The 57671-nt window shown below is 44.4% G+C and carries 64 protein-coding genes, 7 tRNA genes and 3 rRNA genes (2 of these 74 cut by a window edge); 1 reads left to right on the top strand and 73 read right to left on the bottom strand.

Annotated elements, in window-relative coordinates:
• The 7 genes from cdaA to QWY16_RS00910 all read right to left on the bottom strand — a co-directional run.
• Positions 1-209: the beginning of a diadenylate cyclase CdaA gene (cdaA, locus tag QWY16_RS00940; RefSeq protein ID WP_300990989.1), read on the bottom strand. The gene continues 628 nt to the left of window position 1, outside the view; 209 of the gene's 837 nt are visible here — the first part of the coding sequence; the start codon lies at positions 207-209; the stop codon falls past the left edge of the window.
• Between the two features lie 101 nt (positions 210-310).
• A complete protein-coding gene (locus QWY16_RS00935; protein WP_300990988.1) occupies positions 311-946 on the bottom strand; it encodes an anti-sigma factor family protein in 636 nt (211 codons plus the stop codon).
• A 12-nt stretch (positions 947-958) separates the two neighbouring features.
• Positions 959-1522 (bottom strand): RNA polymerase sigma factor SigW, encoded by a 564-nt coding sequence (sigW, locus tag QWY16_RS00930; protein ID WP_300990987.1) that lies wholly within the window; start codon positions 1520-1522, stop codon positions 959-961.
• A gap of 202 nt (positions 1523-1724) precedes the next feature.
• The gene (gene rocF, locus QWY16_RS00925; RefSeq protein WP_300990986.1) at positions 1725-2633 is read right to left on the bottom strand and encodes an arginase; all 909 of its coding nucleotides are present in this window, start codon (positions 2631-2633) and stop codon (positions 1725-1727) included.
• A 69-nt stretch (positions 2634-2702) separates the two neighbouring features.
• Positions 2703-3266, bottom strand: a complete 564-nt coding sequence (locus QWY16_RS00920; RefSeq protein ID WP_300990985.1) for a GNAT family N-acetyltransferase — start codon at positions 3264-3266, stop codon at positions 2703-2705.
• 14 nt (positions 3267-3280) lie between these two features.
• A complete protein-coding gene (locus QWY16_RS00915; protein WP_300990984.1) occupies positions 3281-3847 on the bottom strand; it encodes a substrate-binding domain-containing protein in 567 nt (188 codons plus the stop codon).
• Positions 3848-3861: 14 nt separating this feature from the next.
• Entirely contained in the window at positions 3862-4161 is a 300-nt protein-coding gene (locus QWY16_RS00910) for a LysR family transcriptional regulator (protein ID WP_300990983.1), read from the bottom strand.
• Positions 4162-4265: 104 nt separating this feature from the next.
• On the opposite strand from QWY16_RS00910, the gene QWY16_RS00905 reads away from it, so the two are divergent.
• The gene (locus tag QWY16_RS00905; protein ID WP_300990982.1) at positions 4266-5345 is read left to right on the top strand and encodes a citrate synthase/methylcitrate synthase; all 1080 of its coding nucleotides are present in this window, start codon (positions 4266-4268) and stop codon (positions 5343-5345) included.
• A 70-nt stretch (positions 5346-5415) separates the two neighbouring features.
• Here QWY16_RS00905 and QWY16_RS00900 read toward each other — a convergent pair.
• From QWY16_RS00900 to rplJ, 66 genes are all read right to left on the bottom strand, one after another.
• A tRNA-Ala gene (locus QWY16_RS00900) sits at positions 5416-5488 on the bottom strand.
• A 27-nt stretch (positions 5489-5515) separates the two neighbouring features.
• A tRNA-Lys gene (locus QWY16_RS00895) sits at positions 5516-5588 on the bottom strand.
• Positions 5589-5599: 11 nt separating this feature from the next.
• A tRNA-Gln gene (locus tag QWY16_RS00890) sits at positions 5600-5674 on the bottom strand.
• A 16-nt stretch (positions 5675-5690) separates the two neighbouring features.
• Positions 5691-5774 (bottom strand) — tRNA-Tyr (locus tag QWY16_RS00885).
• Between the two features lie 9 nt (positions 5775-5783).
• Positions 5784-5859 (bottom strand) — tRNA-Val (locus QWY16_RS00880).
• Between the two features lie 17 nt (positions 5860-5876).
• Positions 5877-5951, bottom strand: a tRNA-Glu gene (locus QWY16_RS00875).
• A gap of 46 nt (positions 5952-5997) precedes the next feature.
• Positions 5998-6070, bottom strand: a tRNA-Thr gene (locus QWY16_RS00870).
• A gap of 40 nt (positions 6071-6110) precedes the next feature.
• Positions 6111-6226, bottom strand: a 5S ribosomal RNA gene (gene rrf / locus QWY16_RS00865).
• 52 nt (positions 6227-6278) lie between these two features.
• Positions 6279-9211: ribosomal RNA gene (locus tag QWY16_RS00860) — 23S ribosomal RNA — on the bottom strand.
• Positions 9212-9419: 208 nt separating this feature from the next.
• Positions 9420-10972 (bottom strand): 16S ribosomal RNA (locus tag QWY16_RS00855).
• The 16S, 23S and 5S rRNA genes sit together here with 7 tRNA genes alongside, the layout of an rRNA operon.
• A 553-nt stretch (positions 10973-11525) precedes the next feature.
• Positions 11526-12209 carry a KinB-signaling pathway activation protein gene (locus tag QWY16_RS00850; protein WP_300990981.1) on the bottom strand — a complete coding sequence of 228 codons (684 nt, stop codon included), beginning with the start codon at positions 12207-12209 and terminating at the stop codon, positions 11526-11528.
• A gap of 164 nt (positions 12210-12373) precedes the next feature.
• Positions 12374-13435 (bottom strand): iron-sulfur carrier protein/transcriptional regulator SalA, encoded by a 1062-nt coding sequence (locus QWY16_RS00845; RefSeq protein WP_300990980.1) that lies wholly within the window; start codon positions 13433-13435, stop codon positions 12374-12376.
• Positions 13436-13672: 237 nt separating this feature from the next.
• Entirely contained in the window at positions 13673-14065 is a 393-nt protein-coding gene (gene rpsI / locus QWY16_RS00840) for a 30S ribosomal protein S9 (protein ID WP_300990979.1), read from the bottom strand.
• A gap of 29 nt (positions 14066-14094) precedes the next feature.
• Entirely contained in the window at positions 14095-14532 is a 438-nt protein-coding gene (gene rplM, locus QWY16_RS00835) for a 50S ribosomal protein L13 (protein WP_300990978.1), read from the bottom strand.
• Between the two features lie 213 nt (positions 14533-14745).
• A complete protein-coding gene (gene truA, locus QWY16_RS00830) occupies positions 14746-15489 on the bottom strand; it encodes a tRNA pseudouridine(38-40) synthase TruA (protein WP_300990977.1) in 744 nt (247 codons plus the stop codon).
• An 11-nt stretch (positions 15490-15500) separates the two neighbouring features.
• The gene (locus QWY16_RS00825) at positions 15501-16298 is read right to left on the bottom strand and encodes an energy-coupling factor transporter transmembrane component T family protein (protein ID WP_300990976.1); all 798 of its coding nucleotides are present in this window, start codon (positions 16296-16298) and stop codon (positions 15501-15503) included.
• Positions 16295-17167, bottom strand: coding sequence for an energy-coupling factor ABC transporter ATP-binding protein (locus QWY16_RS00820; RefSeq protein ID WP_300990974.1), 873 nt, complete (start codon positions 17165-17167; stop codon positions 16295-16297). The genes QWY16_RS00825 and QWY16_RS00820 overlap by 4 nt, the downstream gene beginning before the upstream one ends.
• The gene (locus QWY16_RS00815) at positions 17143-17991 is read right to left on the bottom strand and encodes an energy-coupling factor ABC transporter ATP-binding protein (protein ID WP_300990973.1); all 849 of its coding nucleotides are present in this window, start codon (positions 17989-17991) and stop codon (positions 17143-17145) included. The genes QWY16_RS00820 and QWY16_RS00815 overlap by 25 nt, the downstream gene beginning before the upstream one ends.
• A gap of 273 nt (positions 17992-18264) precedes the next feature.
• Positions 18265-18639, bottom strand: coding sequence for a 50S ribosomal protein L17 (gene rplQ, locus QWY16_RS00810; RefSeq protein ID WP_036803955.1), 375 nt, complete (start codon positions 18637-18639; stop codon positions 18265-18267).
• A 47-nt stretch (positions 18640-18686) separates the two neighbouring features.
• The gene (locus tag QWY16_RS00805; protein ID WP_300990972.1) at positions 18687-19631 is read right to left on the bottom strand and encodes a DNA-directed RNA polymerase subunit alpha; all 945 of its coding nucleotides are present in this window, start codon (positions 19629-19631) and stop codon (positions 18687-18689) included.
• Between the two features lie 131 nt (positions 19632-19762).
• Positions 19763-20152, bottom strand: coding sequence for a 30S ribosomal protein S11 (rpsK, locus tag QWY16_RS00800; protein ID WP_006828953.1), 390 nt, complete (start codon positions 20150-20152; stop codon positions 19763-19765).
• A gap of 25 nt (positions 20153-20177) precedes the next feature.
• Positions 20178-20543, bottom strand: coding sequence for a 30S ribosomal protein S13 (gene rpsM, locus QWY16_RS00795; RefSeq protein WP_204893730.1), 366 nt, complete (start codon positions 20541-20543; stop codon positions 20178-20180).
• Positions 20544-20566: 23 nt separating this feature from the next.
• Positions 20567-20680 carry a 50S ribosomal protein L36 gene (gene rpmJ, locus QWY16_RS00790; protein ID WP_006828951.1) on the bottom strand — a complete coding sequence of 38 codons (114 nt, stop codon included), beginning with the start codon at positions 20678-20680 and terminating at the stop codon, positions 20567-20569.
• A gap of 37 nt (positions 20681-20717) precedes the next feature.
• Positions 20718-20936, bottom strand: coding sequence for a translation initiation factor IF-1 (gene infA, locus QWY16_RS00785; RefSeq protein WP_006828950.1), 219 nt, complete (start codon positions 20934-20936; stop codon positions 20718-20720).
• A gap of 404 nt (positions 20937-21340) precedes the next feature.
• Positions 21341-21994: an adenylate kinase gene (locus QWY16_RS00780; RefSeq protein ID WP_300990971.1), complete on the bottom strand. Its 654-nt coding sequence runs from the start codon at positions 21992-21994 to the stop codon at positions 21341-21343.
• Between the two features lie 59 nt (positions 21995-22053).
• Positions 22054-23349, bottom strand: coding sequence for a preprotein translocase subunit SecY (secY, locus tag QWY16_RS00775; protein WP_300990970.1), 1296 nt, complete (start codon positions 23347-23349; stop codon positions 22054-22056).
• Entirely contained in the window at positions 23349-23789 is a 441-nt protein-coding gene (rplO, locus tag QWY16_RS00770; RefSeq protein WP_300990969.1) for a 50S ribosomal protein L15, read from the bottom strand. Before rplO ends, secY begins: the two co-directional genes overlap by 1 nt.
• A gap of 33 nt (positions 23790-23822) precedes the next feature.
• Positions 23823-24005 carry a 50S ribosomal protein L30 gene (gene rpmD, locus QWY16_RS00765; RefSeq protein ID WP_300990968.1) on the bottom strand — a complete coding sequence of 61 codons (183 nt, stop codon included), beginning with the start codon at positions 24003-24005 and terminating at the stop codon, positions 23823-23825.
• 14 nt (positions 24006-24019) lie between these two features.
• Entirely contained in the window at positions 24020-24520 is a 501-nt protein-coding gene (gene rpsE / locus QWY16_RS00760; RefSeq protein WP_300990967.1) for a 30S ribosomal protein S5, read from the bottom strand.
• 20 nt (positions 24521-24540) lie between these two features.
• Positions 24541-24900, bottom strand: coding sequence for a 50S ribosomal protein L18 (gene rplR / locus QWY16_RS00755; RefSeq protein WP_300990966.1), 360 nt, complete (start codon positions 24898-24900; stop codon positions 24541-24543).
• Positions 24901-24933: 33 nt separating this feature from the next.
• Entirely contained in the window at positions 24934-25473 is a 540-nt protein-coding gene (gene rplF / locus QWY16_RS00750) for a 50S ribosomal protein L6 (protein ID WP_300990965.1), read from the bottom strand.
• A gap of 30 nt (positions 25474-25503) precedes the next feature.
• Positions 25504-25902 carry a 30S ribosomal protein S8 gene (rpsH, locus tag QWY16_RS00745; RefSeq protein WP_300990964.1) on the bottom strand — a complete coding sequence of 133 codons (399 nt, stop codon included), beginning with the start codon at positions 25900-25902 and terminating at the stop codon, positions 25504-25506.
• Positions 25903-25931: 29 nt separating this feature from the next.
• A complete protein-coding gene (gene rpsN, locus QWY16_RS00740) occupies positions 25932-26117 on the bottom strand; it encodes a 30S ribosomal protein S14 (RefSeq protein WP_006828941.1) in 186 nt (61 codons plus the stop codon).
• Positions 26118-26136: 19 nt separating this feature from the next.
• Positions 26137-26676 carry a 50S ribosomal protein L5 gene (gene rplE / locus QWY16_RS00735; protein ID WP_300990963.1) on the bottom strand — a complete coding sequence of 180 codons (540 nt, stop codon included), beginning with the start codon at positions 26674-26676 and terminating at the stop codon, positions 26137-26139.
• A gap of 27 nt (positions 26677-26703) precedes the next feature.
• Positions 26704-27015, bottom strand: a complete 312-nt coding sequence (rplX, locus tag QWY16_RS00730; protein ID WP_300990962.1) for a 50S ribosomal protein L24 — start codon at positions 27013-27015, stop codon at positions 26704-26706.
• A 35-nt stretch (positions 27016-27050) separates the two neighbouring features.
• Positions 27051-27419: a 50S ribosomal protein L14 gene (gene rplN / locus QWY16_RS00725; protein WP_300986745.1), complete on the bottom strand. Its 369-nt coding sequence runs from the start codon at positions 27417-27419 to the stop codon at positions 27051-27053.
• A 47-nt stretch (positions 27420-27466) separates the two neighbouring features.
• Positions 27467-27730, bottom strand: a complete 264-nt coding sequence (gene rpsQ / locus QWY16_RS00720) for a 30S ribosomal protein S17 (protein ID WP_036803914.1) — start codon at positions 27728-27730, stop codon at positions 27467-27469.
• A 24-nt stretch (positions 27731-27754) separates the two neighbouring features.
• A complete protein-coding gene (rpmC, locus tag QWY16_RS00715; protein WP_036803912.1) occupies positions 27755-27955 on the bottom strand; it encodes a 50S ribosomal protein L29 in 201 nt (66 codons plus the stop codon).
• Positions 27945-28379 carry a 50S ribosomal protein L16 gene (gene rplP / locus QWY16_RS00710; protein WP_052654124.1) on the bottom strand — a complete coding sequence of 145 codons (435 nt, stop codon included), beginning with the start codon at positions 28377-28379 and terminating at the stop codon, positions 27945-27947. The genes rpmC and rplP overlap by 11 nt, the downstream gene beginning before the upstream one ends.
• Before the next feature lies 1 nt (position 28380).
• Positions 28381-29037, bottom strand: a complete 657-nt coding sequence (gene rpsC / locus QWY16_RS00705; protein WP_071152057.1) for a 30S ribosomal protein S3 — start codon at positions 29035-29037, stop codon at positions 28381-28383.
• Between the two features lie 3 nt (positions 29038-29040).
• Complete coding sequence (gene rplV / locus QWY16_RS00700) at positions 29041-29382, bottom strand: 50S ribosomal protein L22 (protein WP_300990961.1); 342 nt, start codon at positions 29380-29382, stop codon at positions 29041-29043.
• A 19-nt stretch (positions 29383-29401) separates the two neighbouring features.
• Positions 29402-29680, bottom strand: a complete 279-nt coding sequence (gene rpsS, locus QWY16_RS00695) for a 30S ribosomal protein S19 (RefSeq protein WP_071152059.1) — start codon at positions 29678-29680, stop codon at positions 29402-29404.
• A 60-nt stretch (positions 29681-29740) separates the two neighbouring features.
• Positions 29741-30571 carry a 50S ribosomal protein L2 gene (gene rplB / locus QWY16_RS00690; protein WP_300990960.1) on the bottom strand — a complete coding sequence of 277 codons (831 nt, stop codon included), beginning with the start codon at positions 30569-30571 and terminating at the stop codon, positions 29741-29743.
• A gap of 46 nt (positions 30572-30617) precedes the next feature.
• Positions 30618-30902, bottom strand: a complete 285-nt coding sequence (gene rplW / locus QWY16_RS00685; protein ID WP_300990959.1) for a 50S ribosomal protein L23 — start codon at positions 30900-30902, stop codon at positions 30618-30620.
• The gene (gene rplD / locus QWY16_RS00680) at positions 30902-31525 is read right to left on the bottom strand and encodes a 50S ribosomal protein L4 (RefSeq protein WP_300990958.1); all 624 of its coding nucleotides are present in this window, start codon (positions 31523-31525) and stop codon (positions 30902-30904) included. The genes rplW and rplD overlap by 1 nt, the downstream gene beginning before the upstream one ends.
• 28 nt (positions 31526-31553) lie before the next feature.
• On the bottom strand, positions 31554-32183 hold the full coding sequence (rplC, locus tag QWY16_RS00675) for a 50S ribosomal protein L3 (protein WP_300990957.1): 630 nt from the start codon (positions 32181-32183) through the stop codon (positions 31554-31556).
• A gap of 49 nt (positions 32184-32232) precedes the next feature.
• The gene (rpsJ, locus tag QWY16_RS00670) at positions 32233-32541 is read right to left on the bottom strand and encodes a 30S ribosomal protein S10 (protein WP_036803896.1); all 309 of its coding nucleotides are present in this window, start codon (positions 32539-32541) and stop codon (positions 32233-32235) included.
• 254 nt (positions 32542-32795) lie between these two features.
• Entirely contained in the window at positions 32796-34121 is a 1326-nt protein-coding gene (locus tag QWY16_RS00665; protein WP_300990956.1) for a Na+/H+ antiporter family protein, read from the bottom strand.
• Between the two features lie 203 nt (positions 34122-34324).
• Positions 34325-34915 carry a 3-isopropylmalate dehydratase small subunit gene (gene leuD, locus QWY16_RS00660; protein WP_300990955.1) on the bottom strand — a complete coding sequence of 197 codons (591 nt, stop codon included), beginning with the start codon at positions 34913-34915 and terminating at the stop codon, positions 34325-34327.
• A 26-nt stretch (positions 34916-34941) separates the two neighbouring features.
• A complete protein-coding gene (gene leuC / locus QWY16_RS00655) occupies positions 34942-36360 on the bottom strand; it encodes a 3-isopropylmalate dehydratase large subunit (protein WP_300990954.1) in 1419 nt (472 codons plus the stop codon).
• Between the two features lie 18 nt (positions 36361-36378).
• A complete protein-coding gene (gene leuB / locus QWY16_RS00650; RefSeq protein WP_300990953.1) occupies positions 36379-37479 on the bottom strand; it encodes a 3-isopropylmalate dehydrogenase in 1101 nt (366 codons plus the stop codon).
• 33 nt (positions 37480-37512) lie between these two features.
• Complete coding sequence (locus QWY16_RS00645) at positions 37513-39054, bottom strand: 2-isopropylmalate synthase (protein WP_300990952.1); 1542 nt, start codon at positions 39052-39054, stop codon at positions 37513-37515.
• Complete coding sequence (gene ilvC / locus QWY16_RS00640) at positions 39041-40108, bottom strand: ketol-acid reductoisomerase (RefSeq protein WP_300993212.1); 1068 nt, start codon at positions 40106-40108, stop codon at positions 39041-39043. Before ilvC ends, QWY16_RS00645 begins: the two co-directional genes overlap by 14 nt.
• Positions 40105-40617 carry an acetolactate synthase small subunit gene (ilvN, locus tag QWY16_RS00635; RefSeq protein ID WP_300990951.1) on the bottom strand — a complete coding sequence of 171 codons (513 nt, stop codon included), beginning with the start codon at positions 40615-40617 and terminating at the stop codon, positions 40105-40107. The genes ilvC and ilvN overlap by 4 nt, the downstream gene beginning before the upstream one ends.
• On the bottom strand, positions 40614-42344 hold the full coding sequence (ilvB, locus tag QWY16_RS00630; RefSeq protein WP_300990950.1) for a biosynthetic-type acetolactate synthase large subunit: 1731 nt from the start codon (positions 42342-42344) through the stop codon (positions 40614-40616). The genes ilvN and ilvB overlap by 4 nt, the downstream gene beginning before the upstream one ends.
• 363 nt (positions 42345-42707) lie before the next feature.
• Complete coding sequence (gene ilvE / locus QWY16_RS00625; protein WP_300990949.1) at positions 42708-43607, bottom strand: branched-chain-amino-acid transaminase; 900 nt, start codon at positions 43605-43607, stop codon at positions 42708-42710.
• Positions 43608-43943: 336 nt separating this feature from the next.
• Positions 43944-45131, bottom strand: a complete 1188-nt coding sequence (gene tuf / locus QWY16_RS00620) for an elongation factor Tu (RefSeq protein WP_300990948.1) — start codon at positions 45129-45131, stop codon at positions 43944-43946.
• 115 nt (positions 45132-45246) lie between these two features.
• Entirely contained in the window at positions 45247-47325 is a 2079-nt protein-coding gene (fusA, locus tag QWY16_RS00615) for an elongation factor G (protein WP_300990947.1), read from the bottom strand.
• Positions 47326-47375: 50 nt separating this feature from the next.
• A complete protein-coding gene (rpsG, locus tag QWY16_RS00610) occupies positions 47376-47846 on the bottom strand; it encodes a 30S ribosomal protein S7 (protein WP_300990946.1) in 471 nt (156 codons plus the stop codon).
• Between the two features lie 44 nt (positions 47847-47890).
• Positions 47891-48310, bottom strand: coding sequence for a 30S ribosomal protein S12 (rpsL, locus tag QWY16_RS00605; protein WP_300990945.1), 420 nt, complete (start codon positions 48308-48310; stop codon positions 47891-47893).
• 99 nt (positions 48311-48409) lie between these two features.
• Positions 48410-48658, bottom strand: coding sequence for a 50S ribosomal protein L7ae-like protein (locus tag QWY16_RS00600; RefSeq protein ID WP_300990944.1), 249 nt, complete (start codon positions 48656-48658; stop codon positions 48410-48412).
• Between the two features lie 132 nt (positions 48659-48790).
• Entirely contained in the window at positions 48791-52396 is a 3606-nt protein-coding gene (gene rpoC, locus QWY16_RS00595; protein ID WP_300990943.1) for a DNA-directed RNA polymerase subunit beta', read from the bottom strand.
• 107 nt (positions 52397-52503) lie between these two features.
• A complete protein-coding gene (gene rpoB / locus QWY16_RS00590; RefSeq protein ID WP_300990942.1) occupies positions 52504-56058 on the bottom strand; it encodes a DNA-directed RNA polymerase subunit beta in 3555 nt (1184 codons plus the stop codon).
• Between the two features lie 215 nt (positions 56059-56273).
• Entirely contained in the window at positions 56274-56876 is a 603-nt protein-coding gene (locus tag QWY16_RS00585; RefSeq protein ID WP_300990941.1) for a class I SAM-dependent methyltransferase, read from the bottom strand.
• Positions 56877-57001: 125 nt separating this feature from the next.
• Positions 57002-57361, bottom strand: coding sequence for a 50S ribosomal protein L7/L12 (rplL, locus tag QWY16_RS00580; RefSeq protein ID WP_300990940.1), 360 nt, complete (start codon positions 57359-57361; stop codon positions 57002-57004).
• A 56-nt stretch (positions 57362-57417) separates the two neighbouring features.
• On the bottom strand, positions 57418-57671 hold the 3' portion of the coding sequence (rplJ, locus tag QWY16_RS00575; RefSeq protein WP_300990939.1) for a 50S ribosomal protein L10. Its footprint extends 247 nt past the window's final position; only the last 254 of its 501 coding nucleotides appear in the window; the start codon falls outside the window, past its right edge — the gene reads right to left on this strand; its stop codon occupies positions 57418-57420.

The raw sequence follows: 57671 nt of genomic DNA, 5'->3' as shown, positions 1-57671 counted from the left end.
ATGACCCAGCCAAGTGTTTCCAAATTGAGTGCTTGTGTAATCAGATACGCAATGACGATAAAAAATATTCCTTTTAATAACTGGACCGCTTTCGTCCCTTTAATAATCGTAATCAGCTTATATATAACGAACCATACTAATAAAATATCAATGACATTTACTAAAAGTTCGAGTGGTGTCTGGTTTGTTAAGTTCTCCAAAAACGGCATCTGCAACCCTCGCTTTTCCACATCTGCATATAAATCAGTATATCATAAGTAAATTCTCCTTGCCTTCATTGAAAAAACCTATCCTTCAATGAGGATAGGCTCTACTTTTCATTCTCTTTATCGCCTGCGTTGAAAATGGAGGCAGCGTCTTTAACGCCATCTTTAATCGTAAACCAAAGCCACTCGAAGGCTTTATCAATTTCTTCGATTTCTCCTGTAATCACGCCAGAAGAAGCCATATACTGACCATTGACAATAGTCGCGTCGCCGTGCAATTCGCCTTCTACACGCAAATCGCCATTGCGGATCGTCAAATCCCCGGTGACCACTTCGCCTTCAGGGACCACCACTGTTTCACCTTCTACAACTAAATTAGGCTGTTTTGTGAAAGCAAACTGCTGATCATTATTGAAATTCGAGAACAAAGTTGCGCTCATCAGCAAACAAAAAAGTGCGGCAGCTGTTAGCAGCGGGTGTTGTCTGATCCAGCGCTGGATTCCGATGCGCTGCCTTTCTTTTGGCAGCCGTTGCATTGTCTTTTGAACAAAATCAGATGATGCTTGTATATGTGATGCACTTTGGACAAATGCGATCGTTTTGGTTAACTCGTGGTATAGTTTCCGGCAGTCGATGCAGCTTTCCAAATGCTCTTTCAGAACAGCTTCATCAGCGGGGTTAAGATCCCCATCTAAATAATCGTCCATGAAATGGATGATTTTTTCCGGACACGTATTCATGGTGCTCGCCTCCTACAAATTGCTCAATTGCTTCCGAAGAGCTTCTCTTCCCCGGTGTATCCGCGTTTTCACGGTACCTAGCGGCAAATCCAAAATTTCGCTGATTTCCGCCAGCGGCAATTCTTCGATGTACTTTAATACAATAGCGGCACGGTACTTATCTGGCAAGCGGCTTATCTCGTACTGCACCCGCTCCTGCACTTCCATCCGCATCAATTCTTCTTCAGGAAGCTGGTCATCGCTGGCAATAGACGAGTACATGTTCAAGCCTTCCGTCCCGCGCACTTCCGCATCCAGATGAAAGTCCGGCTTTTTTTTGCGGATCCGGTCAATGCATAAATTCGTGGCTATACGGTAAAGCCATGTCGAAAATTTGCGGTTTTGATCGAATGTATGAAGATTCACATAGGCACGCGTAAACGCTTCCTGTGCAATGTCTTCTGCCTCATGCTTATTGCCAAGCATGCGGTAACAGATTTGGTAAAGTTGATGCTGATACAGCTCAACGATTTCGGCGAATGCGTTCTGATCGCCTTTTAATACTTTTTTTATTCGTTTATTGACTAACGCATCCATGATCTCATTTCCCTCCGCCTATGCGGCTGTCTTTTATATACGGATTGCTTTTCAAAAAGTTTCATTTATTTTTTCTCTTTCTATCGTACCAAATTCACGTCAAAAAAATCCAACTTATTTCCAGATAGTTTACCTTTAGGCATATAAATAATAAAAACGTATTAAAACACAAAAAAAACAGGCTTTCGCCTGTTTTAGAGTGTTACAGTAATTTTTCGCCAAGCAATGAACCGATAAGCGCAACTGCTACGTCCGCAGTCCGGTTTTTTTCATCAAGAATCGGATTCACTTCTACAAACTCAGCAGAAGTAATAATTTCGGCATCATGCAGTAATTCCATTGCCAAATGGCTTTCCCGGTAAGTGATGCCGCCTGGAACCGGCGTCCCAACCCCTGGAGTATACATCGGATCAATACCATCTAAATCAAGTGATAGATGTACGGCATCTGTCCGGCGTTCTTCTTTTAAATATTGAATTGCATCATCAATTACAGCATTCATTCCCATTTTATCAAGTTCATGCATGCTGTAGACGCGAATGCCGCGCTCTTTGATCAATTCGCGTTCTCCTGGATCGACAGAACGGGCACCAATGATTACGATGTTTTCCGGCTTCACTTTTGGTGAATACCCACGGATATTCGTTAATTGTTCATGCCCAAGCCCAAAGCTGGCTGCTAAAGGCATTCCATGAATATTGCCGGATGGTGATGTTTCACTTGTATTCATATCAGCATGGGCATCATACCAAATAACACCCAAGTTTTCGTGGCGTTCAGAAATGCCTGCAAGCGTCCCGATTGCAATGCTGTGGTCTCCGCCAAGAACGAGCGGAAAATTCCCTGCTTCTGCAACTTCAAACACTTTTGCTCCTAACGCTTCAGTAGCATCTGTAACCACTTTTAAATTGCGCAAATTTGTATCTGTATCAATGGATCCGTCTGCATGGCCGATTTGGATGTCCCCTTCATCTTTCACCGTATGCCCTAAGTTCTCAATCCGTTCCACAACTCCTGCATAGCGGATAGCACTTGGCCCCATATCGACTCCACGGCGGTTTTGGCCATGGTCCATTGGAACTCCTATAATAGAAACGTTTAATTTATTCATTATTTTATCCCCCTTATCAAGATGAATCTATTGTACCTGCTAAGGAAGCATTGGCTCAACCAGACAAAATCAAGTATATTTATTCATTATTATTTCTAATCTGTTTTTTATAGCCGGCCATTCCGATTCAATAATCGAATAAACTACCGCATCTCTCGGCTTTCCGGTAGAGCGAATCCGTTCATTGCGGAGCGTTCCTTCTTTTACAGCTCCTATTCGCTCCAGCGCTTTCTGTGAAGCGATATTTTCAGCATCCGTTTTAAATTGCACACGAATCATGCTCTGCTCCTCAAAACAATAGCGGAGTAAGGCGTATTTAACAGCTGTATTCACATGAGTCTGCTGGGCAGCTTCTGCATAAAATGTAGAACCAATTTCACAGCTTTTATTCGCTTCATCGATTGCATAAATGCGGGTCGTTCCCATAATTTTTCCTGTATTCGGATCTTCCACCACAAAAACCATTGCATTGGGTGCTTTCAGACCTGATTCCAGCCATTTGACAAGCTCTTCATAGCTTTTTACTTTCGTCAGCATATGTTCAAAAATCCGGGGCGTATACAACTCCCATAGAGCTTTAAAATCTTCTCGTTCTAATAATCTTAAGCGAATATTCGGCCGTTCAATTATCATGTCGCATCTCCTTTTCAATTAAAGTAAACCGATTGAATTCTTCTTAAAAATTCTTTCTCAAGTTCTCCAAATTCTTTTGCCAAAAAATAAGTGGAGACGGTCGGCAGCGGAAACAAATCAAAATGGGCATCCATTAAACGCCCTTCGATCAATTCCCGCCGGACCATCGATTTCGGCAAAAAGGATACTCCAAGCCCTTCTTGGATAAAGCGTTTTGCAATATGGGCTTGCGTAACTTTCATCGTCCGTATGCCGGTTACATGGAGACGCAATTTCAATAGCAATTCATCCCAATAAGCCGGATGGTGATGGGTAAATAAAAAAGTGGACTGCAGCGCTGCTTCCCCTGATACAGCAGGACCAGTTTCATCGTCGTATGCATCCCTCGGCAAGATAAAAAGAATCGGATCGCTGTAAACTGTCTCATGGACAACGTTATGGCGTTTAGGAGGCAAGGCAGAAATACCAGCCGATACTTGTTCCATTTCGACTAGACCTTCAATCAGCTCCGACTCTTCCACTTGAATGACCAGTTCCAAATCCGGGTGGTCTTTCGTAAATGATTTTAAAATATATGGCAAAATGGTTTCCGCCATTAAAGGAGAAATGGCAAGTGTCCATTTTTTCCGATAACCCTGGCAAACGCTTGGAGTTCTTCTACACTTTGATCAAGCTGCGCCAATATAAGTTGGGCTTTTCCGTAAAAATGGCGCCCTTCTTCTGTTAATGCAACCCGGTTCTTTTCCCTTTTGAATAACAAGAGGCCTAGACTTTCTTCTAACAATCGAATATGAACTGTTACACTAGGCTGGGACATCAACAATCGTTCAGAGGTTTTTCTGAAATTCAGCGTTTCAGCAGCATCCACAAAAGTTCTTAGCCAGGATATTTCCATACTGTTCTCCTTTTTTAATTAATAATTTGAATTGTTTTAATTATATATCTTTAATTTTCATTATCAATAGTTAGCAGTATGATAGAAAAAAAGGAGGAATTAAAATGTTTCAGAAAGGATTAAAGGGAGTCACAGCTGTTCAGACAAAAATCGCTTCTGTCGATGGGGAAAAAGGAGAATTGCGCTACCGCGGCAAAGAGGTGGACGAAGCGATACAGGGGAAATCATTTGAAGAAGTGGCTTATTTCTTGTGGCATGGCCACAACGCTTCGGAACAGGAACTGAAGGAATTGAAAAGCCAACTCCACAAGCATCGCCAGATCCCTGTTCATATAAGTGAAACAGCAAAGCTTTTACCTCGAGAAGCTTCATTGATGGATGGCTTGCGTACCTTAATCTCCGCATACAGCCATGATGACTTTACCCGCTTGCCGATTGAAGAACAAGCAATAGCATTAACTGCAGCCTTCCCTGTGCTGACAGCGCTTCTTTTCCGGTTAAAGCTGAAAGAAGATTTTATTGAGCCGCGCAGTGATTTAAGCCATACCGCCAACTATCTATGGATGATAAACGGAAAACTGCCAACTGAAGCGCAGACAGAAGCATTGGAGACTTATTTGAAGTTAACGATGGAGCACGGAATGAATGCCTCTACCTTTGCGGCACGGGTTACCATATCGACAGAGTCGGACCTTACTTCCGCTATCACTTCTGCCATCGGTACCATGAAAGGCCCTCTCCATGGAGGGGCGCCTTCCGGAGTAATTGATTTGCTGGAAGAAATTAACGTTCCTGAACAAATTGAATCCATCATCTTAAAGAAACTGGAAAACGGTGAAAAAATCATGGGTTTTGGCCACCGTATTTACCGCACCGAAGATCCACGTTCGATTATCCTAAGAGAAAAATGTCTCGCTTTACAAGGAGCCGATCCATGGCTAGATTTAGCTGTGGCAGCAGAAAAAGAAATTATTCGCCTCCTGAACCAGCACAAACCCGGCCGAGCGCTTTACACGAATGTAGAATTCTATGCCGCTGCCATCATGCGTTCGATTGCGATGGCACCTATACTTTTCACTCCTACCTTCAGTGCGGCCCGAATCGTCGGCTGGACAGCTCATGCTATGGAACAGCAACAAGATAATGTGATATTTCGGCCGCAATCGGAATATATCGGTGTATAAAAAAAGCCCGTATCCAATAAATTGGATACGGGCTTTTTACACATGGATAGTACAAATACACATGGAACAATGGAGCCTAGGGGGCTCGAACCCCTGACCTCGACGCTGCCAGCGTCGCGCTCTCCCAGCTGAGCTAAGGCCCCGCGCTGAACTGGCGCAGGAAAATAAAATGAGCCATGAAGGATTCGAACCTTCGACCCTCTGATTAAAAGTCAGATGCTCTACCAACTGAGCTAATGGCTCAAAATAAAAAATGGCTGGGGTACCTGGATTCGAACCAGGGCATGACGGGATCAAAACCCGTTGCCTTACCGCTTGGCTATACCCCAATGGCAAATATAAAACTGGTGGTGGGGGGCAGATTCGAACTGCCGAACCCGAAGGAGCGGATTTACAGTCCGCCGCGTTTAGCCACTTCGCTACCCCACCGAAAAAATATGGTGGAGGATGACGGGATCGAACCGCCGACCCTCTGCTTGTAAGGCAGATGCTCTCCCAGCTGAGCTAATCCTCCACTTTAAATATAAAGAATGGTGACCCCTACGGGATTCGAACCCGTGTTACCGCCGTGAAAGGGCGGTGTCTTAACCGCTTGACCAAGGGGCCTTAAAAAAAAGTGTTTTTCCCGTTTACAGAAACCTTATAAAACAAAAGCTTCCAACCGGGTTCGAACCGGTGACCTCTTCCTTACCATGGAAGCACTCTACCTGCTGAGCTATGGAAGCAAGGCAAAAGAATCATTACGGCATAAAAAAACATAAAATGGCCCAGCAATGTCCTACTCTCGCAGGGGGAAACCCCCAACTACCATTGGCGCAAAAGAGCTTAACTGCCGTGTTCGGGATGGGAACGGGTGTGGCCTCTTTGCCATCATCACTGGACATGAGTGCTTGCGCCCTCAAAACCGGATATGCGACAGTTGAAACAAACAGTTTGGTTAAGTCCTCGATCGATTAGTATTCGTCAGCTGCACGCGTCGCCGCGCTTCCACCCCGAACCTATCTACCTCATCGTCTTTGAGGGATCTTACTTGCTTGCGCAATGGGAAATCTCATCTTGAGGGGGGCTTCGTGCTTAGATGCTTTCAGCACTTATCCCGGCCACACATAGCTACCCAGCGATGCCCCTGGCGGAACAACTGGTACACCAGCGGTGTGTCCATCCCGGTCCTCTCGTACTAAGGACAGCTCCTCTCAAATTTCCTGCGCCCGCGACGGATAGGGACCGAACTGTCTCACGACGTTCTGAACCCAGCTCGCGTACCGCTTTAATGGGCGAACAGCCCAACCCTTGGGACCGACTACAGCCCCAGGATGCGATGAGCCGACATCGAGGTGCCAAACCTCCCCGTCGATGTGGACTCTTGGGGGAGATAAGCCTGTTATCCCCGGGGTAGCTTTTATCCGTTGAGCGATGGCCCTTCCATGCGGAACCACCGGATCACTAAGCCCGTCTTTCGACCCTGCTCGACCTGTCCGTCTCGCAGTCAAGCTCCCTTGTGCCTTTACACTCTGCGAATGATTTCCAACCATTCTGAGGGAACCTTTGGGCGCCTCCGTTACTCTTTAGGAGGCGACCGCCCCAGTCAAACTGCCCGCCTGACACTGTCTCCCACCCCGATCAGGGGTGCGGGTTAGAATTTCAATACAACCAGGGTAGTATCCCACCGACGCCTCCCCCGAAGCTGGCGCTCCGGGCTCAAAGGCTCCTACCTATCCTGTACAAGTTGCACCAAAAGTCAATATCAGGCTACAGTAAAGCTCCACGGGGTCTTTCCGTCCTGTCGCGGGTAACCTGCATCTTCACAGGTACTATAATTTCACCGAGTCTCTCGTTGAGACAGTGCCCAGATCGTTACGCCTTTCGTGCGGGTCGGAACTTACCCGACAAGGAATTTCGCTACCTTAGGACCGTTATAGTTACGGCCGCCGTTTACTGGGGCTTCAGTTCGCACCTTCGCTTGCGCTAAGCACTCCCCTTAACCTTCCAGCACCGGGCAGGCGTCAGCCCCTATACGTCACCTTACGGTTTGGCAGAGACCTGTGTTTTTGCTAAACAGTCGCCTGGGCCTATTCACTGCGGCTCTCTCGGGCTTTTCACCCTACCAGAGCACCCCTTCTCCCGAAGTTACGGGGTCATTTTGCCGAGTTCCTTAACGAGAGTTCACTCGCTCACCTTAGAATTCTCTTCTCGCCTACCTGTGTCGGTTTGCGGTACGGGCACCTCCCGCCTCGCTAGAGGCTTTTCTTGGCAGTGTGAAATCAGGGACTCCAGGGCATACGCCCCTTGCCGTCACCGCTCAACGTTATGGAAATGGGATTTGCCTCATTTCCCGCCTCACGGCTTGGACGCGCTCAACCAACGGCGCGCTCGCCTTATCCTTCTGCGTCCCCCCATTGCTCAAACGGCGGGGAGGTGGTACAGGAATATCAACCTGTTGTCCATCGTCTACGCCTATCGGCCTCGACTTAGGTCCCGACTGACCCTGAGCGGACGAGCCTTCCTCAGGAAACCTTGGGCATTCGGTGGACGGGATTCTCACCCGTCTTTCGTTACTCATACCGGCATTCTCACTTCTAAGCGCTCCACGAATCCTTCCGGTTCCGCTTCAACGCCCTTAGAACGCTCTCCTACCACGGACATCGTTGATGTCCATCCACAGCTTCGGTAATCCGTTTAGCCCCGGTACATTTTCGGCGCAGTGTCACTCGACCAGTGAGCTATTACGCACTCTTTAAATGATGGCTGCTTCTAAGCCAACATCCTGGTTGTCTAAGCAACGCCACATCCTTTTCCACTTAACGGATATTTGGGGACCTTAGCTGGTGGTCTGGGCTGTTTCCCTCTTGACTACGGATCTTATCACTCGCAGTCTGACTCCCAAGCATAAATCACTGGCATTCGGAGTTTGTCTGAATTCGGTAACCCGGGATGGGCCCCTAGTCCAAACAGTGCTCTACCTCCAGGATTCTCAATCTTGAGGCTAGCCCTAAAGCTATTTCGGAGAGAACCAGCTATCTCCAGGTTCGATTGGAATTTCTCCGCTACCCACACCTCATCCCCGCACTTTTCAACGTGCGTGGGTTCGGGCCTCCAGTAAGTGTTACCTTACCTTCACCCTGGACATGGGTAGATCACCTGGTTTCGGGTCTACAACTGCATACTCATTCGCCCTGTTCAGACTCGCTTTCGCTGCGGCTCCGACTTCTCATCTTAACCTTGCATGCAATCGTAACTCGCCGGTTCATTCTACAAAAGGCACGCCATCACCCATGAACGGGCTTTGACTAGTTGTAGGCACACGGTTTCAGGATCTGTTTCACTCCCCTTCCGGGGTGCTTTTCACCTTTCCCTCACGGTACTGGTTCACTATCGGTCACTAGGGAGTATTTAGCCTTGGGAGATGGTCCTCCCGGATTCCGACGGAATTTCACGTGTTCCGCCGTACTCAGGATCCACTCAGGAGGGCACGCCTTTTCGGCTACGGGGCTGTTACCCAGTGTCGCGGACCGTTCCAGGTCGCTTCGCCTAACGCGTGCTTTTGTAACTCCGTATTGAGTGTCCTACAACCCCAAGAGGCAAGCCTCTTGGTTTGGGCTGTTCCCGTTTCGCTCGCCGCTACTCAGGGAATCGCATTTGCTTTCTGTTCCTCCAGGTACTTAGATGTTTCAGTTCCCTGGGTCTGCCTTCTCATGTGCTATGAATTCACACATGGATCCTGCCCCATTACGGGCAGGGGGTTCCCCCATTCGGAAATCTCCGGATCAATGCTCACTTACAGCTCCCCGGAGCATATCGGTGTTAGTGCCGTCCTTCTTCGGCTCCTAGTGCCAAGGCATCCACCGTGCGCCCTTTCTAACTTAACCAAGTTGGTTACCTAGAAAGTCGACCGATCACTCGGTCTCATCACTTGTGTTGCTTGTTTCGTTTGTTTCAATGTCGTCATATCCAGTTTTCAAAGAACAAGTTGTTGAAAGTCACAAAAAAAGGCATCGCTGCCAAGGTGTGAACCTTCAAAACCGAACGCAAAACGTCAACCGGAACCGGCAGGTTCCGTTCCGAAAGAATCCTTAGAAAGGAGGTGATCCAGCCGCACCTTCCGATACGGCTACCTTGTTACGACTTCACCCCAATCATCTGTCCCACCTTCGGCGGCTGGCTCCCACAAGGGGTTACCTCACCGACTTCGGGTGTTACAAACTCTCGTGGTGTGACGGGCGGTGTGTACAAGGCCCGGGAACGTATTCACCGTGGCATGCTGATCCACGATTACTAGCGATTCCGGCTTCATGCAGGCGAGTTGCAGCCTGCAATCCGAACTGAGAACGGTTTTCTGGGATTGGCTCCCCCTCGCGGGTTGGCGACCCTTTGTACCGTCCATTGTAGCACGTGTGTAGCCCAGGTCATAAGGGGCATGATGATTTGACGTCATCCCCACCTTCCTCCGGTTTGTCACCGGCAGTCACCTTAGAGTGCCCAACTGAATGCTGGCAACTAAGATCAAGGGTTGCGCTCGTTGCGGGACTTAACCCAACATCTCACGACACGAGCTGACGACAACCATGCACCACCTGTCACCGCTGTCCCCGAAGGGAAAGCCTTGTCTCCAAGGCGGGCAGCGGGATGTCAAGACCTGGTAAGGTTCTTCGCGTTGCTTCGAATTAAACCACATGCTCCACCGCTTGTGCGGGCCCCCGTCAATTCCTTTGAGTTTCAGCCTTGCGGCCGTACTCCCCAGGCGGAGTGCTTAATGCGTTAGCTGCAGCACTAAGGGGCGGAAACCCCCTAACACTTAGCACTCATCGTTTACGGCGTGGACTACCAGGGTATCTAATCCTGTTTGCTCCCCACGCTTTCGCGCCTCAGCGTCAGTTACAGACCAGAAAGTCGCCTTCGCCACTGGTGTTCCTCCACATCTCTACGCATTTCACCGCTACACATGGAATTCCACTTTCCTCTTCTGCACTCAAGTCCCCCAGTTTCCAATGACCCTCCACGGTTGAGCCGTGGGCTTTCACATCGGACTTAAAGGACCGCCTGCGCGCGCTTTACGCCCAATAATTCCGGACAACGCTTGCCACCTACGTATTACCGCGGCTGCTGGCACGTAGTTAGCCGTGGCTTTCTGGTAAGGTACCGTCAAGGTGCCGGCAGTTACTCCGGCACGGTTTCTTCCCTTACAACAGAGTTTTACGATCCGAAAACCTTCATCACTCACGCGGCGTTGCTCCGTCAGACTTGCGTCCATTGCGGAAGATTCCCTACTGCTGCCTCCCGTAGGAGTCTGGGCCGTGTCTCAGTCCCAGTGTGGCCGATCACCCTCTCAGGTCGGCTACGCATCGTGGCCTTGGGAGGCCGTTACCCCCCCAACTAGCTAATGCGCCGCGGGCCCATCCAGCAGCGACAGCGTGAGCCGTCTTTCCGTCGGCTCCCAGGCGGGAGCCGAACCTATCCGGTATTAGCCCCGGTTTCCCGGAGTTATCCCGAACTGCAGGGCAGGTTGCCCACGTGTTACTCACCCGTCCGCCGCTGAAAACTTGGAGCAAGCTCCAAATTTTCCGCTCGACTTGCATGTATTAGGCACGCCGCCAGCGTTCGTCCTGAGCCAGGATCAAACTCTCCATTATAGAAGAAATCGATTGCTCAATGTTCTGCTGGCGCGATTGCCGCACGAATGCGCACAATCTCGCTTGATCTGCTTGCGCTGATCAGTAAAGTTGCGCGGATCGCTTTGCGACGATCCCCGCAGAAAATTCGTTGTCGCGCCAAGGCGCTTCAACAATTTTTGTTGACGTTTTGCTGTTCAGTTTTCAAGGTTCATTGTGCGTCGCCGTTTTTGTTTGTGTTGTTCGTTGTTGCTTGGCGACTTTTATTATATTAAAGCATGTTTATATTCCTGTCAACACATTTAAGAAAGTTTTTTCTGAAGTTCTTTTTTCTTTTTGCTTTCCTTTCACTCACCTGCCGTTAAAGCCCGTCCCTATGCGCTTCTTCTACAAATCCACACCCAACTTTTCTCGGCTATAATTCGATCATCAGTGAGCTTTATCATTTTCTGAAATTTTATTCTTTATTGCATTTTCATTATTACTCTTCCTAATCACTTTCCCTTGCAACTTAGCAAATAATAAAAAAGGCCTTAAACTTCTTCTATATATTAGAAAAGTTTAAGGTCTTTTTTTATTTTTTCGCTTTTGCTTGCGCCCCAGCTTTACGTGCCGCTCGTCTTTCTTCCAGTCTCTGGCGATCAACATCTGACTGTGCATTGTATTTCGGCAAAACTAATAACTGATAAGCATTGACTGCTAAAAAAGGGAACAGCAATAATGTAACCCAGCTATCAATATTTCCTTCCTCAACCATTAATGCCGGAAGCCATTCAACTGTCGTAATTACAATCATAAAGAATAAAGCCGAGATAAACGTTTCTTTATTGGTCCATTTCGCTTTGAAGTATGCTGTTATAAATGCGGTAATAAGCAGAATCGCTAACAACACTCCATACAGCCAAACCTGTCCAACCGTTTCTGCATTCGGTGCAAACCGGAAAACGATTAAATCTAAAACCACTACCACAATAATTAAAACTTGGACCCAATTCCATAACCGCAGCGTGCGGAAAATATTCATCCCGATTTGATGCACCGTCAAATAAGCGAAGAAACACAATTGACTGATAATACTCATTGTCAGTCCAATAATGACCATCCAGACAAACCCGGCAATCACTTCTCCCCATTCTCCGTTTGCTACCGGCTTAGAAAATATATCGTTCCAGCGGATGAATATGCCCAGGATACCGGTTACTCCCCCACCGATTAAAAGTGCTTTAAAGAAAAACTTAACCCAGTTTCGTATTGTCACGTTAATGCCTCCATTGTTTGAAATCCTCTTAAGATTGTATCAACCCGCAATAAAAAAATCCATCGGCCGCACAAGTTTGATGTGAACAATGCTTGAAAGTCGTGACAATTTGTCAAATATCAAAGAAAAGCCCGGAAGTCGACTCCGACTCCGGACTTCTAATTTTATTTTTTAGCGAATTGAGCGAGAATCTGTTCCGCAATTTCACCATAAATTTTTCCTGTTGGATGGTCTTCCAAGTATACCGACGGAGCAAAGTCTGCTTCATTCCAATCTGGTTGGCCTAAAGGAATTTGTCCAAGCAAAGGCACTTGCAATTCTTCAGCAAGTTTTGGGCCGCCGCCTTGGCCAAATAGATATTCTCTTTTGCCTGTTTCTTTGCTCTCAAACCAAGACATGTTCTCGATAACCCCTAGTACTTCGTGGTCTGTTTGAATCGCCATAGCGCCAGCACGCGCAGCTACAAAAGCAGCCGTCGGATGCGGAGTGGTAACAACGATCTCTTTGGATGCCGGTAGCATCTGGTGGATATCCAATGCTACATCGCCTGTTCCTGGTGGCAAGTCCAATAGTAGATAGTCGAGATCTCCCCATTCCACGTCACGGAAAAATTGATCCAGAACTTTTCCTAGCATTGGGCCACGCCATACCACGGGCATATTGTCTTCCACGAAGAAGCCCATCGAAATAACTTTCACACCAAAACGCTCTACCGGAATAATCGTTTCTCCACGGACTACAGGGACTTTATCAATACCCATCATATCCGGAACACTAAAACCGTAAATGTCAGCATCAATCAAGCCGACTTTCTTGCCAAGGCGCGCTAGTGCAATCGCCAAGTTAACGGAAACCGTTGATTTTCCGACGCCGCCTTTTCCGCTCGCAATCGAAATGAATTCTACTTTGTTCAAGGGTGAAAGCAAGTCCTGCGCTTCCGATTCGCTTGCTGTTCCGCGGAACTGAGCTAGCGTCTCCGGTGCCAGTTCTTCAAAACGGATGCCGACAGAGTCTGCTCCCGCTCCTTTCAGCACATCAACCACTTTCATTTGCAATTGCATTTGTTCAGGTGTATTGGTTTTTGCAATCGCCAATTTAACACTCACGTGATTTTTTTCTTCTTTTATTTTCACAGACGTTATGCCGTTTGTTTCCGTCAGCGATCTATGTAAAAACGGATCTTGTAACTCTCCGAGTACTTCGCGAACTTGAATTTCAGTTAACATATCCTACACTCCCTATCACTTTTGCTCACCCTAAAGTATAACATAGACATTTTCATTTTAAATCTATTCTGTCTTTTATAGAAAACGCTTTTTGCCACACAGCTGGGTTGGCTTACGATCCGAGAAGCTGGCTCCTGCAGCTGGACCTGAAGAAAAGCGGAAGGGCTTGCTCCATTTCAAAGCCGTATAAACAAACAAAACCCCTTTTCTCCAGAGAGAAAAGGGGTTTCTGTAAAATTAACGTTTTGAGAACTGAGGTGCACGACGAGCTGAACGAAGACCTGGTTTCTTACGTTCTTTCATACGTGGGTCACGAGTTAAGAATCCAGCTGATTTCAAAGCAGCACGGAAAGCAGGATCTACAGTAAGTAGAGCGCGTGCAATTCCGTGGCGTACTGCTCCAGCTTGACCTGTAAAGCCTCCGCCTCTTACGTTTACAAGTACGTCATAGCTACCTAGAGTTTCAGTAGTTACTAGTGGTTGTTTGATGATTTGTTCAAGTGTTTCGTATGGAACGTAATCCGATACGTCACGGTTGTTGATTGTAATTGTGCCGTCTCCTGGTACTAAACGTACGCGAGCTGTAGAGTTTTTACGGCGACCTGTACCAATATATTGAACTTGTGCCAAAGGTGTATCCTCCTCTTATTTACTAATTATTATCCGCGAAGTGTATAAGCTTCTGGTTGTTGTGCTTGGTGGTTATGTTCTGATCCAGCATAAACGTGTAATTTTTTGAACTGTTGACGACCTAAAGTGTTTTTAGGAAGCATCCCTTTAATAGCCAATTCAAGCATTTTTGTCGGGTATTTTGTACGCATTTCAAGAGCTGTACGTTGTTTCAAACCACCTGTGTATTGAGTGTGGCGGTAGTAAATTTTGTCAGCTAATTTGTTACCAGTAAGGTGAATCTTTTCAGCGTTGATGATGATCACGTGGTCACCTGTGTCAACGTTTGGTGTGAATGTTGGTTTGTATTTACCGCGTAGGATTGAAGCGACTTCAGAAGCCAAACGACCAAGAGTTTGCCCTTCTGCATCGACAACCAACCATTTACGCTCTACTTCGTGACCTTTAGCCATGAATGTTGTACGCATGTATATTGTCCTCCTAAAATATCATCTCTTTTATAATCATGTTCCTTTGTTCCTTTGTTGCATGTTCGTTCCGTTGTTCCGTTTTTTCGTTATCCCTTAACACTAATAACCTTCCGGGGCATATCGTGGGGGTAATGAAAATACCATACATCATCATATAACGAATGGTGTCTAAAGTCAAGGGTTTTTCCAAAAACACCTGGAAAAGTTGCTTCAGCTTTCGTACTCCACATTTTCCAGGTATAAACCATGTGCAGCTGCCGTTTTCCCGGCTCTGCTCCGGTCCGCCGCTCCAACAATTTCCGCCAGCTCTGAAGCGTCTCTTCTGCCGATTCCCACTTCCATCAAAGTGCCGGCAATAATGCGGACCATATTATACAAAAACCCGGAGCCTTCAATGACCATATGCAGTTCTTCGCCATGCTCTTCAAACTCCAAGTGACGGATTGTCCGGACTTTATCCACTACTCCAGTATTCGCTGCACAAAAACTTGAAAAATCATGCGTACCAAGAATCGCTTTTGAAGCAATCCTCATTTGAGCAACATCCGGCAGCTGCTTTACATGTACCAGATAGTTCCGCGTAAATGGGCTGATGACTTTGCTGCGGTTCCATTTATAGCGATAGGTTTTTCCGCTGGTATGATACCTGGCATGAAATGCGGGGTCCGTTTCTTCAATATCATGTACCCGGATATCTTCAGGCAGAAGCACATTGAGCGCTTTCAGCCAACCGTTCAACGGAATATCAAGCGGACTGTCAAAATGGATCACCTGTCCTGTAGCATGCACTTTCGCATCGGTGCGGCCGCTCGCCACCACTTGAATGGCTTCGCCTTTATGGATTCTCTTTAACACCGTCAACAATTCCTGCTGAACAGTACGTGAATCAGGTTGGATCTGATATCCTGCAAATCCAGAACCATCGTAAGCAATTTTCGCTTTATATCGTTTCATACATTCTCTCCTTACGTGCGGAAATACCAGAGCACTGCCGTTAATCCGACCAGCAGCATTAAGCTCAGTGTATCTTTCATCCGCCAATCTAGCTGGCGGTATCGCGTTCTGCCGGCACCGCCGCGGTATCCCCGGACTTCCATCGCCGTTGCCAAGTCTTCGGCTCGCTTAAAGGCGCTGACGAACAACGGGATCAATAGCGGCACTACCGCCTTGATGCGTTCTTTTACTGGACCTGAGCCAATATCCGATCCTCTCGCCATTTGCGCTTTTAAAATCTTGCCCGTTTCATCCATTAACGTCGGGATGAATCGCAGCGAAATGGACATCATCAGCGCCAACTCATGGACCGGAAGCTTAAACCGCTTAAATGGACCAAGCAGTACCTCAATGCCATCCGTAATTGATATCGGTGAAGTTGTGAGCGTTAAAATACTGGTAATGAACACCAGCACCAAAAACCGGATGGAAATAAAAATCCCTTGCCGCAAACCTTCCTCATAAATTTCAATAAAGCCAAAATCAAGTAAGATTTCCCCTTCTTTTGTAAAGAAAATGTGCAGGAGGAATGTAAATATCAATAAAATGAAGACCGGCTTTAACCCATTTACAAGGAAGTATAAGCGAATCTTTGATAAAAACACGATAAAAAACGTGAATGACAATAAAACAAGATAAGTTAAAGTATTATTCGCCACAAAGACGATTCCAATAAAAATAAAGACGAATAGGATTTTTGCTCGAGGGTCCAGTCGATGGATAAACGAATCTCCTGGTATAAAGCGGCCAAAAATCATTTTTTCCATCATTCGGATTCACGCCCTTCCGAAAGCGCCAGCGCCAAGTTTTTTGCCAACGCTTCTTCTGTCAGGGAAATCCCGTCCAGTTTAATGCCCATCTTTTCTTCGAATTTCCGCTGAAGCCGGACCGTACGGGGCGGCTCTAAGCGATAGTCCAGTAATTGTTCTTCATTGGCAAAAATATCTCTAGGCTCTCCCGTCGCTACACATTTCCCATTGTGCATGATAGCCACTTGGTCTGCGTAGCGGGCTGCGTCTTCCATGCTATGAGTAACGAGCACCGTCGTTAAACCTTTTTGTATATGAAGCTGATGAAACAGGTCCATAATCTCCCGGCGTCCTTTAGGATCCAGACCGGCAGTCGGTTCATCAAGTACCAGAACTTCAGGATCCATGGCCAGTACACCCGCAATTGCGACACGGCGCATTTGCCCTCCTGATAAATCAAATGGCGATTTCTGCAATACTTCCGGCGGCAAACCAAGCTGTTCGACCAATTCATGAGCGCGTCGGCTTGCTTCTTCTTCAGAAACGCCGTAATTCAATGGACCAAACATGATATCCTTCAAAACGGTTTCGTCAAACAACTGCTGCTCTGGAAACTGAAAAACGATGCCTACTTGCCGACGGATTCCACGTAGATTTTTAGCTTTTGTCTTCGCTTCAATCTGCTGTTCCCCGATGACAACGGACCCTTCAGTCGGTTTTAACAAAGCATTCAAATGCTGCAAGACGGTTGATTTTCCAGACCCCGTATGGCCAATGATCGCTGTATATGAGCCTGACGGAATATGCAAACTGACATCATGCAAGGCTCTTTTCTCAAAAGGCGTATTAACTGCATAACTGTATCCTACTTCTCGGAGTAAAATGTCCATAAATCCTCCACTAGCTCGTCTTCTGTCATATGTTCTCCATGAACTTGAATTCCTGCTTCTCTCAGCAAATGCGTCATGCGCATCGCAAAAGGCAAATCCAAGCCGAGCTTTGTTAATTCGTTGCCAGTTAAAAATACTTCTTCCGGCGTACCTTCTTTATGCTTATGTCCTGCATTCATCACAATGATGCGGTCTGCAAGCGCAGCTTCTTCCAAATCGTGAGTAATCGAAATAACCGTTAGACCTGTTTCTTCCCGCAATTCACGGATCGTTTCTATAACTTCCATGCGTCCCTGCGGATCAAGCATCGAAGTCGCTTCATCCAGAATTAGAAGCCTCGGCCTTAACGCCAAGGCACCTGCTATCGCTACTCGCTGCTTTTGTCCGCCGGAAAGATGGTGTGGCTCATGATCCAAATAATCTTCCATCTTTACTTGGCGCAGAGACTCTTTGACGCGAACCACCATTTCCTCGTGCGGCACTCCATTATTCTCTAAGGCAAAAGCTACGTCATCCTGGACAGTTGCGCCTACAAACTGGTTGTCAGGATTCTGGAATACCATTCCCATCTGAGAACGGATACTCCATAGACTTTCTTCCGACATCGTTTGGCCCATCGCTTCAACTTTGCCTTTCCCGGGAAACAACAACCCGTTCATTAACTTGGCAATTGTCGATTTTCCAGAGCCATTGTGACCAACCAGAGCAATCCATTGTCCTTCTTCAATTGTAAAAGACAGATCTTCTACTGCAGGTCTTACCGTTTCATCTTCTGGCATATATGTAAATGTCACATCTTCAAATGACATAATAATCGAATTCATCTCAGCTAACCTCCTCTAATCCAACTCTAATCTCTACTCTACTCGGTTTTATAAGCATATGTAAAATAAATAAAAAAAGCGCGCACCTCATTCAGAGAAATGCGCTTTTCTGTCTATGGCTCCCCCGATTGCTTAAGCCGGAGTTGAATGAGGTGCGTAGAGCTAGACAAGACGCCGCCAGTAAAGGCTCGCTCATCATAACACTCAGCTTTTCATATATTGTCGTATAAATCGTGATGCTAAAAGAAGAGGGTGTTTACCCTCTTCAAGTGATTAAACTAATTCAATAATTACGATTGGTGCGCCGTCTCCGCGACGAGGCCCCATTTTCATGATGCGAGTATAACCGCCTTGGCGTTCTGCATAGCGTGGTGCAACGTCATCAAACAATTTTTGCAAAGCAAAGATTGTGTTTTCGTTACCTTCTGCATCCGTAGATGTTACTAGCTCACGACGAATATATGCTGCAGCTTTACGGCGTGCGTGAAGATCTCCACGTTTGCCAAGCGTAATCATTTTTTCTACCGTTGAACGCACTTCTTTCGCACGAGCTTCAGTCGTTTGAATGCGCTCATGTACGATTAAGTCTGTTGTAAGGTCACGTAATAGTGCTTTACGTTGAGAACTTGTACGTTGAAGCTTTCTCATTGAAGTTTCCCTCCTTTGTTAAATAGTTCGGATCAGATTACTAGTGTTCAGTCTTCTTTGCGAAGCCCTAGCCCTAGATCTTCTAACTTCACTTTAACCTCTTCAAGTGATTTGCGTCCGAGGTTGCGTACTTTCATCATGTCGTCTTCCGACTTGCTTGCCAGTTCGTGTACCGTATTGATACCCGCACGCTTTAAGCAGTTGTAAGATCGAACCGAAAGATCAAGTTCTTCGATAGTCATCTCTAAAACTTTTTCTTTTTGGTCTTCTTCTTTTTCAACCATGATTTCAGCCGTTTGTGCCTCATCTGTCAATCCTACGAAGATATTTAAATGCTCAGTAAAGATTTTAGCACCAAGTGCAATTGCCTCTTTTGGACCAATGCTGCCATCTGTCCAAACATCAAGAGATAATTTATCGAAATTAGCGAGTTGACCCACTCGTGTATTTTCTACTTGGAAGTTAACACGTGAAACAGGAGTATAAATAGAATCAATCGGGATAACACCAATTGGCAAATCATCACGTTTGTTTTGATCAGCCCGTGCATATCCACGGCCTCTATTCGCATACATGCGCATACGGAGGTGGCCGCCTTTAGCGATTGTTGCAATATATAAATCCGGATTCAGAATTTCAACGTCACTATCGTGCGTGATATCTGCAGCCGTAACCGTTCCATCACCTTTGACATCAATTTCAATGACTTTTTCTTCGTCAGAGTAAATCTTCAGAGCCAGTTTCTTAATATTCAAAATGATAGAGGCCACATCTTCTTCTACACCTTCAACAGTGGAGAATTCGTGTAATACACCGTCAATTTGAATCGAAGTAACAGCAGCGCCTGGTAAAGATGAAAGTAAGATTCGACGTAAGGAGTTCCCTAAAGTGGTTCCATATCCACGTTCAAGCGGTTCAACAACAAATTTTCCAAACTTGGAATTGTTGTCGATCTCGACCGTTTCAATTTTCGGTTTTTCTATTTCGAGCATTCATTTTACCCTCCTTCAAAACGTCGGTGTTTTTTTCGTTTCATCAAGAATTCGATAGTCACAGACTTTCGCTACAATTCGGAACACATTCAGTAAGTCGTGATGTTCAAAAATCCTATTCAGATTAACGATTACACGCGGCGGCGTTTCGGTGGACGGCAACCGTTATGAGGTACTGGAGTTACATCTTTGATAGCTGTAACTTCTAGTCCGGCAGCTTGAAGCGCACGGATTGCAGCCTCACGACCTGAACCAGGACCTTTAACTGTAACTTCTAAAGTTTTAAGACCGTGTTCGATTGAAGTTTTAGCAGCGGTTTCAGCAGCCATTTGAGCAGCGAAAGGTGTAGATTTACGTGAACCTCTAAATCCTAATGCACCTGCACTTGACCAAGATACTGCGTTACCTTGCATATCTGTAATCGTAACAATTGTGTTGTTAAATGTTGAGCGGATGTGAGCAATACCAGATTCGATATTCTTTTTCACACGACGCTTACGAGTTTGTTGTTTACGTGCCATGTTAAGAAGAAACCTCCTTTACTGATTATTTTTTCTTGTTCGCAACTGTTTTACGAGGACCTTTACGCGTACGCGCATTGTTCTTCGTATTTTGACCGCGTACAGGCAGTCCACGACGGTGGCGGATTCCCCGGAAGCTAGCAATTTCCATCAAGCGTTTGATGTTCATAGATACTTCACGGCGAAGGTCACCTTCGATTTTGTATTGGTCTAATTGTTCACGGATATTGTTCAACTCGTCTTCAGTAAGATCGCGGACGCGAGTATCTTCAGAGATACCAGCAGAAGCAAGTACTTTCTGAGCAGTAGTTTTACCAACACCAAAAATGTAAGTTAATGAAATAACAACGCGTTTGTCGCGCGGAATGTCAACACCAGCAATACGTGCCATGTGTATGATGCACCTCCTTCATATTAGCCTTGTCTTTGTTTGTGTTTCGGATTTTCACAGATTACCATTACTTTACCGTTTCTGCGAATAACTTTACATTTTTCACAGATCGGTTTTACAGATGGTCTCACTTTCATCTAACCCAACCTCCTTAGTAGTCCGGAGTGCAAAAGATTATTTAAAACGGTATGTGATACGACCGCGTGTTAAATCGTAAGGAGAAAGTTCCACTGTTACTTTATCTCCTGGCAGAATGCGGATGAAGTGCATGCGAATCTTGCCTGATACATGTGCAAGAATCGTATGGCCGTTCTCCAATTCCACTTTAAACATCGCGTTAGGCAAAGTCTCAACGACTGTTCCTTCAATTTCAATTACATCGTCTTTCGCCATCGACCCAGTCTCCCTTCTGTATACAAATCAGGTTCTCATCTTCAAACAGTATTTGCTGATTGAATAGTTGTATTATATTCATTCACCAGGAATGCATGAGTGACATTCGAAAGACAGGCTCCGAGTTCCACTGCCCGCAAAATGCGGAGAGGGGGTAATCCGGTTTATCCAGTCTGACTCATGTTTCCTCGACCGTCCGGACTGCCTTGGATGAGTTCCAAACCCGTTACACAGATGCTTCCACGAAACCCATTATACTATTTCCAGTGCTTAAATGCACTTTATGCACTCGGCACCGGACTTCATATAATAAGCCTTGTTTGCTTTTGCAGCTCTCGAAAATTCATATCTCCGGTGCTCCTTAAAGCCACATGGAGGCAACTAACTGCGCCCGGCGCCGGGGATTAGCCTCGGTCGCCCTTTAGAAGAGCATCAATGTCAGCAAATACTTTTTGAATGTCCTGCTGTCCATCTATATTTTTCAACACGCCTTTGTTTTCATAGAAATCAAGAAGCGGCTGTGTTTGTTTAATGTTTACTTCTAAACGGTTTGTGACGGTTTCAGGATTGTCATCTTCACGCTGGTATAGTTCGCCGCCGTCTTTGTCGCACACACCTTCAACTTGAGGCGGGTTAAACACTAGATGGTAAGCAGTTCCACACACTTTGCAAATCCGACGACCTGTTAAGCGTTTAACAAGTTCATCTTGTTCAACTTGGATATTTACGACATGCTCGATTCTTTTGCCAAGATCGGCAAGAAGAGATTCCAGCGCTTCAGCTTGTGGGACTGTACGCGGAAAGCCATCTAACAGAAAGCCTTCGTTGCAATCCACTGCGCTAAGACGCTCACGGACGATACCGATAGTCACTTCATCGGGCACTAATGCCCCTTGATCCATGAACGATTTTGCTTCCAAGCCTAGTTTCGTACCACCTTTGATAGCAGCACGGAACATATCACCTGTAGAAATATGAGGGATGTCGTACTTCTCAACTATTCTGTCTGCTTGAGTGCCTTTTCCGGCACCTGGTAGACCCATTAATACGATATTCATACGGTTTTGCCCCCTCAGACAAGTAGCAAGGAACGTTTTACCATTCCCAAGACCCTTGATTATTTCATAAAGCCTTTATAATGACGTTTAACAAGTTGTGATTCCAGTTGTTTCATTGTTTCAAGCGCTACCCCTACGATGATCAATAAACTAGTCCCGCCGATTTGAGCCGATTGGGGCAAGCCCGCAAGGTTGATGAAGAAAATCGGCATAACTGAAATAACTGCAAGGAAAATAGCGCCGACAAATGTTAAACGGTATAACACACTTGTTAAATAATCTTGTGTATTTTTTCCCGGACGGATTCCTGGAATATAAGCACCTTGCTTTTTCAAGTTATCCGACATGTTTTCAGGATTTACCTGAATGAATGCATAGAAGTACGTGAATGCAACAATCAAAGCGACATAAATGATCATGCCGACAGGACGGGTGTAATCAAACGTATTCTGTACTGCATCCGTAAACGCGTTGGCTCCAAAGAAAGAAGCGATGGTTTGTGGCGTAATGATAAACGCTACTGCAAAGATTACCGGAATAACCCCAGCCGAGTTTACTTTCAAAGGTAAATGCGTTTGTTGTGCACTTGTTGTTTGGCCGCGGCCAGCAACACGTTTTGCATACTGAATTGGAATTTTGCGCAGCGCTTGCTGTACATAGATAACCAAAACAGTAACAGCAACAACTGCTAACGCAAGCAATGCCATGATGGCAAGATTGATTGGAAGTTGATCTCCAGCTCCTTCAATCTGCTGTGCATATAATTGGTTGATAGCTCCAGGTATTGCAGCGACAATCCCAGCGAAGATGATAATCGAAATACCGTTCCCCACACCTTTTGCCGTAATCTGCTCACCAAGCCACAGTAGAAAAGCTGTACCGCCCGTTAAAACAATCGCGATGACTGCATAAGTTGCAATCGTATCGTTCTGTATTAATGTTCCACCATAAATTTGGTTGAAACCGTAAGACATTCCGATCGCTTGTATAAAGGCAAGTACTATTGTGAAGTAGCGAGTGAATTGAGCAAGTTTCCGTCTTCCGACTTCCCCTTGTTTCGCCCACTCAGCAAATTTCGGTACAACGTCCATCTGCAATAATTGCACGATGATTGACGCTGTAATGTATGGCATAATTCCCATCGCTAAAATCGAAAAGTTAGCAAGGGCGCCTCCACCGAAAGTATTTAAGAATCCAATCAAGCCAGCTTGATCGGTAGCTTGCAATACATCCGCATCGACATTCGGCACCGGAATGAAAGTTCCGAGGCGGAAAATGACGAGCATCAGTAATGTAAAGAAAATTTTATTTCGAATATCAGTCACGCGCATAAAATTGGAGATTGTCTGAAACATTAAAGCACCTCGGTTTGTCCACCGGCAGCTTCGATCGCTTCTTTAGCTGATCCAGAGAATTTGTGAGCTCTAACAGTCAGTTTCTTCTCTAAACTACCATTGCCTAGAATCTTGATTCCAGAACGTTCGTTGCTCACAACACCTGATTCAATCAGCAATGCAGGTGTAATTTCTGTGCCTTCGTCGAAACGGTTCAATACATCAAGGTTCACAATAGCGTAGTCTTTGCGGTTTATGTTCGTAAATCCGCGTTTAGGCAAACGACGGAACAATGGGTTTTGACCACCCTCGAATCCAGGGCGAACTCCGCCGCCTGAACGTGCGTTTTGACCTTTATGACCTTTACCTGCTGTTTTACCAGTACCTGAACCGATACCGCGTCCGATACGCTTTCTAGAACTGCGTGAACCTTCTGCTGGTTTTAATTCATGAAGTTTCATTTGGTTGGCACCTCCTTCTATAGAAATCAGGGATTAAACTTCTTTAATAGTTACTAAATGAGCGACTTTATCAAGCATACCGCGAACGGCTGCATTGTCTTGCTGCTCAACTGTTTGATTCATTTTGCGTAGTCCAAGTGATTGAACAACTTTACGTTGTGTCGGTTTTGAACCGATCACAGATTTTGTGAGGGTAATTTCTAGTTTAGTAGCCATGTAATTTTCCCTCCTTATCCTAATAGCTCTTCTGTAGTTTTGCCGCGTAGTTTTGCAACTTGTTCAGCACTTTTCAGTTGAGTTAAACCGTTGATAGTTGCACGCACCATGTTGATTGGTGTGCTTGAACCTAAAGATTTAGACAAGATGTCTTGTACTCCAGCAAGTTCAAGTACCGCACGGACAGGTCCGCCTGCAATTACCCCAGTACCCGGTGAAGCAGGTTTGATAAGAATCTGGCCAGCACCAAAGCGGCCGATTACTAGATGTGGAGTTGTACCTTTAACCATAGGTACTTCAATTAGGTTTTTCTTCGCATCTTCAATAGCTTTACGGATTGCATCTGGAACTTCTTGTGCTTTACCAGTACCAAAGCCGACATTACCATTTTTGTCGCCTACAACAACTAATGCGGAGAAACGGAAACGACGTCCACCTTTTACAACTTTCGCTACGCGGTTAATCGTAACTACGCGTTCTTCAAGTTCAAGTTTGTTTGGATCAATACGACGCATGAAATGTGTCCCTCCTTCTTTTAAAATTGTAAACCATTTTCACGTGCAGCTTCTGCAAGAGCTTTAACACGTCCATGATATAAATAACCACCGCGGTCAAAAACAATCGATGTAAATCCTTGTTCAACAGCGCGTTTTGCGATAGTTTCGCCAACTTTTGCTGCAGCTTCAAGATTTCCTTTTGAACCTTCGAAGTCTTTTTCCATTGATGATGCGCTAGTTAATGTTACACCATTTACGTCATCGATCAATTGTGCATAAATGTATTTATTTGAACGGAATACGTTTAAACGCGGGCGTGATGCTGTACCCGTGATTTTAGAACGTACACGAGCATGACGCTTTTTACGAGATGCGTTTTTATCGAGTTTCGTAATCACTGAGGTCACTCCTTTCAGACTGCCTAAGCAGCATTATTTACCTGTTTTACCTTCTTTGCGGCGAACTTTTTCCCCTTCGTAACGAATCCCTTTGCCTTTATATGGCTCTGGCGGACGTACTTGGCGGATGTTTGAAGCAAGTGCTCCAACCCGTTCTTTGTCAATACCTCTAACGATAACGCGAGTGTTAGCTGGAACTTCAACTGAAACTCCTTCTTCCGGAGTAAATTCTACCGGATGTGAGTAACCAACGTTAAGAACCAATTTTTGTCCTTGTAATTGCGCACGGTAACCAACACCAACTAATTCAAGCACACGCTCGAATCCTTCAGAAACTCCATGAACCATGTTCGCTAGCAAAGCACGAGTTGTACCGTGAATTGTGCGGTGTTCTTTTGAATCTGAAGGACGTGTTAGAGTTAGCACGTTTTCTTCTTGTGTAATTGCGATATCTTTGTTAAATGTGCGAGTCAACTCGCCTTTAGGACCTTTAACAGTTACGACGTTGTTGTCTCCAACTGTGATCGTAACGCTTGCAGGAACCTCGATTGGTTTTTTACCTACACGTGACATTCTGTTGCACCTCCATTCGTTTGTTGTCTATTACCAAACGTATGCTATGATTTCTCCGCCGATTTGTTTCGCGCGGGCTTCTTTATCAGTAATTAATCCTTGGGATGTCGATACTAAAGCGATTCCTAGACCGTTTAGTACACGTGGCACCTCATTAGTTTTAGCGTATACACGCAATCCTGGTTTTGAAATACGTTTCAATCCAGTAATAACGCGTTCGTTGTTAGCTCCGTATTTTAAGAAAATCCGGATCATGCCTTGTTTGTCGTCTTCAACATATTCAACGTCACGGACGAAACCTTCACGCTTAAGAATTTCAGCGATGTCTTTTTTCACGTTAGAAGCTGGAAGCTCTAATTTCTCGTGACGTACCATATTCGCATTACGAATGCGTGTCAGCATATCTGCAATCGGATCTGTCATTGTCATTACTTTTACCTCCTTCCCAAATTAGGGGATTACCAGCTGGCTTTTTTGACGCCAGGAATTTGTCCCACATATGCAAGTTCACGGAAACAAATACGGCAAAGTTTAAATTTGCGTAATACTGAATGCGGACGCCCGCATCTTTCACAGCGTGTGTACTCTTGTACTTTAAACTTTGGCGTGCGTTTTTGTTTTGCGATCATAGATTTTTTAGCCACGTTTACGCCTCCCTCACGTTTACTTTTGGAACGGCATTCCGAATTGTGTTAATAACTCACGAGCTTCTTCATCAGAGTTCGCAGTTGTTACAATTACGATGTCCATACCGCGTACTTTAGAAACTTTATCATAATCGATTTCAGGGAAGATCAATTGTTCTTTCACGCCAAGTGTGTAGTTACCGCGTCCGTCGAAAGATTTTTTCGAAACGCCACGGAAGTCACGTACACGTGGAAGTGAGATAGCAATTAATTTATCCAGGAAGTCGTACATACGCTCTCCGCGTAGTGTAACTTTACATCCGATTGGCATTCCTTCACGAAGACGGAAACCAGCGATAGATTTCTTAGCTTTAGTAATAACTGGTTTTTGACCAGTAATCGTTTGTAATTCTTCAACAGCCGAGTCAAGAGACTTAGTGTTTTGAACAGCTTCACCCACACCCATATTGACAACAATTTTATCAACTTTAGGAGTTTGCATTACTGATTTATATTCAAACTTGCTCACTAGAGCAGGAGTGATTTCATTCACATATTTTTCTTTTAGGCGGTTCATGTGTGTACCTCCCTTCATTCAGGAATTTTATTTATCTAATTTTTCACCGGATTTTTTTGCAACACGAACTTTTTTACCATCTTCAACCTTATATCCTACACGAGTCGGCTCGCCGGATTTAGGGTCAAGTAACATAACGTTAGAAACGTGAATTGCTGCTTCTTGGCTGACAATTCCACCTTGTGGGTTTGCCTGGTTCGGTTTTGTATGCTTCTTGATGATGTTGACACCTTCAATAAGCACGCGGTCTTTCTTAGGTAGAGCAGCTAAAACAACACCTGTTTTGCCTTTATCTTTACCTGAGATCACCTTAACTGTATCGCCTTTTTTAACATGCATTCTGTCGCACCTCCTTGGTATGGCACATTGATTTATTAAAGAACTTCAGGAGCAAGTGAAACGATTTTCATGAAGTTGCTGTCGCGAAGTTCGCGTGCAACAGGTCCGAAAATACGTGTTCCGCGTGGACCTTTATCGTCACGAATGATAACACATGCATTTTCATCAAATTTGATGTAAGTACCATCTTTACGGCGAGCTCCGCTTTTCGTGCGAACGATGACAGCCTTAACGACTTCACCCTTCTTAACAACGCCACCTGGTGTTGCTTTCTTCACGGTACAAACGATTACGTCACCGATGTTTGCAGTCTTACGACCAGAACCACCAAGTACTTTAATCGCTAGTACTTCACGAGCACCCGAGTTGTCTGCAACTTTTAAACGACTTTCCTGTTGGATCACTTAGGTTACCTCCCTCCGGAATTTCTTAGGTTCCGAACTTATTTAAATTAGATAATAACCGCTTTTTCTACAATTTCCAATACGCGGAAACGTTTTGTAGCTGATAGCGGACGAGTTTCCATGATACGAACGATGTCGCCCATTTTCGCTTCGTTTAGCTCATCATGAGCTTTAAATTTCTTAGAGTATTTTACACGTTTGCCATAAAGTGCATGCTTCTTTTGAGTTTCAACCATTACTGTAACGGTTTTGTCCATTTTGTCAGACACAACACGGCCTGTGTATACTTTGCGTTGGTTACGCTCAGTCATACTTGCAAACCTCCTCTCGAATTATCAGTTATTGCCACTGATTTCTCTTTCATGAATCACAGTTTTCATACGCGCGATCGCTTTACGAACTTCGCGGATGCGAGCAGTGTTTTCTAATTGACCAGTAGCCAATTGGAAGCGAAGGTTGAAAAGCTCTTCTTTCAGTGATTTCACTTTTTGTTCGATTTCAGCAGTGGTTAAGTCACGGATTTCATTAGCTTTCATTCGATTCACCACCAATTTCTTCACGTTTTACGAACTTCGTTTTGATCGGAAGTTTGTGAGATGCAAGGCGCAATGCTTCGCGTGCCACTTCTTCAGATACTCCTGCAAGTTCAAACATAATTTTACCTGTTTTAACAACCGCTACCCAGCCTTCAGGCGAACCTTTACCGGATCCCATACGAACCTCAAGAGGCTTTTTCGTATATGGTTTATGCGGGAAAATTTTAATCCATACTTTACCGCCACGTTTCATGTAACGAGTCATGGAAATACGTGCTGCTTCGATTTGGCGGTTTGTGATCCAAGATGATTCTAAAGCTTGGAGACCAAATTCACCGAATGCGATTTCTTTGCCGCCTTTAGCTTCTCCGCGCATTTTTCCGCGGTGCTCACGACGATATTTAACGCGTTTAGGCATTAACATATTATTTGCCTCCTTCCTCAGATTTCTTCTTAGTTGGAAGGACTTCACCGCGGTAGATCCATACTTTTACGCCAAGCTTACCATAAGTAGTGTCTGCTTCAGCATGCGCATAATCGATGTCAGCGCGTAGCGTATGGAGCGGAACAGTGCCTTCACTGTAGTGTTCAGCACGCGCAATGTCAGCGCCGCCTAGACGTCCAGATACTTGAGTTTTGATCCCTTTAGCGCCAGAACGCATAGTGCGCTGGATTGCTTGTTTTTGTGCACGACGGAAAGACACGCGGTTTTCCAATTGACGTGCTACGCTTTCAGCAACTAGTCTCGCATCAAGGTCAGCTCTTTTGATTTCGATGATGTTGATGTGTACACGCTTGCCAGTCATAGTATTAAGCTGTTTGCGAAGTACTTCTACTTCAGAACCACCTTTACCAATTACCATACCTGGTTTCGCAGTGTGAATCGTTACGTTTACACGGTTTGCAGCGCGTTCAATTTCAATTTTTGAAACTGATGCTTCTTTCAAACGTGCTTCGATGTATTCACGGATTTTAATATCTTCGTGAAGAAGTGTCGCATAGTCTTTTTCAGCGTACCATTTGGACTCCCAGTCACGAATGATTCCGATACGCATCCCTATTGGATGTATTTTTTGTCCCACGAATTATCCCTCCTTCTTCTCAGATACCACTAATGTGATGTGGCTTGTACGTTTGTTGATTGCGCTTGCGCGTCCCATTGCACGTGGACGGAAACGTTTTAATGTTGGACCTTCATCAACGAATACTTCGCTAACGATCAAGTTGTCCAGGTTCATTTCGTAGTTGTGTTCAGCGTTAGCAGCTGCAGATTTTAATAACTTCTCAATAACAATCGATGATGCTTTTGGAGTGTGTTTTAAAATCGCAACGGCTTCGCCAATTTGCTTGCCTCGGATTAAATCTACTACTAAACGGACTTTACGAGGAGCAATACGTACTGTTCTAGCAACAGCTTTTGCTTGCATGGGGAAATCCTCCTCTCAATTAACGTCTTGTTTTCTTATCGTCTGCACCATGACTAGCGTATTTGCGTGTTGGAGCAAATTCACCTAGTTTATGGCCTACCATATCTTCAGTTACGTATACAGGGATGTGCTTACGGCCATCGTATACTGCAATTGTTTGTCCGATGAATGTCGGGAAAATTGTAGAACGGCGAGACCAAGTTTTAATCACTTGTTTTTTCTCAGAATCCTTTTGCGCTTCAACTTTTTTCATAAGATGATCGTCAGCAAAAGGTCCTTTTTTCAAGCTGCGGCCCATTTGGGATCCTCCCTTCGTGATCGCACCACGGTTCTTATGCTGAACCGTAGCGGAATCAAATTATTTTTTACGACGACGCACGATGAACTTGTCTGACTTGTTCGTTTTCTTGCGTGTTTTGTATCCAAGAGTCGGTTTACCCCATGGAGACATTGGTGATTTACGTCCGATTGGCGAACGTCCTTCACCACCACCGTGTGGGTGATCGTTAGGGTTCATTACAGATCCGCGGACTGTTGAGCGTTTGCCTAACCAGCGGTTACGGCCTGCTTTACCAATGTTAATCAATTCGTGTTGTTCGTTCCCTACAGCACCGATAGTTGCGCGGCAAGTAGCAAGAATCATGCGAACTTCACCTGATTGCAAACGCACAGTTACGTATTTGCCTTCTTTACCAAGCACCTGAGCTGAAGTTCCTGCAGAGCGTACTAGTTGTCCGCCGCCGCCTGGCTTCAATTCAATGTTATGGATTGTAGAACCCATAGGGATGTTTGAAAGTGGCAAAGCGTTACCCGCTTTGATATCAGCTTCGATTCCTGACATGATTTGAGTTCCAACTTCAACGCCTTTTGGAGCCAAGATGTAACGTTTCTCTCCATCAGCGTAATGAATCAATGCGATGTTTGCAGAGCGGTTTGGATCGTATTCGATCGTAGCAACGCGTCCTGGAATGCCATCTTTGTTACGTTTGAAATCGATGACACGGTATTGGCGTTTATGTCCACCACCGTGATGGCGTACAGTTATTTTACCTTGGTTGTTACGGCCGCCTTTACGCTTCGTTGGTTGTAGAAGCGATTTCTCTGGCTTGTTCGTAGTGATTTCAGCGAAATCCGAACTAGTCATGTTACGACGACCGTTAGTGGTAGGTTTATATTTTTTAATCCCCACGTTGTTTCCCTCCTTCTTTGATTAGTTCTATCAGAACTTTAGAAAATTAAATTTCGAATAATTCGATGTCTTTTGAGTCAGCAGTCAATTTAACAATCGCTTTGCGGCGTTTGTTAGTGTAGCCTGCATGTTTGCCCATGCGTTTGAATTTCCCTTTGTAGTTCATGATGTTGACTTTCTCAACTTGAACTCCGAAGATGTCTTGAACAGCATGTTTTACTTGTGTTTTATTAGCGCGAGTGTCCACTTCAAAAGTGTACTTCTTATCTGCCATTACTTCAGAAGAACGCTCAGTAATGACTGGACGCTTTAGAATATCACGTGCTTCCATTAACTAAGCACCTCCTCAATTTTCTCTATTGCCGCTTTTGTCATAACAATTTTGTCATGTCCAAGCAAATCTAAAACGTTAATACCAGTTGCTGCTACCACTGTCATACCTTGAATGTTACGAGCAGACAATGCTACGTTTTCATCCGGGTCAGCAGTTACGAACAAAGCTTTTTTACCAATCGAAAGATCTTGGATCAATTGAGTAAATGCTTTTGTTTTTGGTGCATCAAATGTCAAACCTTCAAGTACCATCAATTTTTCTCCAACTACAGTTGATGAAAGTGCAGAGCGAAGTGCTAAGCGACGGACTTTTTTAGGTAATTTATAGCTATAGCTACGTGGTGTTGGACCGAATACGATACCGCCTCCACGCCATTGTGGCGAACGGATTGAACCTTGACGGGCACGACCAGTTCCTTTTTGGCGCCATGGCTTTTTACCACCACCAGCTACTTCAGAACGGTTTTTTACTTTATGGTTACCTTGACGAAGTGAAGCGCGCTGCATCACAACTGCGTCAAATAACACGGCTTCATTTGGCTCGATACCGAATACATAGTCGTTCAATTCGATGTCGCCCACTTGTGAACCTGTTTGATTTAATAAAGCTACTTTAGGCATTCGTGTTTCCTCCTTCCTCTAAAAAATATTAATTCGATTTGATCGCTGATTTTACGCGAAGCAATGCTTTGCGTGAACCTGGAACATTACCTTTGATTAGAAGCAAGTTACGTTCAGCATCAACCTTAACGATTTGAAGGTTTTGAATCGTAATTGTCGTTCCACCCATTTGACCAGGCAATTTCTTCTGTTTGAATACGCGGTTTGGAGCAACCGGACCCATTGAACCAGGACGACGGTGGTAGCGTGAACCGTGAGTCATTGGTCCGCGTGATTGTCCGTGGCGTTTGATAACACCCTGGAAACCTTTACCTTTTGTTGTTCCTGTAACATCTACTACATCGCCTTCTGCGAATACATCTACTTTGACTTCCTGACCAATCTCGTAATCAGCTAAGTTTACATTGCGAAGTTCGCGAATGAAGCGCTTAGGAGCAGTGTTCGCTTTTGCTACGTGTCCTTTAGCTGGTTTGTTAGAAAGCTTTTCGCGCTTATCTTCAAAACCTAACTGGATCGCTTCGTAGCCGTCAACCTCAACTGTTTTCTTTTGAAGTACTACGTTTGGAGCAGCTTCAACTACAGTTACAGGGATTAAATCACCGTTCTCAGCAAAAACTTGCGTCATACCGATTTTTCTACCTAAGATTCCTTTGGTCATGTTGTCACACCTCCTGTGATTATTTGAGTTTTTCTATTTCGTTTGTCGATTAAAGTTTAATTTCAATGTCGACGCCGGATGGTAAATCTAATTTCATTAACGCGTCAACTGTTTGTGGTGTTGGGTTAACGATATCGATCAGACGTTTGTGCGTGCGCATTTCGAATTGCTCACGTGAATCTTTATAAATATGCACAGAACGCAAGATTGTGTAGACTGACTTTTCAGTTGGCAACGGGATCGGACCCGATACACTTGCACCTGAACGTTTTGCAGTTTCTACAATTTTCTCAGCAGACTGATCTAAAACTCTATGATCATATGCTTTTAAACGGATACGAATTTTCTGTTTTGCCATTACTTTCCCTCCTTTTCGCCTATTTTGGATAGACATTCTCCACGAAAATTTTCCAATCACTCGCCATGGCAAAGCGGCCGGGTGTATCGGTAACCTCTCGCTTCATCGCAGTCAAAGACCAACATTCACCATTATACATAAGAAAAAAGAATTCCGCAAGACTTTCCACGAAATTCTTTTCAATTCGCTTTTATTAGTATAACAGGATATTTCGGATATTCAACTCATACGCGAAAAGTCCGAATTTTTTTTTCTTAAGCCATAAACATTACCGCAAACCAGCCGAACACGACAAGCGGAATATTGTAATAAATGAACGTCGGTACACAAGTATCCCAGATGTGATTGTGTTGGCCATCCATGTTAAGGCCTGCAGTCGGTCCGAGCGTCGAGTCTGATGCAGGCGAACCGGCATCTCCTAAAGCACCTGCTGTACCTATTAATGAAATGATGGCGATCGTCGAGAATCCAAATTCCATACTTAATGGAACGAAGATGGCTGCAATGATCGGAATGGTAGCAAATGAAGAACCGATTCCCATTGTCACCAATAGCCCTACTACTAACATGAAGAATGCTGCAACTCCTTTGTTGCCATTGAACGCATCCGCCACACTGGCAACGAGCGGCTCGACTGCTCCAGTTGCTTGAATAACAGAAGCAAAGCCGTTAGCCGAAATCATTACGAAACCGATGAATGCCATCATACGCATCCCAGCACTCAAGACATCGTCCGCCTCCCGCCATTTCATCGCTCCGAAAATATACAGCACCAAAATACCTGCAAGCGCTCCGATGATCATTGAATCCGTTTGGATCTGACCGTACAAAGCAGCAAACAAAGCAAGAATCGTCACAATGATATCTTTTTTCGAAGCCACCTTTTTTGGAGTTTCTTCTATAGTAGTACTAATTTTTGTATGGTAGTCTCTCGGTTTTCGGTAAGCGATGAAAACAGCAACCACTAAACCGATGACCATGCCTCCAACCGGAATCACCATCGCTTTCGGAATATCTGCCATATCGATCGGCAATCCCGCCAGCTCCATCTGAGTTGCAACGATTTCATGGAAGATCAACCCGAAGCCATACGGCAGTAAAATATAAGGCGCCGTTAAACCGAAAGTCAGTACAGTAGCAATCAAGCGACGGTCAATCCGCAGCTCATTTAAAATATGCAATATTGGCGGGACTAACAACGGGATAAACGCAATGTGAATCGGAATCAAGTTTTGCGAAAAAATCGCCATGACAAGCAAGGCAAATATGATTAAAGCCTTTGCCAGATTCTCTCTTGTCGCTTCCCCTTCTTTATTGACCAGTTTCAAAACTTTTGACACAAGCAATTCAGGAATGCCGGTGCGCGATATCGCTACTGCAAATCCTCCGAGCATGGCATAACTGAGCGCAATGGTCGCTCCTGCTCCCAACCCATCAGTATACGCTGAAACGGTATCTATAAATGATAAGCCGCCGCTCAATCCCCCAGCAAGCGCGCCGATCAATAAGGCGAAGACCACATTGACGCGCAACAGGCTTAAAACTAACATCACTAAGACCGCAATAATTACTGCATTCATATTATAAAATCTCCTTTAGTTTGCTAAAGCGTTAAAGTACACACTTAAAATTAACAAAACTCAAAAAGGATGTCAACCGCAAAAGCCGGTATCGCTGAAAGTAGAAAAACTCAGAAAATAGATGAACCAGAAAGATATAAATTTTACTGCAATAAAAAATCCCTCGCTGACTGCGAAGGATTTCTACTACATATGAATCGGTATTAAGTTTGTTGCTGCTTTTGTTCATACGCTGCGATGTAGTCATCGTATTGAAACGTCAAAGCAATCTCATCCCAGCCTTTGAGCAGCATTTCTTTCCAATACGGATCAATTGTGAATTCATAACGGCTTCCGTCTTGCGCGGTTACCGTCTGCTCTTCCAAATTGACTTCCAGCTGAAAGCTTTCTTTTTGCCCTTTTTGAATCAATTCATCGACTTCCTGATCCGTTAAGCGAATAGGCAGAATGCCGTTTTTCACACAGTTATTATAGAAGATATCTGCATAGCTTGGTGCTATAACAACATTAAATCCATAATCTTGAATTGCCCACGGAGCATGTTCGCGTGAAGAGCCGCAGCCAAAGTTCTCTTGTGCGACCAAAATTTCGGAGCCCTTGTAACGCGGTTCGTTGAGGACAAAGTCTTCTCTCGGTGTGCCATCCTGATGGAAGCGCCAATGATAAAACAAATATTTCCCGAACCCTGTACGTTCGATGCGCTTTAAAAACTCTTTAGAAATAATTTGGTCCGTATCCACATTTTTTCGGTCAAGCGGCGTCATAATGCTTGTGATTTTGTTGATTGGCTTCATGTACTTTGCCTCCTTGTCCACTTTATCTATGCTGTTGGCACTGGTTCTTTCATAAAATTACGAACATCTGTCAAATGCCCTTCAATTGCAGCAGCTGCTGCCATGACTGGACTGACCAAATGCGTCATAGAACCCGCTCCTTGGCGCCCTTCAAAGTTCCGGTTTGAAGTGGAAGCACAGCGTTCTCCTGCAGGCACAGAATCTTCGTTCATCGCCAAACACATACTGCATCCTGTTTCCCGCCATTCGAACCCAGCTTCTAGGAAGATTTTATCCAATCCTTCTGCTTCTGCTGCCCGTTTCACCGATTCTGATCCTGGAACAACTATGGCAGTTACCGATGGATGCACTTTTTTCCCTTCGACAATTGCACTCGCAGCTCTCAGATCTCCAATACGTGCATTGGTGCAGGAACCGATAAAGACATGCTGGATATCGATAGAAGATAATGGTGCACCTTGTTCTAGCTGCATATACGCTAAAGCCTGCTTTAATGCATCACGGTCCGCTTGTTTGTCATAGTCCGCTTCGTGAGGCACTCGGCCTGCGATGCCTGATCCCATCGAAGGGTTCGTTCCCCAAGTGACAAAAGGAGAAATTTCATCTGCATGAATGCTGAGCGACACATCGTACGCAGCTCCTTCTTCAGTTGCCAATGCTTTCCACCTAGCGGCTTCCTGTTCAAACGCTTCACCTTTTGGCACATGTCTGCGACCTCTCAAGTATTCAACGGTCGTTTCATCCGGACTGATCAATCCGGCACGAGCGCCCGCTTCAATTGACATATTGCAAATAGTCATCCGTTCCTCCATAGAAAGCTTGCGAATGGCATCTCCTGTGTATTCCACAATATGCCCAGTCCCCATATCAACCCCGAACTTCGCGATAATCGCTAAAATTACATCTTTAGCAGAAACTCCGAAGCCCAGTTCGCCGTCAATGCGGATTTCCATCGTTTTTGGTTTTGATTGCCATAGAGTTTGAGTTGAAAGGACATGCTCTACTTCACTGGTGCCGATTCCAAATGCCAAAGCGCCAAACGCTCCGTGAGTGGAGGTATGACTATCTCCGCAGACAATTGTTTTGCCCGGCTGTGTAAGCCCCAGCTCCGGTCCGATAACGTGGACAATTCCTTGGTCCGGGTGATTGATGCCGGCAAGCGGAACGCCGAACTCATCACAATTTTGCTGGAGAGTCTTAATTTGCTTGCGGGAAATTGGATCTGTGATCGTTTCTCGGTTTCTCGTCGGCACATTGTGGTCCATTGTCGCAAAACACAAGTCCGGCCGGCGCACTTTGCGGCCATTTAGCCGAAGCCCTTCGAATGCCTGAGGCGAAGTGACTTCGTGCAATAAATGAAGGTCGATGTAAAGGAGATCCGGCTTTCCTTGCTCTTCGTATACAATATGCTGTTCCCAAATCTTTTCGATAATCGTTTTCGCCATGCAAACCTCTCCTTTCAATCAAACATAAGAATACATGATATGTTCTGAAACAAATTCTCTTTCCAACTCTTCAATCACTTTTGTAACGAATCGATCCGTTGATACTACATGCTTGCCTTCAACCGACAAATCACCTGTGCAATAACCATCCTCCAACACGCTCATAACTGCTTCTTCGATTGCCGCCGCTTCCGTATGCATGCCGAACGAATGTCGCAGCATCATCGCTGCCGATAAAATAGCAGCGGACGGGTTAGCTTTATTCTGCCCCGCGATATCAGGAGCTGAACCATGTACCGGCTCGTATAGACCAAAGCCATCTGAACGCACACTTGCTGAAGGCAGCATACCAAGTGAACCTGTGATAACTGAAGCTTCATCGCTTAGAATGTCACCAAACATATTTTCAGTAACTACGACATCAAACTGGCGTGGATCCGTGATCAGTTTCATCGCTGCTGAATCGACCAGCATATGTTCTACTTCAACATCCGGATAAGCTGCTTTCCGTTCTTCCACTACTTCGCGCCATAGTTTGCTTGTTTCCAGCACATTTGCTTTATCAACTGAAGTTACTTTCCCTCTTCGTGTGCGGGCAATTTCAAATGCCTGATCGACAATCCGTTCAATTTCTTCGCGTGTATAAACGAGTGTATCGATTCCCGCCTTTTCTGTCCGGCGTTTCGGTTCTCCAAAATACAAGCCGCTTGTCAGCTCACGCACAATTACCATGTCCACTTCTTTTGCCACTTCTTCTTTTAATGGAGAAGATCCAAGCAAAGCAGGAATTGCCTTGACCGGCCGGATATTTGCAAACAAATCGAAATGCTTACGGATGTTCAGCAAACCTTTTTCCGGGCGAAGATGCCCTGGATTCTGGTCCCACTTCGAACCTCCGACAGCGCCGAGGAGAATCGCGTCGCTCGCCGTGCATGCGGCAATGGTTTCGTCAGGCAGCGGATTGTTATGCGCATCGACTGCACTGCCTCCGATCAACGCGTGTTTCAAATGAAAAGTATGTCCATAACGCATTGCAATGGATTGCAGCACTTTTACTGCTGCATCTGTTACTTCTGGTCCGATTCCGTCTCCTGGCAATACCGCTATTGTTTTTTTCATTTTAAATTCCTCCTCTTTCGATTGCTTTGCTTTTTATATCGCTGGGACTTTTAGTTTTTGCCCTGATTTAACCAATTGACGATTGACTGTGTTCAAATATGCTTTTGCTGTTGCTTCCAAAACATCTTGTGCTACGTCGCGTCCTGTTACTGTTTCGCCGTCATACGTCATATTGATGACCGCTTCGCCTAGTGCATCGCGCCCTTTGCCGATTGATGTTACCCGGTAATCCAGAATATGGACTTCGCCGGCTACAATGCGCTCTAACGTATTGAATATCGCTTCCACCGATCCTGCGCCTGTTGCAGCTTCTGTTACCAATTCGCCGCTCGGCTGATAAGCAGAAACTGTAGCTGTCGGGATATTTGCTGTACCGTAATGAACTTGTACATTTTCCAATTTATAGACCGGTATTTCGCTGTCATTAATCTGCTGATCGGTTAATAAAACTAGCAAATCATCTTCCACTATTACTTTTTTGCGATCCGCTAGTTTCTTAAATTCCACAAAAGCTTTTTTCAGCTTTTCATCACTCAACTCAAAGCCCATTTTAAGTGCGCGGTCTTTGAAGGCATGTCTGCCGGAATGTTTACCTAGCACCAATTCAGTTTTTGCATCACCAATCAATTCCGGCGTAATAATTTCATACGTCAACGGATTTTTTAGCATGCCATCCTGATGTATGCCCGATTCGTGGGCGAAAGCATTTTTTCCGACAACAGCTTTATTCGGCTGAATCAAGCTGCCTGTCAACTGGCTTACCAATTGACTTGTGCGCTTAATTTCTTTTAGCTGAATGCCGGTTTCAGTTTCATAAACTTGCTTGCGAATATGAAGAGCGACTGCAATTTCTTCAAGAGCTACGTTTCCGGCGCGTTCTCCAATGCCGTTAATCGTGCCTTCTATTTGAGTTGCACCATTTTCAATAGCAGCTAGTGTATTCGCTGTAGCCATTCCTAAATCGTTATGGCAATGCGCTGATAGCTTAACGTTTTCAATACCGATAACATTTTCCGATATATAGCGGAATAGCGCACCGTATTCATGTGGTGTGGCGTAACCTACTGTATCCGGCAGATTAATTGTAGTGGCGCCCGCTTTAATAACTTCACGGATGATGCGTGCCAGAAATTCCGGTTCGGAACGGGAAGCATCTTCTGCCGACCACTGGACCAGCGGGAAGAATTGCTTGGCGTATTTAACAGAAGCAACAGCGGTTTCGATTACTTGTTCTGGTGTTTTCATCAATTTATGTTCCATATGAATCGGTGAAGTTGCCAAGAAAATATGGATATGGGGCTGTTCGCCGCCTTTTAATGCTTCCCATGCAGTGGAAATATCACTTTCAACCGAACGGGCCAAGCCCGTCACGATTGAATTTTTCACTGTGCCTGCGATGCGTTGAACTGCATCGAAATCTCCTGGTGAAGCTGCTGGAAATCCTGACTCAATGATCGTAGCCCCAAAACGTTCGAGTTGGCGGGCGATTTCGATTTTCTCAGCAGTATTCAAGTTGATCCCGGCCGACTGTTCTCCGTCCCTTAGCGTTGTATCAAAGATGTCAATTTTGCGCACTAGCAACCACCTCTTTTGTTTTTGTCTTCTTGCCTTCATTTACAAACGGCATCATCTCACGAAGTACTCGGCCTACTTGCTCGATTTGATGATTTTCTTCCGCTTTTTCGATAGCTGTGAATTCCGGACGGTTCAATTGGTTTTCAAGCAACCAGCCTTTTGCGAATTTTCCTGTTTGGATGTCAGTCAAAACATCTTTCATACGTTCTTTAGTTGCTGCATCGACAATGCGAGGGCCTGAAACGAAATCTCCCCACTGTGCTGTATCAGAGATTGAATAACGCATTCCTGAAAGTCCGCCTTCATACATCAAATCAACAATCAATTTCAGTTCGTGCATGCATTCGAAGTAAGCCACTTCCGGCTGATAGCCCGCTTCCACTAATGTTTCAAATCCAGCTTTCACAAGTGATGTCACACCGCCACAAAGCACTGCTTGTTCGCCAAATAGATCTGTTTCTGTTTCTTCTTTAAATGTTGTTTCAAGAACACCAGCGCGCGCAGCACCGATTCCTTTTGCATAAGCAAGAGCCACTTCTTGCGCTTGTCCTGTAACGTCTTGATGGATGGCGATTAACGCTGGAACGCCTGCTCCCGCTTCGTATGTACGGCGAACAAGATGACCTGGACCTTTTGGTGCTACTAAGAATACATCTACATCTTCTGGAGCAACGATTTGGTTGAAATGAACATTAAAGCCGTGAGCAAAAACAAGTGATTTTCCAGCAGTCAATGCCGGTTTGATTTCTTCATTGTAGATTTTCGTTTGTTTTTCGTCCGGCACCAAAATCATGATGACATCTGCTGCTTGTGCTGCTTCTGCTACTGTTGTTACGTTCATGCCGTCTTCTTGTGCTTGGTTAAAAGATTTCCCTGGTCTTACGCCAACGACCACATCAAATCCTGATTCTTTTAAGTTTTGTGCGTGTGCATGTCCCTGAGAACCATATCCGATAATTGCGATTGTTTTTCCTTCTAATACCTGCTCGTTTACGTCTTGGTTATAATACATTTTTGCCATTTTTAATTTCCTCCTCGATTTTTGGTTTTTTATAAGATGGATAATTGTTCTGAATGTGTTTTTTGGGTTTCCCGCACAAAGGCGGATACACCGGTTCTTGTAATTTCTTTAATGCCATAAGGCCGCATTAAATCAATAAATGCTTCAATCTTCTCCGGATCGCCTGCTACCTGGAAAGTAGTGACATTTTTACTCATGTCGACTACTGTTGCCCGGAAAGGTTCAACGATGGTATAAATTTCATTTCTTACTGCTGGCGATGATACTACTTTCACTATTGCCAGTTCTCTCATAACCATTGCTTTGTCTGTAATGTCATGCACTTTGATGACATCAATTTGCTTTTGCAGCTGTTTTAACAATTGTTCAAGCTTTGCTTCATTGTCTACATTGACAACGAAGGTCATTTTCGACATTCCTGGCTGTTCGGTATGCCCTACCGAAATGCTTTCGATATTGAATTGACGTTTCATCAAAAGCCCTGTCACCCGGTTTAACACGCCACTTTGATTGAGTACCGTTGTTGTTATGACTCGCTTCATTCGCCTTTCACTCCGATCATCTCATCCAACCCCTTGCCTGGCGCGACCATTGGATAAACATTTTCCATTTGCACCACCCGACAATCGATCAATGCCGGTTCAGTTGAAGCAAATGCTTCTGCAAACACTTTTTCCGCTTCTTCCATCGTTTCCACTTTATACCCTTGAATATCATAAGCTTGCGCCAACTTCACGAAATCCGGCTGCACATGAATCAATGATTGGGAATAACGCTCTTCGTAAAATGTTTCTTGCCACTGCCTCACCATTCCAAGGCTTTGATTGTTTAGAATAACCACTTTCACTGGAAGTCTTAATTCCTGCAATAGTGATAATTCCTGCAAAGTCATTTGGAATCCGGCATCTCCGACTACTGAAATTACCATATCGTTTGGCTTTGCCAATTGTGCTCCAATAGCAGCAGGGAATCCGAACCCCATCGTGCCTAACCCTCCGGATGTTACCCAGTTGTGGGGGTGGTTAAATTTGTAATATTGAGCTGTCCACATTTGATGTTGTCCGACGTCCGTCGTAACGACTGCATCCCCTCCTGTTAAGCGGTGAATCAATTCGACAGCTTGCTGAGGAAGAATTCCCCGTTCCTTGTCAGCCTTGTAATGCAATGGATATTCCACTATGTTGGCCGATAAGTGCTGCAGCCAGTCGATTGTATCTGGAGATTCAAAGCTTTGATTTAACAGCTCCCGTAATGCTTCTTTAGCATCCGCTACAATCGGAATAGCTGTTGGTACATTCTTTCCGATTTCAGCAGGATCAATATCAATGTGGATCACTTTCGCATTCGGTGCAAAACTTGCGAGATTACCAGTGAGCCGGTCATCAAACCGTGCCCCAATATTCAAAAGAACGTCACATTCACAAATTGCGGTGTTGGCTGTATATGTTCCATGCATTCCAGCCATTCCGAGAAACAGCTTGTGACTGCCTCCTATCGATCCCAGTCCCAATAACGTGTTAGTAACTGGAATTTGGTGGCGCTCTACAAAAGTTTGCAATTCTTTTGTCGCTTGAGCGGCTAATACGCCAGCTCCAGCTAATATCAATGGCTTTTTCGCTGTCGATAAAGCTTCGATTGCTTTTTGAATCTGCAAGTAATTCGGGTTGGTAGTAGGCTGGTACCCCGGCAAATGGATTGCCTTATCTTGCGGAAAGTCTGTTAAAAACATTTCCGTTGAGATGTCTTTCGGGATGTCCACCACAACCGGCCCTGGCCGTCCTGTCGAAGCGATATAAAATGCTTCTTTGATGATTCTTGGAAAATCCTCTACATTTTTCACTTGATAGTTATGCTTAGTAATTGGTTGCGTAATTCCGATAATATCCGCTTCCTGAAAAGCATCTGTGCCAATTACCGTACTGGCAACTTGTCCGGTAAACACCACTAATGGCAGTGAGTCGAGCATTGCATCTGCAATTCCGGTTACTAAGTTTGTTGCTCCAGGACCCGATGTGGCAATAACGACTCCGGTTTTACCTGAGACCCGAGCATATCCTTCAGCGGCGTGTATAGCACCTTGCTCGTGCCTTGCAAGCACGTGCCGAATTGGGTTTCTGTGCAATGCATCATAAATTGGTAACACTGCCCCTCCAGGGTAACCGAAAATCACATCTACACCTTGCTCTTTTAACGATTGAATCAGGACATCAGCACCGCTGCCTTTTAGTTTCTGCTTTGTTACTTCTCTTACTTCAACATTTACTCCCAATCTGTCCGCCTCCTTTTGGATTATGTCTTTGGTAGAATAAAAAAAGCTTTTTCACCCTACACAAAGAAACTTGTTCTTTGTATAGGGATGAAAAAGCTTCATGGTACCACCCTATTTCGCCGCGCAACCGCAGCCTCACGGATAAGCTATGCTTATCCTTTGCTAACGGTAACCTAATCGAGCCGGCTACCGGGAATGCCTAAACGGTAAAAACCTTTCAGCACTCCACTCAGAGGGGATGTCGTAAATGGGAGTATTGCCGGCTTCCACCTATACCGGCTCTCTGTGAATACAATTTCCATTTACTTTAACCTCGTCATTGAGTTGACGTTATATAATTTTAGTTATTTTGATGGCTTTTGTTTAAACTACATTCAAGTGTTCTGCATATACCTTTACTCCATCTTGCTGAACTAATTCACGGAAAGATACGAGCAAATCGTTTGTCACAGGACCTGGCTTTCCGTCTCCTATCACTCGTCCATCCACTTTAACGACTGCAATCACTTCTGCAGCTGTTCCAGTTAAGAAAACTTCATCAGCGACATAAACATCGTGTCTTGTGAAAACAGCTTCCTGTACTTCATAACCTTTTTTAGCTGCAATCTCCATAATAGCGTTTCGGGTAATTCCCTCAAGCGCTCCTACATAACCAGGTGGTGTGAGCAATTTTTTCTTGCGTACGATGAAAATATTATCCGCTGATCCTTCAGCTACATATCCTTGATCATTAAGCATGAGTGCTTCTGATACGCCAGCTAAGCTCGCTTCTATTTTAACTAGGATATTGTTCATATAATTTAATGATTTAACTTTTGGACTTAAGACATCTGAACGGCTCCGTCTTGTCGCAACGGATACAATTTCAATTCCTGAATCATATAGAGCTTTTGGAAATAAAGATAATGGTTCTGCAATTACAATGACATTAGGTGTTCCACAACTTAAAGGATCAAGGCCAAGATTTCCAACTCCTCTTGAAACCACCAGACGGATGTAAGCATCTTTTAATTTATTCTGGCGGAGAGTCTCTACAACCAAGTTGGTCATTTCTTCGAAAGTATGTGGAATTTCAAGCATCACTGATTTTGCTGAATCGTAAAGACGTTCTAAATGTTCCTCTAATCGAAATACGTTTCCGTTGTAAGAACGAATTCCTTCGAACACTCCGTCTCCGTATAAAAACCCGTGATCGTAAACTGAAACTTTAGCGTCTTCTTTTCTAACAAATTCACCGTTCATATAGATTACTTGTTGTTCCATACTTCCCACTTCTTTCTCCAAAAGTTTATTCTTGCTCCTTAAATTCTTATTTACTTTCTGTAAATTGTTGTTATCATATCGCCTATTTTAAAAGGTGTCAACAGCGTTTGTTGGACTTTTTGCTCTATTTTGAATATTACTTCAAAATGTATCCGCTTCCAATGTTGCAGCATCAAGGTTTTAAGAGTTTTTAAAAAAGTATGAAATTTTTTTGGATGCAGTATATTACATTCTCCTGAAGTACAAAATAAAAGCAGATATTTGCTTGCTTTACTTCCACAAAAAAAATCCCCTGACTCATAAAATGAGTCAGGGGATTTGAAGTTTAAGAAAAAATTACTTCTGAATTGAAGCAACTACTCCAGCGCCTACAGTACGGCCGCCTTCGCGAATAGAGAATTTAGTTCCTTCTTCAAGAGCGATTGGAGAAATCAAAGAAACTGTCATTTCGATGTTGTCTCCTGGCATAACCATTTCTACGCCTTCAGGAAGGTTACAAACGCCAGTTACGTCAGTTGTACGGAAGTAGAACTGCGGACGGTAGTTTGTAAAGAATGGAGTGTGACGTCCACCCTCTTCTTTTGAAAGAACATAAACTTCAGCAGTGAATTCAGTGTGTGGAGTAATTGTGCCTGGTTTAGCCAATACTTGTCCACGTTGTACGTCGTCACGAGAAACCCCGCGAAGAAGAGCACCGATGTTGTCACCAGCTTCAGCATAGTCTAACAATTTACGGAACATTTCTACACCTGTTACAGTTGTAGCTTTTGGTTCTTCAGTAAGACCAATGATGTCAACAGTATCACCGATTTTAACTTGTCCACGTTCAACGCGTCCAGTAGCAACCGTACCACGGCCAGTGATTGAGAATACGTCCTCAACTGGCATCATGAATGGTTTGTCAGTGTCACGTGGTGGAGTTGGAATGTACTCATCAACAGCGTTCATCAATTCCATAATTTTTTCTTCCCACTCTGCTTCTCCTTCAAGAGCTTTAAGAGCAGAACCTTTGATAACAGGAATGTCATCGCCAGGGAAGTCATATTCAGTAAGAAGATCGCGAACTTCCATTTCAACAAGTTCAAGAAGTTCTTCGTCGTCTACCATATCACATTTGTTCATGAATACTACTAGGTAAGGAACACCAACTTGACGTGAAAGTAGGATGTGCTCACGAGTTTGTGGCATTGGGCCGTCAGCAGCAGATACTACTAGGATCCCGCCGTCCATTTGTGCAGCACCAGTGATCATGTTTTTAACATAGTCAGCGTGTCCCGGGCAGTCAACGTGCGCGTAGTGACGATTAGCAGTTTCGTACTCAACGTGTGAAGTATTGATAGTGATACCACGTTCTTTTTCTTCAGGTGCGTTATCGATTTGAGCATAAGAACGAGCTTCCCCACCTGATGCTTTAGCAAGAACTGTAGCGATTGCAGCAGTTAAAGTTGTTTTACCATGGTCAACGTGACCGATTGTACCAATATTCGCATGTGTTTTAGAGCGATCAAATTTAGCTTTTCCCATTAGAAAAATCCTCCTCAAAATATAAGTTGATTGGTTGTTTGAAGCGCCGGAATAACAGGGCCCTATTATTCCAGGCATACAAACTATTTATACTTTATTAAAGGTCAAAATTCAATTATTGACCTTTATTTTTTTTGATAATTTCTTCAGAAATTGATTTTGGTACTTCTTCATAATGATCGAAGTGCATTGAGAACACACCACGGCCTTGCGTGTTAGAACGCAATGAAGTTGCATAACCAAACATTTCTGCAAGAGGAACCATAGCACGGACAACTTGTGCGTTTCCGCGAGCATCCATACCTTCTACACGGCCACGGCGTGACGTGATGTCACCCATGATATCTCCAAGGTATTCCTCAGGGATAACAACCTCGACGCGCATAATTGGCTCAAGAAGAACTGGGTTAACTTTAGAAATAGCGTTTTTAAGAGCCATTGAAGCAGCTACTTTAAAGGCCATTTCGTTGGAGTCAACATCATGGTAAGAACCATCGAACAATTTAGCTTTGATATCAATCAATGGATATCCGGCAATAACACCGTTGTCTAGAGAATCACGAAGACCCGCTTCAACAGCTGGGATGTATTCACGTGGAACAACACCACCAACGATCGCATTTTCAAATTCAAAACCTGCACCTTCTTCGTTTGGAGAGAATTCAATCCAAACGTGTCCGAATTGTCCGCGTCCACCAGATTGGCGTACAAATTTACCTTCGACTTGTGCAGAGCTGCGGAAAGTCTCACGGTATGATACCTGAGGAGCACCCACGTTAGCTTCTACGTTAAACTCACGGCGCATACGGTCAACAAGGATATCAAGGTGAAGTTCACCCATACCAGCGATGATTACTTGACCAGTTTCCTGATCTGTATGTGCACGGAAAGTCGGATCTTCTTCTTGCAGTTTCGCAAGGGCTTGACCCATTTTGTCTTGGTCCGCTTTTGATTTCGGCTCTACTGACAATGAAATAACTGGTTCCGGGAATACCATGCGCTCTAGGATTACTTGGTTTTTCTCGTCACTCAAAGTATCTCCAGTAGAAGTATCTTTTAAGCCGATTGCAGCAGCGATATCTCCACAATACACTTCAGAGATCTCTTCACGAGAGTTTGCGTGCATTTGCAGGATACGACCTACGCGTTCACGCTTGCCTTTTGATGAGTTCTGAACATATGATCCAGATTTAAGAGATCCAGAGTATACGCGGAAGAATGTTAGTTTCCCTACGTATGGATCTGTCATAACTTTAAACGCAAGCGCAGAAAATGGCTCGTCTTCGCTAGGACGGCGAATTACTTCTTCTTCAGAATCCGGAATTACACCAGTCATTGGTGGTACGTCAAGAGGTGATGGCAGGTAATCAATTACTGCATCAAGCATTAATTGAACCCCTTTGTTCTTGAATGCAGTTCCGCATACCACTGGGTAAAACTCAACTGCCAACGTTCCTTTACGGATTGCTGCTTTAAGTTCTTCTACAGTGATTTCTTCCCCGCTAAGATATTTTTCCATCAAATCTTCATCTAGCTCAGCAACAGCTTCCACTAGTTTAGTGTGCCATTCTTCAGCCAGTTCTCTATACTCTTCAGGAATCTCTCCATCAGTAATTTCAGTTCCCAAATCGTTTCCGTAGAAACGTGCATTCATTTCAACAAGGTCAATAATCCCTGTGAAATCTTCTTCTGCACCGATTGGTAATTGAATTGGGTGAGCGTTTGCTTGCAGGCGGTCATGTAATGTACCTACAGAATAAAGGAAATCTGCACCGATTTTATCCATTTTGTTGACGAATACAACACGCGGTACGCCGTATGTCGTTGCTTGACGCCATACTGTTTCAGTTTGTGGTTCAACACCCGATTGAGCATCAAGAACTGTAACAGCACCATCAAGTACCCGCAATGAACGTTCAACTTCAACAGTGAAGTCTACGTGTCCAGGAGTATCGATGATATTGACGCGGTGTCCTTTCCAAGAAGCTGTTGTAGCAGCAGAAGTAATCGTGATTCCACGCTCCTGCTCTTGCTCCATCCAGTCCATTTGAGAAGCACCTTCATGCGTTTCGCCGATTTTGTGAATACGGCCTGTGTAATATAAAATACGCTCCGTAGTAGTCGTTTTACCGGCATCGATGTGTGCCATGATTCCGATATTACGTGTTTTGTCTAAGGAGAACTCTCTCGTCATGTTGTTTTTCTCCTTCCGTTTCGGATTAAGATTTTAACATCTTGAAGGAATTACCAGCGGTAATGAGCAAACGCTTTGTTCGCTTCTGCCATTTTGTGAATATCTTCACGTTTTTTAACTGAAGCTCCAGTGTTGTTTGCAGCATCAAGAATTTCGTTAGCCAAACGCTCTTCCATTGTTTTTTCTCCACGCAGGCGTGAATAGTTTACAAGATAGCGAAGACCAAGAGTTGTACGGCGTTCAGGGCGAACTTCAACTGGTACTTGATAGTTAGCTCCACCAACACGGCGAGCGCGAACTTCAAGAACTGGCATTACGTTTGTCAACGCTTGTTCGTATACTTCAATTGCATCTTTACCGCTGCGTTCTTTAACTAACTCGAACGCTCCGTATAGAATTTTTTGTGAAGTACCTCTTTTTCCGTCAACCATCATTTTATTAATTAAGCGTGTCACCAATTTGGAATTATAAATCGGATCTGGCAACACGTCACGTTTCGATACAGGACCTTTACGAGGCATGTGTGTTCCTCCTTTCAACGAAATTACTTCGTTATTTCAAATAATTATTTTTTTACTTTTGGACGTTTTGTTCCGTATAAAGAACGGCTTTGCATACGGCCGTTAACTCCAGCAGTATCAAGTGCTCCACGTACGATATGGTAACGCACACCCGGTAAATCTTTTACGCGTCCACCGCGTAGAAGAACTACACTGTGCTCTTGAAGGTTGTGGCCTTCTCCTGGGATGTAAGCATTAACCTCAATTTGGTTTGTTAACCGTACACGTGCGTATTTACGCAAGGCAGAGTTAGGTTTCTTTGGTGTCATTGTACCAACACGTGTACAAACTCCGCGTTTCTGTGGAGAGCTTACATTAGTCTGAGACTTTTTGAAGCTGTTATATCCTTTGTTCAACGCTGGTGAGTCTGATTTAGTGCTTTTTGGTTTACGAGGCTTGTTAACTAATTGGTTAATTGTAGGCATCGATTTTTCCTCCTCTCAAAAGGTGTTCTAATTCCACATATCCAGGTGGATCATTTTTTGGGTAAAAACAAAGTCTTTGTGTTTTCTACACAAAAACTGTCATCCAGTAATCGCTACAGCAGCTGCTCCGACATGAATGCCGTATGCTTTGCCAAGCTTTAAGCGTGATTCTGCAAATCCGACCGGAATACCTTTTTCTCTAGCTAGTTGAATAATCTGTTCGGTCATTCGATCGTCCGCGTCCTTTGCCACTATTACCTCTTGGACAATACCGCTTTTTAAAGCTTTTACTGTTTGCTTTGTACCTATGATTGTTTTACTTGCCTGCTTTACTTTTTCATAAGACATTTGCATATCCTCCAAAGTGTCAGACGGTTAAACCATCAACCCTCAACATATTATCATTGTATGAATTTGATGTCAACAATATTCTTAAAAAATCCCGGGGAGTTTGGAAAAGGCTCCCCGGAAAAGATTAGTTTATGACTCTGTGCCGACGATTTCTTGTTGTGCTTCTTTTTCACTTCGCGCAATTTTAATTTGGCGATAACGCTGCATTCCTGTTCCAGCTGGAATAAGTTTGCCGATGATGACGTTCTCTTTAAGACCTAACAACTCATCACGTTTCCCTTTAATCGCTGCATCTGTGAGGACGCGTGTCGTTTCTTGGAATGATGCGGCTGATAGGAATGATTCTGTTTCAAGAGAAGCTTTGGTAATACCAAGAATAACTGGGCGGCTCGTTGCTGGCAAATTGCCTTCTAAAACTGCCTTTTTATTCGCTTCTGAGAACTGGTGAATATCCAAAAGCGAACCTGGCAACAAGTCGGTATCGCCGGCTTCAATAACACGGACTTTACGGAACATTTGACGAACCATAACTTCTACGTGCTTATCGCCGATTTCAACCCCCTGCATACGGTATACTTTTTGAACTTCTTTCAGTAAATACAGTTGAACAGATTGAACATCTTTTACTTGAAGCAATTGTTTCGGATCAATCGAACCATCAGTTAATACTTCACCTCGGCGGATAACATCATCCACTTGGACTTTCAGGCGGGCATTATATGGCGCCAAGTACTTACGTGTTTCGACATCCCCTTGAATTGTGATCTCTTTTTGGCCTTCGCGAATTTCATCTACTTCGGTAACGGTACCGTTAATTTCAGAAATTACTGCTTGACCTTTTGGATTCCGCGATTCAAAAATTTCCTGGATACGTGGAAGACCTTGTGTAATATCGTCTCCCGCAACCCCACCTGTATGGAAAGTACGCATTGTAAGCTGAGTTCCCGGTTCACCGATTGATTGAGCAGCAATGATTCCAACTGCTTCGCCCACTTCAACTTCGTCACCAGTCGCTAAGTTAGTGCCGTAACATTTCTTACATACGCCGTGTTTCGTATTACATGTAAACGCTGAACGGATTGTTACTTCCTTGATTCCTGCCTCCATAATCAAGCGAGTCAAGTCCTGAGTAATCAATTCGTCTTTTGCTACAATTACTTCTTTTGTTTCAGGATGGCGGATTGTTTTCTTCGCATGGCGGCCTACAATACGCTCGTCCAGCTCCTCGATTACTTCCGTACCTTCCATCAATGCCCCAACAAGCAGCCCTCGATCTGTTCCACAATCGTTTTCTCGGACGATAGCATCTTGTGCCACGTCAACCAAACGGCGCGTCAAGTAACCTGAATCGGCAGTTTTCAATGCAGTATCGGCCAGACCTTTACGTGCACCGTGAGTAGAGATGAAGTATTCGAGTACCGTCAGACCCTCACGGAATGAAGATTTAATCGGAAGTTCGATAATGCGTCCAGCCGGGTTGGCCATAAGTCCGCGCATACCAGCAAGCTGAGTAAAGTTGGATGCGTTACCTCGGGCTCCGGAATCACTCATCATGTAAATTGGGTTCAATTTATCAAGAGAAGCCATCAGTTTTTCCTGAATGATATCTTTTGCGTTGCTCCAATGTGAGATGACGCGTGCATAACGTTCTTCCTCAGTAATCAATCCACGTCGGAACTGTTTCATAACTTTATCTACGTTTGCTTGCGCTTCAACAAGGATTTCATTTTTATCAGGAAGTACGACAATATCTGCAACTCCAACTGTAATACCAGCTTGTGTTGAGTATTTGAATCCAAGGGTCTTCATACGGTCAAGCATTCTTGAGGTTTCAGTAATATGGAAACGTTTGAATACTTCAGCGATGATTTCTCCAAGAATTTTTTTCTTGAATGGCGTTACCAGCTCAGCTTCCGCAATATGAGTACGGATATCTGTTGTAGTTGGCACGAAATATTTAGCTGGCGTTTCCACCTGCAAATTATAATCGGTTGGTTCGTTAATATACGGGAAAGATTCCGGCAGAATTTCATTGAAAATAATTTTACCGACAGATGTCAATAAAAGCATTTTGTTTTCTTCTTCTGTAAACGTCGGATTCTTTAAAGAACCAGCAAGAATTGCAATTCTTGTGTGCAAGTGAACATGTCCTGTCTGATAAGCGACAAACGCTTCTTCAGGCCCAGAGAATGTTGCACCTTCACCTGTAGCACCTTTACGCTCAAGAGTCAGGTAATAGTTTCCTAGAACCATATCCTGAGATGGAGTTACAACGGGTTTCCCGTCTTTCGGGTTCAAGATATTCTGAGCAGCAAGCATAAGAAGTCGAGCTTCAGCTTGTGCTTCAGAAGAAAGCGGTACGTGAACAGCCATTTGGTCACCGTCGAAATCGGCGTTGTATGCAGTACATACTAACGGATGTAGACGGATTGCTTTACCTTCGACAAGTGTTGGTTCAAATGCTTGAATACCAAGTCTGTGAAGAGTCGGGGCACGGTTCAATAGAACCGGATGCTCCTTAATTACGTCTTCAAGTACATCCCAAACCTCTGAATGCAAACGCTCAATTTTACGTTTCGCGCTCTTAATATTATGCGCAAGACCTCGCTCAACAAGTTCTTTCATTACAAAAGGCTTGAATAGCTCAATTGCCATTCCTTTCGGTAATCCGCACTGATACATCTTCAAGTTCGGTCCAACAACGATAACGGAACGGCCAGAATAGTCAACACGTTTACCAAGAAGGTTTTGACGGAAACGCCCTTGTTTCCCTTTCAACATATGAGAAAGAGATTTTAACGGACGGTTACCCGGTCCAGTAACAGGACGGCCGCGGCGACCATTGTCGATCAATGCATCTACAGCTTCTTGAAGCATACGTTTTTCGTTTTGAACAATGATGCTTGGTGCACCAAGATCCAATAATCGTTTAAGGCGGTTGTTCCGGTTGATTACCCGGCGATACAAATCATTCAAGTCAGAAGTTGCAAAACGTCCGCCATCTAATTGAACCATTGGGCGAAGTTCCGGTGGAATTACCGGCAAAACGTCCAGAATCATCCAATCCGGATTATTTCCAGAGTTGCGGAATGATTCCACTACTTCAAGGCGTTTGATTGCACGAGTACGGCGTTGGCCTTGAGCAGTTTTCAACTCTTCTTTTAACGAATCTGTTTCGCGTTCAAGGTCAATTTCCTGTAGAAGTCGCTTGATTGCTTCAGCACCCATTGCTGCTTGGAATTTTTTACCGAACTTATCGCGATAAGCGCGGTATTCTTTCTCAGAAAGAAGCTGTTTCTTTTCAAGCGGTGTGTCAGCAGGATCGATTACTACATAAGAAGCAAAATAAATAACTTCTTCCAACGAGCGCGGGGACATATCTAATATAAGGCCCATGCGGCTCGGAATTCCTTTGAAATACCAAATATGTGATACAGGAGCTGCAAGTTCAATATGGCCCATGCGTTCACGGCGTACTTTTGAACGAGTGACTTCAACGCCACAACGATCGCAGACTACACCTTTATAACGGACACGTTTGTATTTACCGCAATGGCATTCCCAGTCTTTTGTAGGACCGAAAATACGTTCACAGAACAAACCGTCTTTTTCTGGTTTTAATGTACGGTAGTTAATTGTTTCTGGCTTTTTGACTTCTCCATAAGACCATGAGCGGATTTTATCGGGTGACGCTAATCCGATTTTCATATACTCAAAATTGTTAACATCTATCAAGGAGCCTACCTCCCTTTTGTCTCGAGTTTCTGTACGGCTTGTCCTCGTTTAAGACCAAGTGATTGGAAGCCGGACGGTAGGCTTGGACCGTCCGCTTCCAAATTTTATCAATCAACTGTTCCAACAGGTGCTTCTGTATCTGCAATTGGCAAGATATTTAATGAATCAGCAGGCTGAAGGTCTTCTTCTTCGTCCAAATCACGCAATTCAATTTCTTCATCGTCAATTGTCAGCATCTTAACATCCATACCTAAACTTTGAAGTTCTTTGATTAAAACTTTGAACGACTCCGGAACGCTTGGTTCTGGAACACTCTCACCTTTAACAATTGCTTCATAAGTTTTGACACGTCCAACTACATCATCCGATTTCACCGTTAAGATTTCCTGAAGGGTATGAGCTGCACCATATGCTTCAAGCGCCCAAACTTCCATCTCTCCAAAACGCTGTCCACCAAATTGCGCTTTACCACCAAGTGGCTGCTGCGTAACTAGTGAATAAGGACCCGTAGAACGAGCATGCAATTTATCATCGACCATGTGCGCAAGTTTGATCATGTACATGATTCCTACAGACACACGGTTATCAAATGCTTCCCCTGAACGACCATCATAAAGAATAGTTTTTCCGTCGCGAGGCATGCCAGCTTCTTCCATTGTTTCCCACACATCTTCTTCATTGGCACCGTCAAATACTGAAGATGCCATATGAATTCCAAGTGAACGGGAAGCCATACCTAAGTGAAGCTCAAGTACTTGTCCAATGTTCATCCGTGATGGTACACCAAGCGGGTTAAGCATTACGTCAACAGGAGTTCCATCCGGCATAAACGGCATATCTTCTTCTGGAAGGATGCGGGATATTACACCTTTGTTTCCGTGACGTCCAGCCATTTTATCTCCGACTTGGATTTTGCGTTTTTGAACGATATAAGCACGCACCAATTGGTTTACACCAGGTGGCAACTCATCACCATCTTCACGGTTGAAAATTTTCACATCAAGCACGATTCCGCCAGCGCCATGAGGCACTCTTAATGACGTATCGCGGACTTCACGCGCTTTTTCACCGAAAATCGCATGCAAAAGACGTTCTTCAGCTGTAAGTTCAGTAACCCCTTTAGGCGTAACTTTTCCTACCAAAATATCTCCATCTTTTACTTCTGCGCCGACACGGATGATTCCACGGTCGTCGAGGTTGCGAAGAGCATCTTCTCCGACATTCGGAATGTCGCGTGTGATTTCTTCCGGTCCGAGCTTTGTATCACGTGAGTCTGATTCATATTCTTCGATATGGACGGATGTGTAAACATCGTCTTTTACCAGACGTTCACTCATGATGATTGCATCTTCATAGTTGAAGCCGTCCCATGTCATGAATGCCACTAATACGTTGCGTCCAAGCGCCATTTCCCCACGCTCCATTGAAGGACCATCCGCTAAGATATCACGAGCTGATACGCGGTCTCCCACTTTAACAATTGGACGTTGGTTATAGCTTGTTCCTTGGTTTGAGCGAACGAACTTCTGCAATTTGTAAGATGTAACATCGCCTTTTACTTCTCGGCCATCTACTTCTTCAATGTGGCGAACTTTAATCTCTCTTGCTTCTACAGACTCAACAATACCATCATGTTTAGCGATTACTGCTGCCCCTGAATCTCGTGCCGCCAAATGTTCCATTCCTGTCCCAACGAAAGGTGCTTCAGGATTTAACAATGGAACTGCTTGACGCTGCATGTTTGCTCCCATCAACGCTCGGTTGGAGTCATCGTTTTCAAGGAACGGAATACAAGCTGTCGCTACTGAAACTACTTGTTTCGGAGAAACATCCATGTAGTCAATACGTTCGCGTTTAATTAAAGTGTTTTCTCCGCGGAAACGTGCCACTATCTCTTCTTCTACGAAAGAACCGTCATCAGTTAATCGAGAGTTAGCTTGAGCTACTACATAATTATCTTCTTCGTCGGCTGTCAGATAGTCGATTTGAGGTGTCACAATTCCCGTTTCCGGATCAACACGGCGATAAGGCGTTTCAATAAATCCGAATTTATTCACTTTCGCAAAAGTGGAGAGCGTATTAATCAATCCGATGTTCGGACCCTCAGGCGTTTCAATCGGACACATACGGCCATAATGCGAGTAGTGAACGTCACGCACTTCAAAACCAGCACGTTCACGCGTCAGACCCCCAGGCCCTAAAGCTGATAGACGGCGTTTATGCGTCAATTCACCGAGAGGGTTTGTTTGATCCATAAACTGGGAAAGCTGAGAACTACCAAAGAACTCTTTAATTGATGCAATAACTGGACGGATATTGATCAATTGCTGAGGTACGATAGCTTGCGTATCATTAATTGACATACGCTCACGAACCACGCGTTCCATACGGGACAAACCGATACGGAATTGATTTTGCAGCAACTCCCCTACTGAACGTAAACGACGGTTACCCAAGTGGTCGATATCATCTGTGTTTCCCACTCCGTAAAGCAGGTTAAAGAAGTAACTAATAGACGAAATGATATCAGCAGGCGTTACGTGTTTGATTTTGTCTTCCACGTAAGCATTGCTAATTACATTGATTTCTTTTTGATTTTCATCGTTCGGAGCGTAAATTTTAACTGACTGCAATGTAACGTCATCTTCAAGAACGCCACCTGTTTGAGAAACGGTGTGGAAATTCACTCCACTTTCCAAATATGGAATCAAACGATCCAATACCCGACGATCAATAACCGTTCCTGCTTCAACCAAAATTTCACCAGTTTCTGGATCAACTAATGTTTCAGCGATTGTTTGATTAAAGAGACGATTTTTAATGTGGAGTTTTTTGTTCATTTTATAGCGGCCCACATTTGCTAAATCATAGCGTTTCGGGTCGAAGAACCGTGAGTACAAGAGACTCTTAGCACTTTCAACTGTCGGTGGTTCACCGGGGCGCAAGCGCTCATAAATTTCAAGCAACGCTTTTTCTGTGCTCTCTGTATTATCTTTTTCAAGCGTGTTTTGCAGGTATTCGTTATCTCCAAGCAAATCAATGATTTCCTGGTCGGATCCGAAGCCAAGCGCTCTTAAAAGAACAGTTACTGGCAATTTACGTGTGCGGTCGATTCGGACATACACCACATCTTTTGCATCTGTTTCATATTCAAGCCAAGCACCACGGTTTGGAATAACCGTAGCTCCAAAGCCTTTTTTACCATTTTTGTCGGTTTTGTCGTGGAAGTAAACACTTGGCGAACGTACTAATTGAGAAACGATAACGCGTTCAGCGCCATTGATCACAAAAGTTCCGGTTTCAGTCATTAATGGGAAGTCACCCATAAAGACATCCTGTTCCTTCACTTCGTCTGTTTCTTTGTTGTGAAGACGCACTTTTACACGAAGCGGAGCTGCGTAAGTAACATCCCGTTCTTTCGATTCAGAGACTGGATACTTTGGTTCTGCGAGACTGTAATCAACAAACTCAAGCGATAGATTTCCAGTGAAATCTTCAATCGGCGAGATATCTCGGAACATTTCGCGCAATCCTTCTTCGAGGAACCACTCATAAGACGCTGATTGGATTTCAATCAGGTTTGGAAGATCGAGCACTTCTTTAATTCTCGAAAAACTTCTACGTTGACGATGTTGCCCGTACTGAACTAGTTGACCTACCAACTTATTCACCCCTCAATAAAACGATTATAGGTCTTTGCGATTTCCACCAAATGGTGTATGATATCGAAAAGACAAAAAGAAAACGAGTCTAAATTTAGCCCATTTTCGGTTTACCCGTGATTGTTTCTGCCGCCATGCCATGCCCAAAAAAGGGCAAACGACCTCAAAATAATAAATTTTGCATTTAATTATAATAACATAGTCGTTTTGTCAAGTCAAACTTTTCTCGCTTCAAAAATAAAGTAACCTTTCTTTTTGTCAACTGTGCGACAATTCCCAAAAAGTTCTTCTAATTTTTGCTGAGTCGAAGGAGCCCCTTGCTTTTTTTGAATAACTACCCACAACGAACCGTTATCCTCTAATTTTCCATAAGCCTCTTCATAAAACCGGAATATCGTTTCTTTCCCCGCGCGAATTGGCGGGTTGGTCAATATTGCGGAAAAACCTTCTGTTTTAACCGAAGCCAGTCCATCACTTTCATAAACGAGAACATTTGAAATGCCATTCTTTTCGGCATTTTTTTTTGTCAATTCAATTGCCCGAGTATTTACATCTACCATATGAATTTCTTTTTGAGGAAATGATTTTGCGATCGCCATTCCGATCGGTCCATACCCACATCCCACATCTAAAATCGGTCCAGCAAGCTGTGAGTCTTCAAATGTTTCAATCAATAATCGCGAACCGAAATCGACTTCACCTTTACTGAATACCCCTGCATCTGTTCGAAAGTGGAATTTCTCGCCTCGCAATGTGTACGTCCATTCTTGAGGTTTACTTGCTGTCTGAGGATTTTTGGAATAATAATGCTGCGACACCTGAAAGCCCTCCTTACATTTATCAACTTACCCCGGATTTGCTTGGCATTATCAAATTTAGAAAGAAGAAAAAGCCCGCCGATATATACGGACGAGCTTTCTTTCTTATTCACAAATTGATGAAATTACTTAACTTCTACAGAAGCGCCAACTTCTTCAAGTTTGCCTTTGATTTCTTCAGCTTCTTCTTTAGTAGCGCCTTCTTTTACTGCTTTAGGAGCTTCGTCAACTAGTGCTTTAGCTTCTTTCAAGCCTAGGCCAGTAACTTCGCGTACTGCTTTGATAACTTTGATTTTTTGATCTCCAGCAGAAGCTAGGATTACGTCGAATTCAGTTTGTTCTTCTTCAACAGCACCGCCAGCAGCAGCTGCAGCAACTGGAGCTGCAGCAGTAACGCCGAACTCGTCTTCAATTGCTTTTACTAGGTCGTTAAGTTGAAGAACTGTCATTTCTTTGATTGCGTCTAAGATTTGTTCTTGTGTCATTATAATTTCCTCCTAGGAAAGGTATTTTTTTGGTCGTGCTTTATCCGGCTAACTTATTAAGCGCCTTGTTCTTCTTTGCTGTCTGCAACTGCTTTTGTAATAGCAGCGAAGTTGCGGACTGGAGCTTGTAGTACGCTGAGTAGCATAGATAGTAGACCTTCGCGTGATGGAAGTTCTGCCAATGCTTTTACATCTTCAGCAGATGCTACAGTTCCTTCGATAACACCCGCTTTAATTTCAAGGGCTTCGTTCTTTTTAGCGAAATCGTTGATGATTCGCGCTGGCGCTACTACATCTTCGTTTGAAAATG

It is taken from the genome of Planococcus shenhongbingii, from assembly GCF_030413635.1.
GTDB lineage: Bacteria > Bacillota > Bacilli > Bacillales_A > Planococcaceae > Planococcus > Planococcus shenhongbingii.
This window is presented reverse-complemented; position numbering and strand designations above follow the sequence as displayed.

What these genes read in the sequence shown, in the direction of transcription:
- QWY16_RS00935 (WP_300990988.1), bottom strand. Translation starts at nt 946, where the DNA reads ATGAATACGTGTCCGGAAAAAATCATCCATTTCATGGACGATTATTTA.
- sigW (WP_300990987.1), bottom strand. Translation starts at nt 1,522, where the DNA reads ATGGATGCGTTAGTCAATAAACGAATAAAAAAAGTATTAAAAGGCGAT.
- rocF (WP_300990986.1), bottom strand. Translation starts at nt 2,633, where the DNA reads ATGAATAAATTAAACGTTTCTATTATAGGAGTTCCAATGGACCATGGC.
- QWY16_RS00920 (WP_300990985.1), bottom strand. Translation starts at nt 3,266, where the DNA reads ATGATAATTGAACGGCCGAATATTCGCTTAAGATTATTAGAACGAGAA.
- QWY16_RS00910 (WP_300990983.1), bottom strand. Translation starts at nt 4,161, where the DNA reads ATGGAAATATCCTGGCTAAGAACTTTTGTGGATGCTGCTGAAACGCTG.
- QWY16_RS00905 (WP_300990982.1), top strand. Translation starts at nt 4,266, where the DNA reads ATGTTTCAGAAAGGATTAAAGGGAGTCACAGCTGTTCAGACAAAAATC.
- QWY16_RS00845 (WP_300990980.1), bottom strand. Translation starts at nt 13,435, where the DNA reads ATGTTAACTGAAATTCAAGTTCGCGAAGTACTCGGAGAGTTACAAGAT.
- rplM (WP_300990978.1), bottom strand. Translation starts at nt 14,532, where the DNA reads ATGCGTACAACATTCATGGCTAAAGGTCACGAAGTAGAGCGTAAATGG.
- truA (WP_300990977.1), bottom strand. Translation starts at nt 15,489, where the DNA reads ATGAAACGATATAAAGCGAAAATTGCTTACGATGGTTCTGGATTTGCA.
- QWY16_RS00825 (WP_300990976.1), bottom strand. Translation starts at nt 16,298, where the DNA reads ATGATGGAAAAAATGATTTTTGGCCGCTTTATACCAGGAGATTCGTTT.
- QWY16_RS00820 (WP_300990974.1), bottom strand. Translation starts at nt 17,167, where the DNA reads ATGGACATTTTACTCCGAGAAGTAGGATACAGTTATGCAGTTAATACG.
- QWY16_RS00815 (WP_300990973.1), bottom strand. Translation starts at nt 17,991, where the DNA reads ATGAATTCGATTATTATGTCATTTGAAGATGTGACATTTACATATATG.
- rplQ (WP_036803955.1), bottom strand. Translation starts at nt 18,639, where the DNA reads ATGAGAAAGCTTCAACGTACAAGTTCTCAACGTAAAGCACTATTACGT.
- QWY16_RS00805 (WP_300990972.1), bottom strand. Translation starts at nt 19,631, where the DNA reads ATGCTCGAAATAGAAAAACCGAAAATTGAAACGGTCGAGATCGACAAC.
- rpsK (WP_006828953.1), bottom strand. Translation starts at nt 20,152, where the DNA reads ATGGCACGTAAACAACAAACTCGTAAGCGTCGTGTGAAAAAGAATATC.
- rpsM (WP_204893730.1), bottom strand. Translation starts at nt 20,543, where the DNA reads ATGGCACGTATTGCTGGTGTTGACATTCCGCGCGACAAACGCGTTGTT.
- rpmJ (WP_006828951.1), bottom strand. Translation starts at nt 20,680, where the DNA reads ATGAAAGTGAGACCATCTGTAAAACCGATCTGTGAAAAATGTAAAGTT.
- infA (WP_006828950.1), bottom strand. Translation starts at nt 20,936, where the DNA reads ATGGCGAAAGACGATGTAATTGAAATTGAAGGAACAGTCGTTGAGACT.
- QWY16_RS00780 (WP_300990971.1), bottom strand. Translation starts at nt 21,994, where the DNA reads ATGAATATCGTATTAATGGGTCTACCAGGTGCCGGAAAAGGCACTCAA.
- secY (WP_300990970.1), bottom strand. Translation starts at nt 23,349, where the DNA reads ATGTTTCAGACAATCTCCAATTTTATGCGCGTGACTGATATTCGAAAT.
- rplO (WP_300990969.1), bottom strand. Translation starts at nt 23,789, where the DNA reads ATGAAACTTCATGAATTAAAACCAGCAGAAGGTTCACGCAGTTCTAGA.
- rpmD (WP_300990968.1), bottom strand. Translation starts at nt 24,005, where the DNA reads ATGGCTACTAAACTAGAAATTACCCTCACAAAATCTGTGATCGGTTCA.
- rpsE (WP_300990967.1), bottom strand. Translation starts at nt 24,520, where the DNA reads ATGCGTCGTATTGATCCAAACAAACTTGAACTTGAAGAACGCGTAGTT.
- rplF (WP_300990965.1), bottom strand. Translation starts at nt 25,473, where the DNA reads ATGTCACGTGTAGGTAAAAAACCAATCGAGGTTCCTGCAAGCGTTACG.
- rpsH (WP_300990964.1), bottom strand. Translation starts at nt 25,902, where the DNA reads ATGACAATGACAGATCCGATTGCAGATATGCTGACACGCATTCGTAAT.
- rplE (WP_300990963.1), bottom strand. Translation starts at nt 26,676, where the DNA reads ATGAACCGCCTAAAAGAAAAATATGTGAATGAAATCACTCCTGCTCTA.
- rplX (WP_300990962.1), bottom strand. Translation starts at nt 27,015, where the DNA reads ATGCATGTTAAAAAAGGCGATACAGTTAAGGTGATCTCAGGTAAAGAT.
- rpsQ (WP_036803914.1), bottom strand. Translation starts at nt 27,730, where the DNA reads ATGACTGAGCGTAACCAACGCAAAGTATACACAGGCCGTGTTGTGTCT.
- rpmC (WP_036803912.1), bottom strand. Translation starts at nt 27,955, where the DNA reads ATGAAAGCTAATGAAATCCGTGACTTAACCACTGCTGAAATCGAACAA.
- rplP (WP_052654124.1), bottom strand. Translation starts at nt 28,379, where the DNA reads ATGTTAATGCCTAAACGCGTTAAATATCGTCGTGAGCACCGCGGAAAA.
- rplV (WP_300990961.1), bottom strand. Translation starts at nt 29,382, where the DNA reads ATGCAAGCAAAAGCTGTTGCTAGAACAGTACGTATTGCTCCTCGTAAA.
- rpsS (WP_071152059.1), bottom strand. Translation starts at nt 29,680, where the DNA reads ATGGGCCGCAGCTTGAAAAAAGGACCTTTTGCTGACGATCATCTTATG.
- rplW (WP_300990959.1), bottom strand. Translation starts at nt 30,902, where the DNA reads ATGGAAGCACGTGATATTCTAAAGCGTCCAGTCATTACTGAGCGTTCT.
- rplD (WP_300990958.1), bottom strand. Translation starts at nt 31,525, where the DNA reads ATGCCTAAAGTAGCTTTATTAAATCAAACAGGTTCACAAGTGGGCGAC.
- rplC (WP_300990957.1), bottom strand. Translation starts at nt 32,183, where the DNA reads ATGACCAAAGGAATCTTAGGTAGAAAAATCGGTATGACGCAAGTTTTT.
- rpsJ (WP_036803896.1), bottom strand. Translation starts at nt 32,541, where the DNA reads ATGGCAAAACAGAAAATTCGTATCCGTTTAAAAGCATATGATCATAGA.
- QWY16_RS00665 (WP_300990956.1), bottom strand. Translation starts at nt 34,121, where the DNA reads ATGAATGCAGTAATTATTGCGGTCTTAGTGATGTTAGTTTTAAGCCTG.
- leuD (WP_300990955.1), bottom strand. Translation starts at nt 34,915, where the DNA reads ATGAAGCCAATCAACAAAATCACAAGCATTATGACGCCGCTTGACCGA.
- leuC (WP_300990954.1), bottom strand. Translation starts at nt 36,360, where the DNA reads ATGGCGAAAACGATTATCGAAAAGATTTGGGAACAGCATATTGTATAC.
- leuB (WP_300990953.1), bottom strand. Translation starts at nt 37,479, where the DNA reads ATGAAAAAAACAATAGCGGTATTGCCAGGAGACGGAATCGGACCAGAA.
- ilvN (WP_300990951.1), bottom strand. Translation starts at nt 40,617, where the DNA reads ATGAAGCGAGTCATAACAACAACGGTACTCAATCAAAGTGGCGTGTTA.
- ilvE (WP_300990949.1), bottom strand. Translation starts at nt 43,607, where the DNA reads ATGGAACAACAAGTAATCTATATGAACGGTGAATTTGTTAGAAAAGAA.
- tuf (WP_300990948.1), bottom strand. Translation starts at nt 45,131, where the DNA reads ATGGGAAAAGCTAAATTTGATCGCTCTAAAACACATGCGAATATTGGT.
- fusA (WP_300990947.1), bottom strand. Translation starts at nt 47,325, where the DNA reads ATGACGAGAGAGTTCTCCTTAGACAAAACACGTAATATCGGAATCATG.
- rpsG (WP_300990946.1), bottom strand. Translation starts at nt 47,846, where the DNA reads ATGCCTCGTAAAGGTCCTGTATCGAAACGTGACGTGTTGCCAGATCCG.
- rpsL (WP_300990945.1), bottom strand. Translation starts at nt 48,310, where the DNA reads ATGCCTACAATTAACCAATTAGTTAACAAGCCTCGTAAACCAAAAAGC.
- QWY16_RS00600 (WP_300990944.1), bottom strand. Translation starts at nt 48,658, where the DNA reads ATGTCTTATGAAAAAGTAAAGCAGGCAAGTAAAACAATCATAGGTACA.
- rplL (WP_300990940.1), bottom strand. Translation starts at nt 57,361, where the DNA reads ATGACACAAGAACAAATCTTAGACGCAATCAAAGAAATGACAGTTCTT.